We start from the raw sequence: 55,823 nt of genomic DNA on the forward strand, positions 1-55,823 counted from the left end.
CTCTTCTGAATAAGCCCATATATCGTCTACGAGCTCATTGAATGCTGTCTCAATCTGTGTTTGTTCCTCTTCGGAGAACTGATTCCACACGTTGAGGTTGACGGCATAGCCGTTCATCGCCATTTGTACCGGCAGGGGATAAACGTAGCTGGTGACTTCCGGCCAGCCAGCGGCATTGGCCGAACTTGGCCCGGTTACACCACAGTCGACCACCCCTCGGGCGATGCCCTGCTGCGTTTCGGGGAAGGAGAGCGGCACCGGAGCGGCACCCAGGCTCGACATGAAGTTCCCAAGAATATTGTCATAAACCCGCACCCGCTTCCCTCGGAGGTCTTCGAGCCCACTGATCTCGGGCTCACAGAAGATCACCTGAGGGCCCGCCGGCCAGACGCCCAGCAGTTTCGAATTGAACCGCTCCTGTAGTCGCGCATCCGCTACTGGCATATAAGCATCGACATTCTGGCGAGCAACTTCATAGGTGGGGTTCTGGCCAACCAGATCAAAGCCTAGCAACGTCGGCTCATCACCACTGATCTGCGATAAACGCAGCGAGACAATGCCGAAGAGATTGTTGCGAAGAACCCTCAAGCCCTCGGCATCGCTGACGCCGGAAGTATCCACAGGGCTATAACTTACCTGGGTGCTCACGCCGGTACGCTCGGCGAAGTTCTCGAAGAATGGCTGTTCGAGGTCGTTCTGAATGGCGCCTGAGCCAACCGGCTGGCCTAGGGCCCGAATCGAAGATGGTGCAGCCATGGCTGAGGCGGTAATGAAAGAAGCTACCAAGGTGGCAGTCACGGGGAGGGCATATTGACGCATCGCTGTTCTCCTTGCCGTTGGAGTCATTGTTGAAGGAGCGGCATGACCAGAGCCAGAGGGCTCTATGTGTTACGCACACCTAGAAGCTAGGACAAAAAATACGAAAACACAAATTTTCGTATACAAAAACTCGGACCCGCTCAGGAAACGACCCCATCCCATTGATTGTATTATTATTTATCAGTTACGTATCCAGCGTGCTGACCTTGCTTTCCTGGTTGACCGGCCACCTTAACACTCTGATCAACTCTGCCTACGACTCGCTTTCAGGGCTAGGAAACAGCATTTGAAAACATTTCATGTATACAATAAGTGTCGGCAAGATGTTCTCTTAATGACCCACTGGGCGCCCTGCCAGCGCTTCCGCCAGTAACCCACCCAGGTATCAACGCCAGCGCCCCGGATCCATGGTCCGGGGCGCTGGCGTTACGAGGGGATAATAGGGTGCCGCGAGGGTCAGTCGCCGAAGATGCTGTGCAGATCCGGCGCTTCGGCCTCTTCCTCGACGATGGCGAGTGACGCCTCGATCTCCTCGAGGTGGTGGCTCATGAAGGCGCGGGCCCCCTCGCCGTCGCCTGCCTCCAGGTAGCGGATCAGATCGTCGTGGTCGTGGGATTCGCAGCCCAGGTTGCCGGGATTGCCGTAGACCGCCAGGATCAGCGATGAGCGTGAGCAGAGCCGACCGACGAAGGCGGCAAGCGTGCTGTTGCCTGAGAGCTGGGCCAGGCGCTCGTGAAAGGCCGCGGAGAGCTTGATCGCCGAGCTCTGCTCGCCCGCCCGCAGCGCCTCGCGCTCTCGACTTGCCATGCCGCGCAGCTCGCAAATGTCGTCCTCGGTGATACGACGGGCCACCTCCGGCATCAGGCCGCACTCGACCATCTGGCGCGCATCGAAGACCTCCTTGGCCTCGTCGGCGGTGGGTCGGGTGACGCTGGCGCCGCGCCTGGGGGTGAGGGTGACCAGCTGCTCGAGTGCCAGGCGCTGAAGGATCTTGCGGATACCGGTACGGCTGACGCCGAACACCTCGGAGAGCGCATCCTCGCGCAGCCGAGCGCCCGGCTTGAGGCGATGCTCGATGATCGCATCGCTGATCGAGCGGTAGATGACCTCGTGCCGTTCGGCACCGTCGCCGTTCTTGCCCAGGCGCCGGGGGCGCCCCTTGGTCGACTCGCCGTGGTCTGCCAGCTGATTCATGGTATCCCTCCTTGCATGACCCTAGATGACCTTATTGTATACGCATTGAGGGCCTGGGACCGAACCACCCGGTACGCCAAGGGGCCCGCCGTTTGGCGAGCCCCTGTCTGGCTGACGACAGCCCGGGTCGATGACCGCTCCTCGGCGGCCAAGTCCCCACCATTACTCCGACCAGGCGGCGATTGCCTCGCGCTCCTCATCGGTCATGCCGGTCATGTTGCCCAGCGGCATGTACTTGCTGGCCACCACCTGCTGAATCTGGCTCTTCTGGCGCAGGATCTGATCCTCGCTGTCATAGGCCACGCCGGCCGGCGGTGCCGCAAATCCCGGCTGGGTGGGATCGCTGGAGTGGCAGGCCACGCAGTGTTGATCGACCAGCGCATGCACTTCCTCGAAGGGCGTCGCCTCACCCTCCGCCACCGCGGTTGCCGGCTGGCTGGAAGGCATCGCGACCCAGAAGGCCACCAGAATCAGCGCGGTGCCGGCGGCCGGGTAGGCGGGCTGGATCTTGCCGGCATGCATCAACACGAAGAACTGCCGGATCAGCGCGCCGCCGAAGATGAACAGCGACATGAGTATCCAGGCATGCTCGTGGTTGTAGGCAAAGGCGTAGTGGTTGCTGATCATCAGCAGCACCACCGGCAGCGTGAAGTAGGTGTTGTGCACCGAGCGCTGCTTGCCGCGCTTGCCATCCAGCGGATTGGGCTCTTCGCCGGCCTTCATGGCGTTGACCATGCGCCGCTGCCCGGGAATGATCCAGAAGAAGACGTTGGCCGACATGGCGGTGGCCATGACCGCGCCGGTGAGCAGGAAAGCGGCCCGGCCGGAGAACATCTGGGTACTCAGATAGGCGACCACCACCATCATGATCGCCACGGCGATGCTCAGCAGGCCGTCACGGGTCATGTTGGGGCTGATCCGCTTGCACAGCTCGTTGTAGACCACCCAGCCCCCCAGCAGGAACAGCAGCGCCAGCACGTTGGCCTGCCAGCCGCTCATGTTGGCGGCCCACTCCCAGTTGGCGTTGGGATTGACCAGATAGAAGCTCGGGTTGGCCATGTAGAGCAGCACGAAGAGCGCGAAGCCCGACAGCCAGGTGGTGTAGGACTTCCAGAACGACCAGTGCAGGTCATCGGGCAGCTTGGCCGGTGCCGTGGCGTACTTCTGGTTGTGATAGAAGCCGCCGCCGTGAACGGCCCACATCTCGCCGAACACGCCCTTCTCTCGGTCCTCGGCGGCCTTGGGCTTTTTCAAGCCGTTGTCTAGCATCACGAAATAGATCGACTCGCCGATCCAGGCGATAGCGGCGATGACGTGAAGCCAGCGCAGCATGAAGTTCAGGAATTCGAGTAGGTAGGCTTGCATTCAGGGAACCTCACCGGGAGTGCTTGTTGTTGGTAAACATGACGGAGCGAGCAGCATCTCTAGGCCCGCGCGCCGTCAGCTGCCGCGATAGGTGGAGTAGCCGTAGGGCGAGAGCAGCAGCGGCACATGGTAGTGAGCGGAGGCATCGGAAACGCCGAAGCGCAGCGGAATCACGTCGAGAAAGCGCGGCTCGCTAGCCTTTATGCCCTGCTGACGCAGATAGTCGCCGGCATGGAACACCAGCTCGTACTCGCCGGCCGCGAAGTCGCCGCCCTCGAGGATCGGAACATCGCAGCGGCCGTCGTCGTTGGTGGTGACTTCCTTGAGGCGCTCGCGGCCCTCGCCTGCCAGGCGAAAGACCTCGATACGAATCCCCTCGCCGGGGCGGCCTTGAGCGGTGTCCAGAACATGTGTGGTTAGACGTCCCATCGGTTTCTCCCCCTAGATGTGTGATCGAGTCGTGTGGCGATGTCACCGGGTGAGGCGCATCATGGTTTAACGAGGTGTCCGGCCCAGGCGGCATGCGAGCGCCACACCCCATGAGGACAGTTTTAGCGCTTATTGCGATACATTTCAAAATTTTTTTGTATACACTTGGGCCATGGGCGTAGCCTTGCCACTGTTGGCCCTCATGTGAGTGGCCCCCCATACCCACCATCGACCCTGGAGACCCAGATGAACGACAAGAGCTTGACCCCGCGTCCCAGCAGCCTCGGCCGTGATGCCTTCGTGACCCAGTATGGCGAGATCTACGAGCACTCCCCCTGGGTGGCCGAACTGACCTGGGAGCGAGGCCTGACCCCCGAACAGGACACCCCGGCGGGGTTGGCCGAGGCCATGGGCCAAACCCTGCGCGAAGCGCCCCCCGAGCAGCAGCTCGCGGTGATCCGCGCCCACCCCGACCTTGCCGGCAAGGCGGCCATCGCCGGCGAGCTGACCGACGACTCCACCCGTGAGCAGGCCGGCGCCGGCCTCGATCAGTGCACGCCGGAGGAGATGGCCCGTTTCGAACGCCTCAACGCCACCTATAAAGAGAAGTTCGGTTTTCCCTTCGTGATGGCCGTCAAGGGCAGCGATCGCCACGCCATTCTGGCCGCCTTCGAGACCCGCCTGGATAACGATGCCGACGAAGAGCGGCGCACCGCCATCGAACAGATCAACCGCATCGCCCTGTTCCGCCTGGAAGCGCGCAGCGAAGCCTGATCCCCGGGCGCCGGCCGCGGCCGGCGCCCCTTTCCCCGCCTTCAAGAGCCGTACGTCACCTATCCTTATGGATAAGATAGGTCGCAACACCGTGCCTGCCACCGCAAGGCCCTCAGGCCATACATCGCCCATACCATCCCGCCAAAGGCTGACCAAACAGTCAACTCAAGGCGCGCAACCCTCTGTTTTTAAAAGGTGGAAACAATTTCCATAAAAAAATACCCGCAGGCTGTCTTTCAAAATCACAATGATTGTGTACATTCACAAGCAGGTGTGGTGCTCACAACATGTGCCACTGCATACAACAACAAGCCTGAGAGCCTGACATGACCGATACAGAGCAGTCCTCCACGCAGCCGAGACCCTCGCGTACCGTCAACCAGAACCCCGATGCCATGCCACCGCTGGGCAAGGCGATCCCGCTGGGTATCCAGCACATCATGGCGATGTTCGCCGGCAACGTGACGCCGCCGATCATCATCGCCGGCGTGATCGGTGCCGCCACCGGCGAGCAGATCTTCCTGATCCAGGTCGCCCTGTTCGTGGCCGGCATCTCCACCCTGATCCAGACCATCGGCATGGGGCCAATCGGCGCCCGCCTGCCCATCGTCCAGGGCACCAGCTTCGGCTTCCTGCCGGTGGCCCTGCCCCTGGCCAATGCCTTCGGGCTGGCCGCGGTGCTCGGCGCCTCGATGATCGCCGGTTTACTGCAGATCGTGCTGGGGGCCTTCCTCAAGAAGATCCGCCACTGGTTCTCGCCGGTGGTCACCGGCATCGTGGTGCTGTTGATCGGCATCACCCTGATGCCGGTGGGCCTCAACTACGCCGCCGGCGGCGTGGGGGCCGATGACTTCGCCTCCCCCACTAATCTGGGCCTGGCGCTGTTCGTGCTGGTGGTGACCATCGTCGTGCACCAGTTCGGGCGCGGTTTTCTCAAGGCCGCCTCGGTGCTGGTGGGTCTGAGCAGTGGCTATCTGGTAGCGATCGCCCTGGGCATGGTGGACTTCTCCAGCGTCACCGACGCCGCCTGGTTCGCCATCCCCCAGCCGCTGCAGTACGGCATGGAGTTCCATCTGACCGCCATCATCGGCATGACCCTGATCATGTTCGTGGTGGGCCTCGAGACCATTGGCAACATCTCTGCCATCACCATCGGCGGGGCCGGCCGCCAGGCCAAGGACCGCGAACTCTCCGGCGGCGTGATGGCCGACGGCGTGGCCACCTCCTTCGCCGCCGTCTTCAACACCCTGCCCAATACCGCCTATGCCCAGAACGTGGGCCTGATCACCCTGACCGGCGTGGTCAGCCGTCACGTGGTGACCATCGGCGGCATCCTGCTGATCTGCATGGGCCTGTTCCCAAACTGGGCGGTCTGGTGGCGGCCATGCCTCACGCCGTGCTGGGCGGTGCCGGGGTGGTGATGTTTGGCATGATCGCCTCTGCCGGCCTGAAGATCATCCAGGAGTGCGAACTCAACCAGCGCGCCATGCTGATCATCGCCGTCGCCATGAGTCTGGGTATCGGCCTGCCGGCGGTGGAGGCCATCTCCGACACCATGCCGGGTCAGGCCGGCCTGCTGCTGAAGTCAGGCCTGGTGCCGGCCGCCGTCGCCGCTCTGCTGCTGGACGCCATCCTGCCCGGCAAGCCGCGCCGGGCGGAGCCCGAGGCTGACGAGGCGATCGCCACCAAGAGCGAGAAGGTCAAGTCCAACCTCTAAGGCTCGCCTGACCTGCTCCCATCTCCGCGCCGCCGGCACCCGCCGGCGGCGTTTTAGGTTCTAGCCCTCGGTAACTTGCCCCTCGTATGCAGCGCTTCACCCCTCGCCGCTTTCCCCTCTACTGGTTGACCTCCCACTCTCTGGCCTACCCTCTTACTCCCCGTTCTTCCGCCTCCCTCGCCATCGCCCTCACCAGGAGAACGTGGCTGAACGCAGGCGGGCCAGCCACCAAGGTGGCTGGCCCGCTGCCGGCGAAACGCCTTTCTCGACCTGCCAGGCGCAGCGCCTGGGTCAGAAGTGCCACTCCAGGTTGAGGGTCAACGCATCGGTATCGACGCCCGGCTTGTCGTGGTTGCCAAACTTGTTGCGCCAGTACTCATAGCCAACCCCGGCCCAGAGGGTATTGTCGCCGCCCCAGGCAAGCTGCCCACGTCGAGCATCAGCGAGGTGCGCATCAGCTGCTCGGCCTTGGTGGAGACCCCGAAGTAGTCGTCGCCCTTCTTGCCGTTGTAGTTATAGAAGCCCTGAAACTTCATCGGCAGCGCCCCCGCCTCGAAGGGCAGCCCCCAGGCCAGATTGATCTGATAGTAGGGGTCAAAGGAGAGACTGTTGTCATTGCCCGGCAGGCCACAGGGGTCGAGGCCACAGTGGTTCCACTCCCGACTGTAGAACAGGCTGAGGTCGAGAAAGCCGCGCGGTACATCGAACTTGAAGGTCGGCCCCACCAGCAGCTGGCGCTTACGCGGTGCAAACTCGGTGTTCTTGGTATTGAGATCGAAGCCCACGGTGAGCGCCATGTCCCTGACCGGGCCAAAGGTCAGCGGCGCATCGAAGAGCTTGCCGGCGTGCAGCTGGTGGCGATAGACCAGATAGGCCTCGGTGGCGCCGCTGGCGCTGCCCCGGGCCGGGTCGGTGCTGTCAGACTGCAGGACATCCAGATTGAAGAAATTCTGCCCCAGCGAATAGCCGCTGACATGGGAGAACTGCAGGATGTGCTTTTCCACCTTGTCGGGATTGTTGGGCTCGGTGAACTGGGTGCCATAGCGATAGCCGATGAAGGTGTCGCTCCAGGTGGCTGCCTGGGCCGCACCGGCGGTCAAGGCCGCAGCCAGCGCGGTGCCGGCGACAAGGCCGCGAGAGGTAGCATCGAGCATCCAGGGTATCTCCGGTTATTGGATTTGTAGAGAGGGGCATCGAACGGCTGACGCTACCAAAGTGACGCCATGCTGATCGACACCCACCCGATACACTACACAAATAAATTGTATACTGGAAATATTTTCCAATTAATGGGGGCGTTCAGCACCCAATGTCCGACACGGCATCGCGTCGGCCTCCTACACTGAATCAGAGGAGCAATCGCCAGGAGGTTTGCCATGTTCCGAGATCGCCTCGATGCCGCCGAGCAGCTCGCCCGGCGCCTTGATCATCTAAAGGATCATCACCCGCTGATACTGGCCATTCCCCGCGGCGGGGTGCCGATGGCGCATCGGCTGGCCGAAGCGCTGGGAGGCGAGCTGGACGTGGTGCTGGTCCGCAAGATCGGCGCCCCAGGAAGCCCGGAGTTCGCCATTGGCGCGGTCGGCGAGGATGGCAGCGTGCTGCTCGATGACGATGTCGCCCACCACTTCTCGCCGGTGGCCGTAGAGCGGGAAATTGCCCGCCAGCACCAGCTGATCGCCGACCGCCGCCAGCGCTATGCCGCGGTGCGAACGCCGATTTCACCAGATGGCCGGGTGGTAGTGGTGGTCGATGACGGTAGCGCCACCGGCGCCACCATGGAGGCCGCCCTGAAGGCCCTGCATGGGCGACCCGAGCGGCTGATCGCCGCCCTGGGGGTAGCCTCACCCAGCGCCGTGTCGCGCCTGGAGGCCTGGGCCGACGAGGTCGCTTGCCTGCAGGTCCCCGAGGGCTTCATGGCGGTGGGTCAGTTCTTCGCCGACTTCGGCCAGGTGGATGACGATGAGGTCATGGCGCTGCTGGCCTCGGCGGCTCAAGGCCGCCGGGCCGCACCCGACGACTCGGCTTCGTGATGCGCCTGCCGCTCAGCGGTAGGCGCCCTCGATGTCGGTCACCCGCATGGCGCTGCGCCCCAGGCCACCATGCTGATCCAGCATGCGCTCGAGCCAGCCATAGACCGGGTCGGCATTGGAGACCAGATCGGCGGTGGAGACACAGCGCGCCCACATGAAGCTGCCAAACAGCAGGTAGTCGGCCGCCGCCGGCGAGTCGCCATCGATGAAGTCGGCATCGCTCAGGCAGCCGCGCAGCGGCGCCAGCGCCGCATCCAGCTGCGACAGCCCCTTGGCCGGGGAGTGAAACTCCTCGAGGGTACGCCCCAGGCGCTTCTCCCGGGTCTCGCGGAAGTAGTCCCGATCCTTGGGATGAATGGCGTTGAGCAGGTCCATAACGATGGTGCGCAGCATCGCCGGCTGCAGCGACCGCTCGGCGTAGTGCTTGAAGAAGCGCGCCCGCGACTCCGCCACTCCCTCGCCCAGCAGCGGCGATTCGGGATAGGCGCGGTCCAGGTAGCGCAGGATCTCGTAGCTGTCGGTGACCACCTGGTCGTCGTCGACCAGCACCGGCACCTTGTCATGATCGGCAAAGCTGAGTGCCTGCTTGTCGGTGAAATACCAGGGACGCAGCTCGTAATCCAGGCCCTTGTGGGCCAGCGCGTAACGCACGCGCCAGCAGTAGGGCGAAAACCTCAGCCCCTCGTCGATACCGCACAGGTCGTAGAGCACCCTTGCCATGCCGCCTCCCGGCTTAAGCTGATAAACGTCGTCAGCCGATAGTGCCAGCCTTTCCTCCAGGACGCCAATCCGAGCCTCGCGCCTGCCGACGCCGGGGAACAAGACTGTCCATTAGTCTAACCCTTCGGTCACCGGCTTGCGCCAAACGACGCCGCGGAAAATACATAAACCACTGTTTATAAAATTTTTATCCGAGAAAACAGCACGACATCCATCAGCAAATTATTGGTAATACCAATTACCCACATCTGGCCGAGCGCCATACAGCCCCGTATCGTTGCCTCCAGCCGCTGCCTCGGTCCGCTAGGCGTACCGAGGCCAACGCCCGCTTACCCATCGACAACGAGACCGCGAGGTACTCCACCTCATGACTGATACAACACTGGCGCTACTCGCCTTCACACCGCTGATCCTGGCGGGTGTCCTGCTGATCGGCCTGCGACTCCCCGCCCGAACCGCCATGCCGGCGGTCTACGTGGTGACCGCCCTGATTGCCCTGTTCGCCTGGGACATGAGCTTCAACCGGGTGCTCGCCTCCACCTTCCAAGGCCTGATCCTGACGGTGGCGATCCTGTGGATCATCTTCGGCGCCATCCTGCTGCTCAATACGCTCAAGCACTCGGGGGGCATCAAGGCGATCCGCAACGGCTTCTCGGGCATCAGCCCCGACCGCCGGGTGCAGGCGCTGATCGTCGCCTGGCTGTTCGGCTGCTTCATCGAGGGCGCCTCCGGCTTCGGCACCCCGGCCGCCGTGGCCGCCCCGCTGATGGTGGCACTGGGCTTTCCCGCGCTCGCCGCGGTGGTGGTGGGCATGATGATCCAGTCCACCCCGGTCTCCTTCGGCGCCGTGGGCACGCCCATCATCGTCGGGGTGTCAGGCGGCATAGACCGGACCGGCATCACCGAAACGCTGGAAGCCGGTGGCGCCACCTGGCAGGAGTACTTCCACCTGATCGGCGCCGAAGTGGCCATCGTCCACGGCATCGTCGGTGTCTTCATGCCGCTGATCATGGTGGTGATCATGGTCAGGTTCTTCGGTGCCAACAAATCCTGGAAGGAGGGCCTGGACATCACCCCCTTCGCCCTCTTCACGGGCGTGGCGTTCGTGGTGCCCTACATGCTGGCCGGCGTCCTGCTGGGGCCGGAGTTCCCGGCGATGATCGGCGCTGGCGTGGGCCTGGCGATCGTGGTACCGGCGGCACGGCGCGGCTTCTTGCTGCCCAAGAAGACCTGGGACTTCCCGGAGAGCAAGTCCTGGCCCGATGCCTGGATCGGCAAGCTGGAAATCAAGCTGGACGACGTCGTCGGCAAGGCGCCGATCTCGACCCTCATGGGCTGGGTACCCTATGTCCTGCTGGCGGTCATCCTCGTCGCTTCCCGCGTCGTCGACCCGTTTCGCGAAGCACTCCAGTCTGTCAGCCTCGGCTGGAGCAACATCCTGGGCGAGGCCGGGGTTTCCGGTGCCATCCAGCCGCTCTACCTGCCGGGTGGCATCCTGCTGATGGTGGTCCTGATCACCGCCGTGCTCCACCGCATGCGCCTGGGCGAGCTCAAGGCCGCCTTCGGCGAGTCCTCCCGGACCCTGCTCGGCGCCGGCTTCGTGCTGATCTTCACCATCCCCATGGTGCGCATCCTGATCAACTCCGGGGTCAACGCCGCCGATCTGGTCTCGATGCCGGTGGCCATGGCGCAGTTCGTGGCCGACGGCGTGGGCGGCGTCTATCCGCTGTTCGCCCCGGCGGTGGGCGGTCTCGGCGCCTTCATCGCCGGCTCCAATACGGTCTCCAACCTGATGCTCTCGGAGTTCCAGTTCAACGTGGCGCAGCAGCTGGGGCTCTCTACCGCCATGATGGTGGCACTGCAGGCGGTGGGCGCCGCGGCGGGCAACATGATCGCCATCCACAACGTGGTGGCGGCATCGGCCACCGTGGGCCTGCTGGGCCGCGAAGGTGAGACCATTCGCAAGACCATCCTGCCGACCATCTACTACATGGTGTTTGCGGGGATCATCGCGCTGGTGGCCTTCTACGTGCTCGGGGTCAGCGACCCGCTGATGCGCGCCGGCTGATCGATCGGCCCAGGCGCGACCCAAGGCCCTGCCAGCGACAATGCCGGCGGGGCCTTTTTCGTCCGGACGGCGGTCATCCGCCGAGGTTTCGTGGAAATTTTTTCCATTTACACTCGTCCGGCTCTCTGCCTAGAATGCAGGGACGCATCCCCACCGCTCCGGGAGCCGAGATGAACATCCTCTACGACCCACGTCTCGATGGCGACATCCCCCGCCGCGACAAGGACGAGGTAGCGGCCGACCTGGCCCGCCACCTGCCGAACATGCCGCTGCTGGAGCGCGAGGAGGATATGCGACCCTTCGAGTGCGACGGCCTCTCGGTCTATCGCACCCTGCCGATGCTGGTGGCCCTGCCCGGCACCCTGGACGAGGTCGAGACCCTGCTGCGCCGCTGCCACGCCCTGGGCGTGCCGGTGGTGACCCGCGGCGCCGGCACCGGCCTCTCCGCCGGCGCCCTGCCCCTGGCGCAGGGGGTGCTGCTGGTGCTGTCGCGCTTCGACCGCATCCTCGAGATCGACCCCGAGGCGCGCATCGCCAGGGTCGAGCCCGGGGTACGCAACCTGGCAATCTCCGAGGCCGCCGCCGCCCATGGGCTCTACTACGCCCCGACCCCTCCTCGCAGATCGCCTGTTCCATCGGCGGCAACGTGGCGGAGAACGCCGGCGGCGTACACTGCCTGAAATACGGCCTCACCGTGCACAATGTGCTCAAGGTGGAGGTAATGACCATCGAGGGCGAGCGCCTGACGCTCGGCAGCGACGCCCTGGACGCCCCCGGCTTCGACCTGCTGGCGCTGTTCACCGGCTCCGAGGGCATGCTCGGCGTGGTCACCGAGATCACCGTCAAGCTGCTGCCCAAGCCCGAGACCGCCAAGGTGCTGATGGCGAGCTTCGATGACCTGGAGAATGCCGGCCGCGCGGTGGGCGACATCGTCGCCGCGGGCATCATCCCCGGGGGCCTGGAGATGATGGACAACCTCGCCATCCGCGCCGCCGAGGACTTCATCGGCGCCGGCTACCCGGTGGAGGCCGAGGCGATCCTGCTCTGCGAGCTGGACGGCGTGGAGGCCGATGTGGACGAGGACTGCGACACCGTGCGCCGGGTACTGGAGGCCGCCGGCGCCAGCAAGGTGCGCCAGGCCCGCGACGAGGCCGAGCGGGCGCTGTTCTGGGCCGGGCGCAAGAACGCCTTCCCCGCGGTGGGGCGCATGTCGCCGGACTACTACTGCATGGACGGCACCATCCCCCGCCGCGAGCTGCCCCGGGTGCTCAAGGGCATCGCCGAGCTCTCCGAGCGCTACGGGCTGCGGGTGGCCAACGTCTTCCACGCCGGCGACGGCAACATGCACCCGCTGATCCTGTTCGACGCCAATCGCGAGGGGGAGCTGGCGGTGGCCGAGGCGCTGGGCGGGGAGATTCTCGAGCTCTGCGTGGCGGTGGGCGGCACCATCACCGGGGAGCACGGCGTAGGCCGTGAGAAGATCAATCAGATGTGCGCCCAGTTCCGCCCCGACGAGCTGGCCACCTTTCGCGCCGCCAAGGCCGCCTTCGACCCGGCGCAGCTCCTCAATCCGGGCAAGAACATCCCCACCCCGGCGCGCTGCTCGGAGTACCGGACCCTGGCGCCCCCCGCCAGTACGACGCCCCCGGCGTCTCCCAAGCACGGCTGACAGGAGCGAAGATGGCGAGTCCCCAAGCCCCCTCACCCCCCCAGGACGCCAGCGCCGCACTGGGTGAACGCATCCGCCAGGCGACGGCCGACGGCGTCCCGTTGCGCATCGTCGGCGGCGACACCAAGCCCTTTTATGGTCGCCGGGTGGCGGGAGAGGCGCTCTCCACCCGCGAACATCGCGGCATCACCTTCTACGATCCGGTGGAGCTGGTGGTGTCGGTGCGCTCGGGCACGCCGCTCGCCGAGCTCGAGGCGGCCCTGGCCGAGCATGGCCAGATGCTCGGCTGCGAGCCCCCCACCTCGGCGAGAACGCCACCGTCGGCGGCATGGTGGCCACCGGCCTGTCCGGGCCGCGCCGCCCCTGGGCCGGCAGCGTGCGCGACGCCGTGCTGGGCACCCGGGTGATCAACCACCAGGGCGTCGAGCAGCGCTTCGGCGGACGGGTGATGAAGAACGTGGCCGGCTACGATCTCTCGCGGCTGATGGTCGGCGCCCAGGGCACCCTGGGGCTGATCAGCGAGGTCTCCCTGAAGGTGCTGCCGCGGCCCCGCGCGGCGCTCAGCCTGCGCTTGGCGCTGCCCCTGGACGAGGCCCTGGCGCGGCTCGCCGACTGGGGCCGCGAGCCGCTGCCGATCAGCGCCGCGGCCTGGTGCGAGGGCGTCCTGCACCTGCGCCTGGAGGGGGCGAGCGCTCGGTGGCCGACACCCACGCCCGGCTGGGCGGCGATACCCAGGACAGCGGCATCTGGGAGGTGCTGCGCGAACAGCGCCTGGCGCTCTTCTCCTACGACGACCCACGGCCCCTGTGGCGGCTGTCGCTGCCCCAGCACGCGCCACCGCTAGCGCTGCCGGAAATCGACAACGACGGCATGGTGCATGACTGGGGCGGGGCCCAGCGCTGGCTGCGTAGCGACCTGGAGGCCGAGCCCCTGCGCGAGGCCTGTGCCCGGCTCGGCGGCCACGCCACCTGCTGGCGGGGCGCCAACGGGCAGCCGGTCGCGACGCCCTTCCACCCGCTCGCCCCGGCCCTCGAGAGATACCACCGCCGCCTCAAGGCCGAGCTCGACCCCAAGGGGATCTTCAATCCGGGCCGGCTCTACGCGGCACTCTGAGACTCACGGGAAGACGCCTATGCAGACGCACTTCAGCGAGCAAGCCCTCCAGCAGCCGCCTATCCGCGAGGCCGACCGGGTACTGCGCAGCTGTGTGCACTGCGGCTTCTGCAACGCCACCTGCCCCACCTACCGGCTGCTGGGCGACGAGCGCGACGGCCCCCGCGGGCGCATCTACCTGATCAAGCAGATGCTGGAGAACCCCGATGACGCCGAGAACGTGACGGCCCAAACGCGACTCCACCTGGACCGCTGCCTGACCTGCCGTAACTGCGAGACCACCTGCCCCTCTGGGGTCGAGTACCACAAGCTGCTCGACATCGGACGCGCCGAGATCGAGCGTCGCGTGCCCCGCAAGCCGGCCGAGCGGGCCCAGCGCTATGCCCTGCGCAAGATGCTGGTGGAGCCCAAGCGCTTCCGGGCGCTGCTCAAGCTGGGGCAGACCTTCCGGCCGCTGGTGCCCGCCGCGCTCAGAGACAAGCTCCCAACGGCACCGGTGGATGCCGGCGTCCGCCCCGATCACCGGCGCCATTCTCGCCAGATGCTGATCCTCGAAGGCTGCGTGCAGCCGGGGCTCTCGCCCAACACCAACGCCGCCGCGGCACGGGTGCTGGACCGCCTCGGCATCGGCCTCACCCCGGTGGCGGAGGCGGGATGCTGCGGCGCCATCGACTTTCATCTCAACGCCCAGGACGAGGGTCGCGCCCGAGCGCGGGCCAATATCGACGCCTGGTGGCCGCATCTCGAGACGGCAAGCGGCGAGGCCGGCGCCAAGGCCATCGTCCAGACCGCCAGCGGCTGCGGCGCCTTCGTCAAGGAGTACGCCGATATCCTCAAAGACGACCCGGCCTACGCCGAGAAGGCGGCCCGGGTCAGCGAGTTGGCCCGCGACCTTGTCGAGGTGCTGCGTGACGAGAATCTCGACGACCTGCAGATAAAAGAGAGCCGCGAGCTCGCCTTCCACTGCCCCTGCACCCTGCAGCACGCTCAGGCGCTCGGCGGTGCGGTGGAGGCCGTGCTGAGCCGGCTCGGCTTCAGCCTCACGCCGGTGGCCGACGCCCACCTCTGCTGCGGCTCAGCGGGCACCTACGCCATTACCCAGCCCGAGCTCTCGCGACAGCTGCGCGACGACAAGCTCGACAACCTGGAGGCGGGCGGCCCCGAGGTGATCGTCACCGCCAATATCGGCTGCCAGACGCACCTGGCCGGCGCCAACCGCACCGAGGTGCGCCACTGGATCGAGATCGTCGATGAGGCACTGCCATGAACGATCGTCACAGCGCTCAATCATTCAGCTGCCAGATGCACCTCAACGGCGCCAACCGCACCGAGGTGCGCCACTGGATCGAGCTTGTCGATGACGCGCTGATGCCGCGCTGAGCGCCAACCCAGCCCGACTTCCCAGGCCCGTGGCGAGCGCCACGGTGCCCGAGACCCGCTGTGTCTCAACGCACTGCCCTTACCCACTCGATAGAGGATACCACCATGCAAACCAAACCCGCCCTGACCCTCAGCGACGTCAACGCCATTCTCGACGCCGCCCAGCGGGAAGCCGAAGCCAACGGCTGGACCGTGACCATCGTGGTGGCCGACGACGGCGGCCACCCGCTCGGCCTGCGCCGCCTGGACGGCGCCGCCCCGATGACTGCCATCGTCAGCGCCGAGAAGGCACGCAGCGCGGCCGTGGCCCGCAAGGAGACCCGACTCTTCGAGGAGATGATCAACAACGGCCGCCCGGCCTTTCTTTCCGCCCCGCTCTCGGGCCTGCTGGAGGGCGGCGTGCCGGTGATCATCGACGGCCAGGTGGCCGGCGCCGTGGGAGTCTCCGGCGTCAAATCCGACCAGGACGTGCGCGTCGCCAGGGCCGGCATCGACGCCGTCGCCTGAGGCGGAGCCGAACAGGCCGGCCGCGGCTCCCTGCCGATATAGGGTGTCGCGGCCGGCCTTTTTCATGCGCAACCGCAGCGCGGGATCACGCCTTGCCGGGGCGCCGGTGACGCAGCTCGCCGTTGAGCGCCACGATGATGCTATAGCACATCAGCAGCATGACGATGGAGAACGGAATCGCCGTCGCCGTCACCCCGGCCTGGAGCGCCGCTAGGCCGCCCCCCAGCAGCAGCACGATGGCGATCATGCCCTCCACCACGGCCCAGAACATCCGCTGCGGCCGGGGCGAGTCGATCTTGCCGCCGGCGGTGATGGTATCGATCACCAGGGAGCCGGAGTCCTACGAGATGACGAAGAAGATCAGCGCCAGGACGATGCCGATGGGGCCCAGCTGGCCTTCGATATTGTCCTGGCCGACGACATAGTCCGTTGCCATATCGCTGGCCGGGTGCGAAGGCTGCGGGTCGCTGGGTGGGCTCATGACACTCGTCCTCTTCCTGTCCAAGGGGAGTGTTCTCAAGGTACAGGAGGGCTCAGGGGTTAACCTCATGTAGATAAACTCTGAATCCACGAAAGCCGGCGACGAAGCCCATCATTAGCGTCCTTATCAATTGCCGCGTATTATCGACCGACAGGCCATGTTCACCCGCCCCCAGGGCTCCAGGGCCCTGTTTCGTCGTACCGAGGACACCATGCCGCTGCTTTACTTCCTGGCCCCGCTGGGGGCCGTGCTGATCTGGTCGGGCAACATGACCATCAACCAGCTCACCGTGGGCGCCATCGCCCCGAGCAGTATCGCCTTTCTGCGCTGGCTGCTGGCCCTGGTGATCCTCACCCCGCTACTGCTGCCACAGGCCTGGCAGCACCGTGCCACCCTGCGTCGGGAATGGCCGAAGCTGGCCGCCCTGGGGCTGCTCGGCATGGCACTCTGGCAGGGGCTGGCCTATGTGGCCGCCGAGACCACCTCGGCCACCAACATGGGCATTCTCGCCGCCATGGTGCCGCTGCTTACCGTGCTGCTGAGCGCATTGATCCTGCGCGAGGCGCCTAGCCTCGGCGGCACCCTGGGCGGCGCCCTCGCCCTGCTTGGCGTCGCCATTCTGCTGGGCCGCGGCAACCCCCTCTCGCTGTTGGAGCTGGAAGTCGCCCTGGGCGATGCGCTGATGGTCGTTGCCGCCACCTGCTACGCCCTCTACGGGGTGATGCTCAAGCGCTGGCCCCTGGACCTGCCGCCCTGGGTGGTGCTTTACGCCCAGGTCTGTTTTGCGGTGCTGTTCCTGCTGCCCGGCTACCTGCTGGGGCCGATGACGCCGGTGGACGGCCACAACGTCTGGCTGATCCTCTACGCGGGCATCCCCGCCTCGATCATCACTACCTACCTGTGGATGCGCGCCATCCGCCAGATCGGCGCCAGCCAGGCGAGCATCTTCATCAACCTGATGCCGCTGTTCAGCGCCCTGATCGCCATGGCCTTCCTCGGCGAGCAGGTAGCCGCCTTCCACTTCCTCGGCGGGGCCCTGGTCCTGGCCGGGGTGATCATGGCCCAGACCCTCACCCGGCCGGTGCGGCGAGCTATCAGCGGCGCGGATCGCGCGTGATAGACTGCCGTTCAGAGGCTCTCTTCCCGATCCCCTGACCAACAAGGATGCGCCATGTCCCTCGACGATCTGCACCTCAACCTGCGCAACTTGACCCCCGAGGACTATCCGCAGCTCAAGGCGCTAATGGACCGGGTCTACGACGATATCGGCGGTGCCTGGCCGAAGCCCACCATCGACAAGCTGATCAAGGAGTTCCCCGACGGCCAGATCGCCATCGAGGACGACGAGACCATCGTCGGCGTGGCGCTGACCGCCCTGGTGGACTATGACACCTTCTCCAATCCGCACCAGTACGACGACCTGATCGGCAAGCGCGAGACCATCCTCAACGACCCCGACGGCGACGCCATGTACGGCCTCGACGTGCTGATCCACCCGGACTACCGCGGCTACCGGCTGGGCCGGCGGCTCTACGAGGCGCGCAAGGAGCTATGCCGCTCGATGAACCTGCGGGCGATACTGGCCGGCGGGCGCATTCCCCAGTACCACGAGCACGCCGAAGCGCTCTCGCCCGCCGAATACCTGGACCGAGTGGCACGCAAGGAGATCCACGACCCGATCCTCTCCTTCCAGCTGGCCAACGACTTCCAGGTCAAGCGCCTGCTGCGCAAGTACCTGCCCGAGGACGAGAAGTCCCAGGGCTTCGCGACGTTGCTGGAGTGGAACAACATCCTCTTCGAGCCCGCCGAGCGGGTGCTGGAGAACCGCCCCACCCAGGTGCGCGTCGGCGCCGTGCAGTGGCAGATGCGCGAGTTCGCATCGGTGGAGGCGGTGCTCCAGCAGGTGGAATACTTCGTCGATGCGCTCTCCGGCTACCAGAGCGACTTCGCGGTCTTTCCGGAGCTGTTCAACGCCCCGCTGATGGGCCTTCAGGACCGTGCCGCCCAGCAGGATCAGCAGGCGGCGATCCGCTTCCTGGCCGGCTTTACCGACCAGTTCGTCACTGAGCTGTCGCGTATGGCGGTGGCCTACAACATCAATATCGTCGCCGGCTCGATGATCGAGCTGCGCGAGGACGACCGCCTCTACAACGTCTGCTACCTGTGCCATCGCGACGGCAGCATCGAGCACCAGGACAAGCTGCATATCACGCCCCAGGAGCGCCGCGACTGGGTGATCGACGGCGGCGACGAGCTGCGCGTCTTCGACACCGACGCCGGCCGGGTGGGCATCCAGATCTGCTATGACGTGGAGTTTCCGGAGCTGTCGCGGCTGCTCGCCGACCAGGACATGGACATCCTCTTCGTGCCCTTCTGGACCGACACCAAGAACGGCTACCTGCGGGTGCGCCACTGCTCCCAGGCGCGGGCCATCGAGAACGAGTGCTACGTGGTGCTGTGCGGCAGCGTGGGCAACGTGCCCTCCATCGAGAACCTCGACATCCAGTACGCCCAGTCGTCGGTGTTCTCACCCTCGGACTTCGCCTTCCCCCACGACGCCGTGCTCTCCGAGACCACCCCCAACACCGAGATGGTGATGTTCTCGGACCTGGACCTGACGCGGCTCACGGTGGTCCGCGCCGAGGGCTCGGTGACCAACCTCAAGGACCGCCGCAAGGATCTGTTCGATCTGCGCTGGCGCGACTGGTCGTGGAAGTCCGGGGCCAACCTGGAGGAGAACTGACGCCATGCTGGGCAGGCTGCGCCGCTGGCGGGCGAAGACCTTCGAGGCACGCCACCCCTTCCCGGCCGATGCCTGGGCCGAGGCCCGCGGCCGGGTGCCGCTGCTGGCCGCGCTGTACGACGACGAGGCGGAGCGCCTGGGCCGGCGCGCCTGGCGTTTCTTGCACGCCAAGCGCCTGAGCCTGCACCCGGCGCTGGCCGAGGATACCCCCTTCGACCTGCCGGCCCAGCTGGCGCTGGCCGCCCAGGGCTGCCTGCTCACCCTGGGCTGGAGCGAGGCGGAGCACGATGACGCCTTCAGCGGCGTGCACGAGATCCTGATCCTGCCCGAGGCCTTCCGCCGCCAGGTGGAGGAGATGGACGAGTTCGGGGTGATGCACGAGTACGTCGACGAACGCGCCGGCGAAACCTCCTCCCAGGGGCCGGTGGTGGTGGCCTTTCCCGACCTGATGGAGAGCGGCGAGCTCTCCGGCTTCAACGTGGTGATCCACGAGCTGGCCCACAAGCTCGACCTGGGCAACTCCCTCGACGTGGACGGCTTCCGCCGCTGCCCCACGACATCGATCCGCGGGAGTGGCACCGGGTTTTCACGGGGGTCTGGGACGATCTTCAGGCGCGCCTCGCCCGCGGCGAGGCGACGCCCATCGACGACTACGCCGCCAGCCACCCCGGCGAGTGCTTCGCGGTCTGCTGCGAGGCCTTCTTCACCGCCCCCGACCTGCTCCACGAGGCCTACCCGGCGCTCTACACCCTGCTGGCCCGCTACTTCCGCCAGGATCCGCTGCCCCGGCTGGCGCTGGTCGAAGGCCACTCCCCCTCCCAGGACCATCACGATGACCGCGACCCGCGAGAGGCCCATGATCGATCTGCGCAGTGATACCGTGACCCGCCCCACCCCCGCCATGCGCGCCGCCATGGCCGACGCCCCGGTGGGCGACGACGTGCTCGGCGACGACCCCAGCGTCATCGCCTTCCAGGACGCCGTGGCCGAACGCGCCGGCAAGCCCGCGGCGCTGTTCTTTCCCTCGGGCACCCAGAGCAACCTGGCCGCCCTGCTGGCGCACTGCCAACGCGGCGACGAGTACATCGCCGGCCAGCAGGCCCACACCTACAAGTACGAGGGCGGCGGCGGCGCGGTGCTGGGCAGCATTCAGCCGCAGCCCATCGCCCACGCCGAGGACGGCTCGCTGCCGCTGGAGGCGATCGCCGCCGCCATCAAGCCGGTGGATTTTCACTTCGCCCGCACCCGACTGCTGGCACTGGAGAACACCATCGGCGGCAAGGTGCTCGACCCCGGCTACGTCGCGTCGGCCACCGACCTGGCCCGCGAGCACGGCCTGGCCACCCACCTGGACGGCGCCCGGCTGTTCAACGCCGCGGTGGCCAGCGACTCGCCGCTGGCCGCGCTCAGCGCGCCCTTCGACAGCGTTTCGCTGTGCTTCTCCAAGGGACTGGGGGCGCCGATGGGCTCGGTGCTGGTGGGCCCGGCACCGCTGATCGAGGCGGCACGCCGCTGGCGCAAGATGCTCGGCGGCGGCATGCGCCAGGCCGGCATCGCCGCCGCGGCCTGCCACCATGCCCTGAACCATCACGTCGCGTCGCTGGCGGACGACCACCGCCGGGCGGCGCGCCTGGCCCAGGGGCTGGCCGAGATCGAAGGTCTCGAGGTGCTTTCCCGGGCCACCAATATGGTCTTTCTGCGCGTGCCCCAGCCGCATACCGCCCCGCTCAAGGCGTGGCTGCGCGAGCGCGGCATCCTCATCGAGGTGCTCTACGCCACACGCCTGGTGACCCACCGCGACCTCGACGACGACGCCATCGAGCAGGTGATCGAGGCCGTGCGCGCCTACTTCGTCACCCGCTGAGCGCCGGCACCCGCTCCGGCAGCCTTGCCTCGAGAAAGTCGATGAAGGCGCGAATCCGCGCCGGCACATGCCGGCGCTGCTGATAGACGGCGTGGAAATCGGCGCGCACCCCCTGCCATTGGGGCAGCAGCGCGACCAGGGCGCCGCTCTCCAGGTGCTCGTGCACATCCCACCAGGAGCGCAGGGCGATGCCATGGCCGTCCAGCGCCAGACGCACGATCACCTCGCCGTCGTTGCTGGCCAGCGGCCCGGTCACCTTCACCGCCTGCTCGGCGTCGCCGCCGCGCGGCTGGAAGCGCCACACGGCGTAGTCGCTGTCGTTCTCGCGCAGCACCAGGCAGGGGTGGCCGGCGAGATCCGCCGGGGCCTCGAGGGGCGGCATCCTGCTCAGATAGGCGGGCGCGGCGCACAGCACCCGTCGGTTGACCAGGATGCGCCGCGCCACCTGCCGGGAATCGGGCGGCTCGCCCACCCGGATGCCGATATCGACGCCGCGGTCGCCGAGGCTCATCGGGAAGTTGGAGAGCTCCAGCGCCCCCTCCACGCCGGGGTGCCGCGCGCAGAAGGCCGAGAGCAGCGGGGCCACGTGGCGTCGCCCGAAGCCGAAGGTAGCATTGAGACGCAGCGGCCCGGAGAGCGCCGCCTGCTGCTCGCCCAGCGCCTCTTCCAGCTCGGCAAGCTCCTCGAGGATGGCCGCCCCGCGCTGCAGGTAACGCTCGCCTTCCGCCGTCAGCGAGAGGCGACGCGTGGTGCGGCTGGCCAGCTCCACCCCCAGTCGCGTCTCCAGCTGCTTGAGCCGCTTGCTCACCGCCGACAGCGACAGCCCCAGCTCACGGGCCGTAGCGGTCAGACTCCCGGCGTGGGCGAGACGCTGGAAGAAGGCCAGATCATCGAGCGGGGCCACCTTATTCTCCACTTTCAGTCAACAATACATTGCATTATAGCCTGATTATCATTGCCATGGCGGGCGCTACACTGGTGGCAGCTATTCTCACGAACACCACAGCGGAGATTCCCATGGCACATCGCATTGCGGTCATTCCCGGCGACGGCATCGGCAAGGAGGTCATGCCCGAGGGCCTGCGCGCCCTGGAAGCCGCGGCCAAGCGCTTCGGCATCGAGCTTGAGCTTGCGCACTTCGACTTCGCCAGCTGCGACTACTACGCCGAGCACGGTCAGATGCTGCCCGACGACTGGTTCGAGCAGCTCAAGGACGTCGACGCCATCTTCTACGGCGCCGTGGGCTGGCCGGACACCGTGCCCGACCATATCTCGCTGTGGGGGTCGCTGCTGCAGTTCCGCCGCCGCTTCGACCAGTACATCAACCTGCGCCCCTGCAAGCTGCTACCCGGCATCAAGAGCCCGCTGGCGGACAGACAGCCCGGCGATATCGATTTCTACGTGGTGCGGGAAAACACCGAGGGGGAGTACTCCAGCGTCGGCGGCAAGATGTTCGAGGGTACCGACCGCGAAGTGGTGATCCAGGAAACGGTGATGACCCGCCACGGCGTCGACCGGGTGCTGAAGTTCGCCTATGAGCTGGCCCAGTCACGGCCGCGAAAGAAACTCACCTCGGCCACCAAGTCCAACGGCATCGCCATCACCATGCCCTGGTGGGACGAGCGGGTAGCCGCCATGGGGCGAACTACCCCGAGGTGAGCGTCGATCAGTTCCATATCGATATCCTCACCGCCAACTTCGTGATGCACCCGGACTGGTTCGACGTGGTGGTGGCCAGCAACCTGTTCGGCGACATCCTCTCCGATCTGGGCCCGGCCTGCACCGGCACCATCGGGGTGGCCCCCTCGGCCAACATCAACCCGGAGGGCACCTTCCCGAGTCTCTTCGAGCCGGTCCACGGCAGCGCCCCAGACATCGCCGGCAAGGGCATCGCCAACCCCATCGGACAGATCTGGTCGGCCGCCATGATGCTCGAGCACCTGGGCCATCCGCAGGCCGCGGCCGCCATCGTCGACGCCTTCGAGGCAGTGCTGGCCGAGGGCGACAAGGCGGTGCTCACCCCCGACGTGGGCGGCAGCGGCACCACCGAGACGCTGGGCCGGGCCATTGCGGCACGCCTCGCGGGCTGATCCTTCCGCCCTTCTTCTCCGAAAAGCGAAGCGTCCCCCGCCATGGCGGGGACGCTTTGTGGTTCAGGGCGCCGGCTGATCAGGGCGCCCGCGGCGGATGCTTTACCTGGCCCTCATCGTGGACCTCCTCCCAGCCGGTCACCATCGCCTTGATATGCGCCAGGGGCGTATGGCCGGCGGTGGCCAGATAGACGTGGATGATCAGGAAGGCCAGCATCAGGAAGGCACCCAGGGCGTGCAGCCAAGCCACCTGCTCGAGACCCAGCCAGATCGGCACGCTGTCGCGCACGCTGCCCCAGAACAGATAGAGCAGACCGGAAATCCACACCAGGGGGTTGATCACCAGCTTGACGCCCAGGTAGGCCAGACGCTGCAGGGGGTTGTGCTTGCGCTCCACGGTGATCCGGTAGGGGTGCGGCGCCCCGACGAAGATCCCGTGGGCGTAGTAGCGCACCATGGCACCGATGCGCTCGACGGTGGGAATGTAGTGCTTCCACTGACCGGTAGTGAAGTGCCAGAAAATGGCGAACACCCAGAGGCCGATCAGCAGCCAGGCCGCCGCCTCGTGCACGCGCACCGCCGTTTCGAAGCCGACCAGGCCGTGCACGCCGCGAATCGCGAAACCGGTGAACAGCAGGGTGAGGATCAGCGCCGCCTGGGCCCAGTGCCAGAAACGCTCGAAGCGGGTGAAGAGGTAGAGTCGCTCGCTCATATCAGTGCCCCTTGCTGCGGTTGCGAGTGGCTAAGCGCATGGCCCCGTGGCCTAGCGCGCCCAGCAGGACCAGGCCGGCCAGGCCGAAGCCGAAGCGGTCGAGCAACTGATGGCGATCCCGGCCCGGCATCCAGACCCCCTCCACCCCGGCCAGGCGGCCGTCATCGGCATGGCAGGAGGCGCAGTCCAGGGCCATCTCGGTGGGCGCCACCATGTGGGTGATGGGCCACAGCATCGCCGTGTCGACGAAGTCGTATTCGCCGCTGAACGGCTGGCCCGCCAGCTCGGTGCCGGCCTGGAGCGCCTTGTCCCAGTCGAAGTTGAACCAGAAGGCAGTCTCGTTGCCGGGTATTGCCACCTGCGGCTTGAGCAGCGTGTTGTGCACGGTATCGTAGGGCTGCTTGCCCAGCGCCCGCTTGACTGGCCAGATGCGGGAGTCCTCGGCGCCCGGCATTCCATGGTAGGGGTTCAACTGCACGCGCTCGCTGGGGTCGATCAGCGTTTCCCCCGTCACGAAGGTGGTGTTGCCGTCCCACCACAGGTACTCGGGCACCACGTTGATCTCAGCCACGAAGTCCCCTTTCCTGCTGTCATAGGCAATGAAGCCGTTTTCATCCCTGCGCAGGAAAGGATTGCCCTCCTCATCCAGCTGGCCCGCCGTGGACCAGTCCCATGCCATTCGGGTCGGCACGCCGCCGCGGGCCATCTCGGGATATGACACGTCTGGCAGGCCAGCGCCCGAGTGTGCTCGTTGAGCCGCTGGGCGTGCGTGCCGGTCTCGTGGGGCTGACTGCCATGGCAAGCCTGGCAGGTGGCGGGGTTGCGATCCGCCTGGCTGCCGCGAGTGAGCGCCGGATGCGCATCCACTGCGGTGCCCTGGATGCGGCTGCCAGGCACGTCATGGCCTTCGGTCTGGTGGCAGGTACTGCAGCTGAAGTCGAGCCCCTCGGCATCCATATGGACGTCGAGCTCCCGGGGTGGGTGGAAGAGCGATGAGTCCAGGTCGCCGTGCTTCACCCCGTCGCCGCCGCCACCGTAGAAGTGGCAGGTGCCGCAGGTCTCGCGGGAGGATGCCCCCACGTTCCGGGCGGCAAGGGTCAGATCGGTCAGCTCATCGTTGGGCCAGCCGGCCCAGCCGCCCTTTTTCACATAGTCGCCGGTATTGTGGCAGGCCAGGCAATCGACCCGGCTCTCGACGGAGAAGTCGAAGGTATCGTCCTCCCAGCCATAGCCCACGTGACACGCCTGGCAGAAGCCCTCATTGGACTGGTCGGCAATGCAGAAGGTATTGAGCATGGTGCGCTTGCCCAGCCGCTCACCGCTGTGGGGGTTCTCGTAGTCCCAGGTCCAGTGGCGGGTCCCCATTACCTGCCGGGCGGCCTCGGTGTGGCAGCTCAAGCAGGCCTCGGTGACCTGCTCTGCGCTATCGAACGGCCCTTGAAGTTCGTCAAAGGCGGTATGGTCCGCCGTGCTGGCCATCACCCCCGATGCCAGCATAAGGCCCAGCAGCCCCACTATGAGCACCGGCAGCCTTCGCCACCGTATCTTGTCGGTATCGGTCATTGCGCTATTCCCCTTGCTGCAGCCTGCGCCTCTCGTCGTGGGGCGCTTTGTCGTGTTGTCACGGCCTCCACCCCCACCCAGGGCAGCGGTGCGAAGGATCAAGGAAAGTCTGGCAAAGCCGCAGCAGGACAAACTGACCGGGATCAACAAATACAGACAAAGAAATCAAGACTTTTGTCTTGCCTTGCAGTCATAAATGCAAGGCAACATGACGTGCGTCAAACCGCCACAGCCCGCCTTCGCGGCGAGAAACCCCAGCCGAAATAGCAAAAGGTGGAATATCCATATAGCGAGAGATCGAATATTGATATGCGTCAATGCGCCGCAGCCGCTGGCGAGACAGAATGGATACTAAGGAAATAAAATTATAAGGATATAACCATAATTTCCATTTGATACGCGAGAAACCCCATGACACACCACCCCCCCTTTGCCGGCCGACTCGACCGTCGCCAGCTGCTCAAGCTGGGCCTTGGCGTCGGTGCCGCCAGCCTGCTGCCCCTGGGCAGCCTGCAGGCCAACACGCTCTCCACTTCGGCCCATGTGGTCATCCTCGGCGGCGGCGCCGCCGGCATGGCCATGGCCAACCGGCTCGCCCGCCGGCTGGACGGCGGGCGCATCTCCCTCGTCGAACCCCGCGAGATCCACCACTATCAGCCGGGCTGGACCCTGGTGGCCTCCGGCGTCTGGCACCCGGAAAAGACCACCCGCCCCAACGCCAACTTCGTACCCGCCGGCGTGGAGTGGGTACGCCAGCCCGCCGTGGGTATCGATGCCGAGCGCCGCCGGGTCTCGCTCGCCGATGCCAGCGAGCTGGAATACGACTACCTGGTGGTGGCCACCGGGTTACAGCTCAACTACCACCTGATCGACGGCATGTCGCCGGATCTGGTGGGCAGCCACGGCATCGGCAGCGTCTACGCCAGCATCGAGGGCGCCGCCCGCACCCGTGACGCCATCGACGCCTGGATCACCACCGGCGGCGGCAAGGGCCTCTTCACCGCCGCCCCGACGCCGGTGAAGTGTGCCGGCGCGCCTCTGAAGATGACCTTCACGACGCTGTCGCGGCTGGAGGCAACCGGTCATCGCGACGACTTTCAGGTCGATTTCCTGGCCCCGGGGGAGGCGCTGTTCAGCCAGCCCTGGGTCAACGACTTCGTCAAGCAGCGCTTCGACGACCAGGGCGTCACGCGACGCCACCACTATCGGCTCACCGCCATCGACCCGGGGCGCGGCAGGCGGAGTTCGCCTTCGTCGGCCCGGACAGCGAGTTCACCTCCCACCATGAGCTGCGCGAGGCGGCGTTCACCCAGGAGGGCGAACGCACGGTGATCGCCGACTACGACTTCATCCACGTGGTGCCGCCGATGAGCGCCCCGGACTTCGTCAAGGCAAGCGACCTGATCGCCCGCGAGGGGCCCTTCCGCGACGAGTGGCTGGATGTGGATATTCACACCCTGCAGCACCACCGCTATCCGGAGGTTTTCGGCATCGGCGATGTGATCGGCGCACCGATCAACAAGACCGCCGCCAGCGTCAAGGCCCAGGCCCCGGTGGTGGAGGCCAACCTGCTGGCCCAGATGCAGGAGCAGCCGCTGCCGGCCCGCCACAACGGCTATACCTCCTGCCCGATGATCACCGGCATCGGCAAGGCGATGCTGGTGGAGTTCGGCTATGACAATAACCTGGACTTCCTGCCCTCCTTCCCCTTCATCGATCCCCGGGACGAGTCCTGGGTCGCCTGGGTGATGAAGGATCGCATGCTGCAGCCGGCCTACTATGCCGTGCTGGAAGGCCAGGCCTGAGGAGACCCGACGATGACGATTCAAGGTGCACTGACCATCCTGATGTACGCCCTGGCCCCCTTCCTGTGGCTGATCGTGGCCGGGGTGAGCGTGCTGGTGATCGCCCAGCTGGTGGCCCGGCTGCGCGGCTATCGCGCGCTCCAGTATCGCTGCTGGGGGACCAACCTGGCGGCGCTGGCGATTGGCCTCTCGGGACTCTGGTGGATTCCCCTCTTCACCCATTCGCGGCTGGCCTATGTGGCAACGCCATTCGATTGGGTGGCCATGATCGGCGCCGTCATCGGCCTGGCGCTCGCCGCCTGGCTGGTGCTGCATCCGCTCAGCTATCTGGTGCGAGGGGGGCGCCTTCGGCAACCCGCTCAGTTCAGCTGACGACCGAACCCCACCCGGGCCTCCGGGCGGGGTGCCATAGGGAGTATAGAAAGCCTCAGGCGGCGAGCTTGGCGGCAATGGTCGCCACGTGTTCGCCCTGGAAGCGAGCCAGCTCGAGCTCGGTATCGCTGGGCTGTCGCGAGCCGTCGGCGCCGGCGATGGTGGCCGCCCCGTAGGGCGAGCCCCCCTTGACCTCCGACAGGTCGAACTGAGAATCCTGCCCGTAGCCGATCGGCACGATCACCATGCCGTGGTGGGCCAGAGTGACCCAGGTGGAGAGAATGGTCGACTCATTGCCGCCGCCGGTACCGGTGGAGGTAAACACGCTGGCCACCTTGCCGCGCAGGCCGCCGCTGGCCCAGAGCCCACCGGTCTGATCAAGGAAGGTGCGCAGCTGCCCCGCCATGTTGCCGAAGCGGGTCGGGGTGCCGAAGATCACGGCATCGTAGTCGGCCATCTCCTGGGGGGTTGCCTCGGGCGTGTCGAGGGCCTTACCGCCGGCCTTGGCGAAAGCGTCAGGGTCCATGGTCTCGGGGACTCGCTTGACGGTCACCTCGACCCCGGCTACCCCGCTGGCACCCTCGGCCACCGCCCTGGCCAGGGTATCGATATGGCCATACATGGAGTAATAGAGCACGAGCACCTTGGTCATGGTCACTCTCCTTCTGCTGGATAATGGGGTATCCGACGAATCACGCCCTCAGCATAGAAGGGGTAGCGGTGAACAAAAGCGAAGCTTTTCGACCCCAGACATCGATCTTATCGAACCGAGCGGCGCCACACCCCCTCCAGGATGCGCACCTTGCCAGCCGCCAGGTTGTCACGCAGGTTGCGCCCCATGACCGGGAAGTCGTCGCCGAAGATCAGCGATGGGCCCGGCAGGGCGGCCGGCACCGCACCGGCGACTTCGCGCCGGCTGCGCTCGCGTCGCCAGGCCAGCGCCGCCTCGGTCACGTCGCGTACCGCCAGCGGTTCGAAGCCGGCCTGGGCCAGGGTGCGCTCGAGCTCGCCGCGGTCGCGCAGATGGCTGGTCGCCGCGCTGCGCGCCCAGGGCACCGGCAGCACCAGCGGCTCGCGGTTGTCGCCGGCCACGACCTCGTGAAGCAGCACTCGCCCTCCGGGCACCAGCAGGCGACGCCACTCGGCCAGCACCCGCGGCACTTGGGGCATGTTCATCAGCGCATGCTGGCACCAGACGGCGTCGAAACGCGCGTCCGGCAGCGGGGCCTGGGCGGCATCGGCGCACAGGAAGCGGGTCTGGGCGGCCATGCCGGTGGCCTCGCTCAGCCACTCGGCCACCTCAATGAAAGCCGCGGTGATGTCCAGGCCCACCACCCGGCAGCCTGCCTCGGCGGCCAGCAGCCGGCTGGCCCCGCCGGTGCCGCAGCCCACGTCCAGCAACCGTTCCCCGGGGCTCAGCTCCCCCGCGCCGCCAACGAGCGGCTGGCGCTGCGCCCCCCAGGTGGAGTTGATCAATGCCCGCCACCTCATCCAGGGTCAGCCGGTCCGGGTCGCAGCCTGCCTCCCGGAAGGCCTTGCGCAGCCGAAGCATCAGGCTTTCCCGCCCCCGGCGGCAAGGGCATCATAGTGGTCATTGAGATGGCGGACGTGGTCGGTCATGGCGGCCTCCTGGCTGGGACAGGCGGTCAGTCTAGCTCGGCGTCGCCACTGGCCCCATCCTGCCAAGGTCACAGCCGCCGCCTGCGCGGCCCCACGACAAGGAGTCGCCGATGTTCCGCCACCTCCTGCTCGCCCCGCTGGGCGCCGCCCTGCTGCTGGCCGGCTGCACCGGGATTCCCAAGGGGACCGAGCCCGTCACCGGCTTCGAGCTCGATCGCTACCTCGGCCAGTGGTACGAGATCGCCCGCCTCGACCACTCCTTCGAGCGCGGCCTGGACTGCGTCACCGCCGACTATTCCCGACGCGACGACGGCGGCGTGCGGGTGATCAACCGCGGTGTGAACCTGAGCGAAGGCGAGGTGGACGAGGCCGAGGGGCGCGCCTATTTCATCGGCGACGAAGACGTCGGCCGTCTCAAGGTGAGCTTCTTCGGCCCCTTCTACGGCGGCTATAACATCCTCGAGCTTGACGAGGCATACCAGTGGGTGCTGGTCGCCGGCCCCGACCGCCGCTATCTCTGGATCCTGGCGCGCGACCCGCAGCTCGATGCCGCCACCTATGAGGGCCTGGTGGCCAGCGCCGAACGCATGGCCTTTCCGGTCGACGAGCTGATCGAGGTGGACCAGGGCGAGGCCTGCGCGCCCTGGCGCTGAGGCCGGGCGTGAATTTCACTATCGCACCCGCGCTTTCACCAGCCCGACTCCGGGGCTTGTGGGAAAGTGCACGGCGCCGGAAGGTGGCCCGAGTCTTTTCACACGATCAGGATAGCGGCCATGCTGGCGGAATGGATCGACCTCAGCCTGGAAGGCACCCCCCGCCCCGAACCGACGGCGCGGTGCGGGGCGGACACTTCACGATTCTCGGGCCGGGCATTCTCGAACTCACCCCCGATACGCCGGCCGAGGATGCCCGCGCCTGCGTGCTGTCGGTGGGCATTCATGGCAATGAGACCGCCCCCATCGAGCTGCTCGGCGACTGCCTGGCCCGACTCGAGGCCGGCCTGACTCGCCTGGGCGCCCCCGCGCTGGTGATCCTCGGCAACCTGGAGGCCATTCGCCAGGGCCGGCGCTTCGTGACCACCAATCTCAACCGACTGTTTCGCCGCGACCTCGGCGAGCGCGGGATGGAACCCGACCGGGCGCGCAAGCTGATGGTCAGCGTGGATGACTTCTTCGCCCGCCACCCCGGGCGGGAGCGCCTGCACTACGACCTGCACACGGCGATCCGCGACAGTCGCTACCCGCGCTTCGTAGTCGAGCCCTTCGCCGAAACGTCCACCCGGCCCGAACAGTGGCGCTGGCTGGCCGGGGCCGATATTCAGGCGGTGCTGCATCAGCACCAGCACAGCTGGACCTTCTCCCACTACGCCAAGCACTATCACGGCGCCCAGGCCTTCACCCTGGAGCTGGGCCGCGCCCTGCCCTTCGGCCACAACGACCTAGCGCCGCTGGCGCCCATGGGGCGGCTGCTCACGGCGCTGCTCGAGGGGCGCGAGCCATTCGGCGCCGCCCCCGAGCGCATGGCCTACTTCCGGGTCGCCCACGAGCTGATGCGCCAGGACCACGACTTCAGGCTCTGCTTTCCCGACGACACGCCCAACTTCACGGAGTTCGCTCCCGGCACGCGTCTCGCCGAGGATGGCAAGGCGGGCCCCTTCACGGTGGGCGAGTCGCCGATGCGGGTGGTCTTTCCCAATGCCCAGGTGGAAGTCGGCGCCAGGGCGGCGCTGCTGGTGGCACCCAGCGCTCCACCGGACTAACCCCGCGACCTGGCAGCGATTGCTGCACAGGCGCCAAACCTTAGTGAAATACTCGACTCAACAACAACAATCCGGAGATATCCCATGATTCGACACCACCATGATTGCCACCAAGGTCGAATGGCACTACCGCCAAGCCAGTCTGTCGAAAAGCGCCGGGCCTGTTAGAATCGCCTCCTTTTCGTGCCAGCCCGCTTGACCGGCCCGTCGCCGCTGCCGGCGATATGCCCCGACCTGGAGCCTCAACATGGCCGATACCCCGATTCCGCTCGAGGTGCGCAACATCAAGAAACGCTTCGGCGATACCGAAGTCCTCAAGGGCCTCTCGCTTGCGGCCCATAAGGGGGACGTCATCACCCTGATCGGCGCCTCCGGCTCCGGCAAGAGCACCTTCCTGCGCTGCATGAACCTGCTCGAACAGCCGGACGAAGGCGACCTGATCGTCCACGGCGAACCGATTCGCTTCAAGCAGACCCGCCACGGCCGCGAGCCCGCCGACTGGAAGCAGGTGGTGCAGATGCGCGCCAAGCTCTCCATGGTCTTCCAGAGCTTCAATCTCTGGGCCCATATGACCCTGCTCGAGAACATCATCGAGGCGCCGGTGCACGTGCTCGGCAAGCCGAAGAAGGAGGCCATCGAGCAGGCCAGGGCGCTGCTTGAGCGCGTCGGCCTCACCGCCCGGGCCGATGCCTATCCGGCGCAGATGTCCGGCGGCCAGCAGCAGCGCGGCGCCATCGCCCGGGCGCTGGCCATGGACCCCGAGGTGATGCTGTTCGATGAGCCCACCTCGGCGCTGGACCCGGAGCTGGTCGGCGATGTCCTCAAGGTCATGCGCGACCTGGCCGACGAGGGCCGCACCATGGTGGTGGTGACCCACGAGATGAGCTTCGCCCGGGACGTCTCCAGCGAAGTGATCTACCTCCACCAGGGCCTGGTGGAAGAGGCCGGCCCGCCCCTGGAGGTGCTGGGCAACCCGCAGTCGCCGCGTCTCCAGCAGTTCCTGGCGCCGAAGTACTGAGGATACTCCATCATGCTCGACCTACACGGCTACGGCCCAAGGCTGCTGGAAGGCGCCGGGGTCACCCTCCAGCTGGCGATTCTCTCGCTGGCGCTGGCCATCGTGCTGGGGCTGCTCACCGCCAGCGCCAAGATGTCCCGCAGCTGGCTGCTGCACAAGATCGCCACTGTCTACACCACCCTGATCCGCGGCGTGCCGGACCTGGTGCTGATGATGCTGCTGTTCTTCGGCGGCCAGATGGCGCTAAACGTGGTCACGGACGCCCTCTACGACCGCTTCGGCGTCGACTGGTACATCAACCTCAACGCCTTCGCCGCCGGAGTGCTGACCATCGGCTTCATCTTCGGCGCTTACATGGGCGAGACCTTCCGCGGTGCCTTCATGGCCGTGGACCACGGCCAGATCGAGGCGGGCAAGGCCTACGGCATGAGCCCCTGGCTAGTGTTTCGCCGCATCCGCTTTCCGCTGATGATGCGCCACGCCCTGCCCGGGCTCTCCAACAACTGGATGGTGCTGCTCAAGACCACCGCCCTGGTGTCGATCATCGGTCTCACCGATATGGTGCGGGTCGCCGCCGAGGCCTCCCGAGCCACCCATGAGCCCTTCACCTTCCTGATCCCGGTGGCACTCATCTATCTGCTGATCGCCTCGCTATCGGAGTGGATCTTCGCGCGGCTGCAGAAGCGCTACAACGTCGGCTTCGGGGAGCACTGAACATGGAGATTCTCGCCTGGTTCCATGAGCTGCTGGACGACAACCTGATCTTTACCCCCAGACGCTGGGCTACTACTGGGATGGCCTGGTCGTCACCGTTCAGCTGGTGTTCCTGTCGCTGCTGATCGGCCTGGTGCTGGCGGTGCCCCTGGCCATCGGGCGCAGCTCGAAGCATCGCTGGATCAGCCTGCCGATCTACGCCTACACCTATGTGTTCCGCGGCACGCCGCTGCTGATCCAGCTCTACATCATCTACTATGGGGTAGTGTTCTTCGACGGCATCCAGGAGACCTTCCTGTGGCCGCTGCTGCGCGAGGCCTTCTACCCGGCGCTGATCGCCTTCACCCTGAACACGGCGGCCTACACCACCGAGATCTTCCGCGGCGCCATCAAGGCGACCCCCAAGGGCGAGATCGAGGCGGCCCGGGCCTACGGCATGTCCCGAGCGCTGATGATGCGACGCATCATCCTGCCCAGTGCCTTCCGCCGCGCCCTGCCGGCCTACGGCAACGAGGTGATCTTCATGCTGCATGCCAGTGCGATTGCCAGCGTGGTCACGCTGATGGACCTCACCGGGGCGGCACGCTTCGTCTACGCGCGCTTCTATGCTCCCTTCGAGGCCTTCATCTTCGTGGCGGTGATCTATCTCTGCCTGACGTTTGCCATCCTCTTCTTCTTCCGCTACCTGGAGAAGCGACTGCTGGCGCATCTCAAGCCCCAGAGCTGAGGGGGCGTCAGCGTCAAACAGGCGTTGGCAAAACCGCGTCTGAGGGCTTTCTCGCCCTGCGCAGCTGCGCTAAATTCTGGCGCGACGTCACCCGATCGGTGGACGAACGACTACAAAAGGAAACCAACGATGAAAACACTGCTGACTGTCTCAATTCTCGGCGTGGCGCTGGCCGCAGGCACCGCCCAGGCCCGCGACTACGATCACGTGCGGTTCGGCGTCGACGTGCCCTACGAGCCGATGGAGTACCGTGACGCGGACGGCGAACTGACCGGCTTCGACATCGAGCTGGGCAATGCCCTGTGTGCCGAGATGGGCGTCACCTGCGAGTGGATCGAGCAGGAGTGGGACGGCATCATCCCGGGCCTGCTGGCGCGCAACTACGACGCCATCATGTCCTCGATGACCATTAACGAAGAGCGTCGCCAGACCGTGCTCTTCTCCGACCCCTACATCACCATTCCCGGCGCCTGGTTCGCCCCCGCCGGCAGCGAGATCGGAGCGATCAACGAGGAGACCCTGGCCGACAAGAGCATCGGCGTGCAGCGCGGCACCACCTTCGACAGCTACGTCACCGACAACTACGGCGGCGTCGCCAGCATCAGCCGCTACTCCACCGCCGACGACATGGTGCTGGACCTGCAGGCCCAGCGCCTGGATCTCGTCTTCCTGGAGTTCATCGTCGGCCAGGTCACCCTGCTCGACGCCCGCGAGGGTCAGTTCCAGGTGGTCGGCGAGATGGTCACCGAGCCGGAAGAGTACTTCGGTGAAGGCTTCGGCATCGCCTTCCGCCAGCGCGACGAGGCGCTGGCCGAGCGCTTCAACGAGGCACTCGCCACGCTGAAGGAAGACGGCACCTACGATGAGATCTACCAGCGCTACTTCGGCGACGAATAAGCCCCGCGCCGTGTGCTCCCCTTCCCCGGCCACCGGGGAAGGGATTGACACCACTGCGTCTCTTGTGGAAAGTCAAACCGTCACCATCGCATCAGGACAGCGTCCATGATCGATTGCCAATCCCCGTCATCGCGCGAAGTCTACCGCTGTTACGTCGACAGCTTCTACCTCAGCGAATGGTTCGACGAATAGCCTTCCCCGGCAGCCGTCCAGGCCGCCATGGCACGCCCGTGCCCGGTTCGTGAGACGCCGCCCGAGCGGCGGCACATCGGCGCGACCCCGGTCGCATCCTCGCCAACCAAAACTCGCCCGTACCCGCGCTACCGCGTGGCCGGACAATACGTGTCACCCAACACCTTCACGGGAGAAAGTCCCATGCGTCATATGACCCTGCTGCTCGCCGCTACCCTGACCGCCGGCCTCGCCGCCGGCAGCGCCCAGGCCCGCGACTATTCCGAGATCCGTCTCGGCATCGACCTGCCCTACGAGCCCTTCATGTACCGCCAGCCGGACGGCACCCTGACCGGCTTCGAGATCGAGCTGGGCGAGGCCGTCTGCGACTATCTCGAGGCCACCTGCGTGTGGGTCGAGCAGGACTGGGACGGCATCATCCCGGGACTGCTGGCGCGCAACTACGACGGCATCATGTCCTCCATGGCGATCACCGAGGAGCGGGCCCAGCGGGTTCTCTTCTCCGAGCCCTACTACACCACCCCCAGTGCCTGGTTCAGCCTGCAGGGCCGGGAGGTCGACATCGCCGATCGCGACAGCCTTGAAGGCCTGGTGGTGGGCGTGCAGCGCGCCACCCTGCAGGACAACTATGTCTCCGAGCTGTACGGCGACCTGGTGGAGATCCGCCGCTATACCAGTGGCGATGACGTGCTCAACGACCTGCGCGCCGAGCGTCTCGACCTGACCTTCCTCGACGCCCCGGTGGCGGAGTCGCGCATGGATCTCGAGGCCGACGACTCCCGCTTCCAGCGCGTCAGCGACTTCATCAATCAGCCCGAGCACATCTTCGGCCAGGGCGTCGGCGTGGCCTTCCGCCCCCGCGACCGCGATCTCGCCGAGCGTTTCAACGAGGCGCTGGCCGCCCTCAAGGAGGATGGCACCTACGATGAGATCATGGAGCGCTACTTCAACTACGATATCAAGCTCTGACGGAGTAGCTCTCCGCGACCCCGCCAGCGCCGGCCGCCCCGGCGCTGGCGCTTCTTCATCCGCGACCGGACGCCGCCATGCTGACGCTGCTCAAGAATACCCACCTTTACGCCCCCGAGCCCCTGGGACTCTGCCACCTACTGATCGCCGACCGGCGCATCGCCGCCGTAATAGCGGACGGCGAGCCGCTGCCCGCCAGCGGCCCGGGCGTCGAGACGGTCGACCTGGCGGGACGCCGGGTGATTCCCGGCCTGGTGGACCCCCTGGTGCACTTCATCGGCGGCGGCGGCGAGGGCGGCTTCGGCACCCGCACCCCGGAGCTCAGCCTGGAGGATGCCCTGGCTTCCGGCGTCACCACCCTGGTCGGCGCCCTGGGCACCGACGCCCTGACCCGCACCCCGGCCAACCTGCTGGGCAAGGCCCGCGAGCTCGCCGCCGGCGGGCTCACCACCTACTGCTACACCGGCTCCTATCAGCTGCCGCCGGTCACGCTGACCGGCTCGGTGGGCAGCGACATCCTGTTCATTCCCGAGTTCATTGGCGTGGGCGAGGTCGCGATCAGCGACCATCGCGGCTCCCAGCCGGCGGCGAGCGAACTGGCCCGGCTGGCCGCCGAGGCGCGCACCGCCGGCATGCTGGCGGGCAAGTCGGGCATCGTCTTCATCCATACCGGCGATGCCCCAACGCACCTGGAGCCGCTGCGCGAGGCGGCCCGCCAAAGCGCCATCCCGCTGGCCCAGTTCCTGCCGACCCATATCAACCGCACCCCGGAGCTGTTCGAGGACGGCGTACGCTTCGCCCGCGAAGGCGGGCGCATCGACTTCACCACCAGCACTACCCCGGCGCTGCTGGCCGGCGGCGAGGTCCCCGCCGCCGAAGCGGTGGCTCGCGCCCTGCACGCCCGGGTGGAGCCGTCGCGCATCACCCTCTCTTCGGACGCCAACGCCTCGCTGCCGCAGTTCGACGAGGCGCGCCGCTTCGTGGGCCTCGAGCCCGGGCGGCTATCGAGCCTGTTCGCGGTGCTCGGCCAGTGCGTCAACGACCACGGCATCGCCCTGGAGCGCGCCCTGGGCATGGCCAGCGGCCACGCCGCCGACGCCCTCAAGCTCACCGCCAAGGGGCGTCTGGCCCCGGGCTGCGACGCAGACCTTCTGGTATTAAGCGACGGCGAGTGGGCCATCGACGAGGTATGGGCCTTGGGGCGGCGGGTGTTTCGGCGCGGCTAGCCGCCAATCAACCCCCTCCATGCGGACCCGGCACATGGCTCGGCTCATGCGACTCGGCAAGCCGTTCCGCCACCGGCTGAGCCAGCTCCTGGAGGATCCCACAGTGGCTGGAGTCGGTCTCGCCGTTGCAGCGAGAGCGTAGGATGACGAGGGCCTCGCGCAGCGCCTGCAGCTGCTCGATGCGCGCCTCGACGTGAGCCAAGTGTTCATCGATCAGGCCGTTCACCGCGTTGCAGGGTTGGCGCGGATGGTCATGGTAATCGAGCAGGGTGCGGATCTCCTCCAGCGTCATGTCCAGCGTACGACAGTGGCGGATGAAACGCAGCCGCTCGACGTGGGGCGCCGCATAGAGGCGATAGTTGCCGCTGGAGCGGGCGGGCTCGGGCAACAGCCCCTGGCGCTCGTAGTAGCGGATGGTTTCCACCGCGCAGCCGGTGCGGCTGGCCAGCTCACCGATCTTCATGTGAGGCCTCGCATGGTCTTCTCGGAAGTACTTGGGGAAATGCTCTAGAAATTGACGTTTCCGACTTGACTCTGTAGTTGCTACAGGGTGTGTCATCAGCCTATACGATGACACGGAGTCCCGCCATGACCGAACGCAACGGCTGCTCGAGCTGCACACCGGCACCGCCCGCCCCGGGCCGGGCCGGGCGCAACGATCCGCCGCCCGGCACCCAGGCGCTTCGCCTGCACATCGAGGCGATGGACTGCCCCACCGAGGAAGCGCTGCTGCGCCGGGCGCTGGGCGACACGCCGGACATCGAGAGGCTCGACTTCGATCTGGTCAATCGCGTGCTGACGGTGCATCACCGCCACGTCACGGAAGACGCCATCGAGCGGCGTATCGCCGCCACCGGCATGACCGCGCGCCGCCACGAGCCGTCCCAGCGCACGCCGACGGCCAGCAGCGAGGAGAATTGGTGGAAGCTCGGTGCCGCCGCGATACTGGCGCTGACCGCCGAAGCCAGCGACTGGCTGGCGCTGGCCGAGCCGTGGCTGGCCGCTGCGCTGGCGCTGACGGCCATCGCCCAGGTCGGCCTGCCGACCTGGAAGAAGGGCTTCATCGCCCTGCGCCATCGCACGCTCAACATCAATGCCCTGATGAGCGTGGCGGTGACCGGCGCGCTGCTAATCGGCCAGTGGGCCGAGGCGGCCATGGTGCTGGTTTTGTTCACCCTGGCCGAGCGCATCGAGGCGCGCTCACTGGGCCGCGCGCGCAACGCCATTCGCGAGTTGCTTTCGCTGGCGCCGGAAAGCGCCAGCGTGCGCCAGGCCGATGGCGCCTTTCGCAGCATGCCGGCCAGCGAGGTCGCCGTGGGCAGCCTGGTGCGGGTGCGCCCCGGCGAGCGTCTGGCGCTGGACGGCAGCGTGGCCGAGGGCCACCCGGCGCTGGACGAATCGCCCATCACCGGCGAAAGCCTGCCGGTGGACAAGGCACCCGGCGCCGCCGTGTTCGCCGGTAGCGTCAACCAGGGCAGCGAATTCCTCTATCGCACCACCCGGGCGGCGAGCGACACCACCCTGGCGCGCATCATTCACACCGTGGAGCAGGCCCAGGCCAGTCGCGCCCCCACCCAGCGCTTCATCGATCGCTTCGCTGCGGTCTATACCCCGGCGGTTTTCGCCATCGCCCTGCTGGTGGGCTTCACCTGGCCGTGGCTGTTCGGCGTCAGCTGGCTCGAGGGCATCTACCGCGCCCTGGTGCTGCTGGTGATCGCCTGCCCCTGTGCGCTGGTGATTTCCACCCCGGTCACCGTGGTCAGCGGCCTGGCCGCGGCCGCCCGGGCGGGCATCCTGGTCAAGGGCGGCCACTTCCTGGAGCAGGGGTATCGACTTACCGCCATCGCCTTCGACAAGACCGGCACCCTGACCCGGGGCCGCCCCTCCCAGCGGGCCTGGCACCCGCTCGACGGCACGCTGGGCATGCCCGGCCGGGAGCGCCTGCGAGCGCTGGCGACAGGCCTCGCCGTGCGCTCCTCGCACCCGGTGTCGGCGGCCCTGGCCCGCGCCGCCGAGGCCGATGGCGTCGACCCGCTGGAAGTCAGCGACGTGCGCGAACTGCCCGGCCGCGGCGTGACGGCTAGTTACGATGGGCGCAGGCTGTGGCTCGGCAACCGCCGCCTGATGCAGCAGTTCTCACCGATCGAGGAAGCCCTCGATGCGCAGCTCGCCGAGCACGAGGCCCGGGGCGAGACGCTGGTGATCCTGGGGGAAGAGACACGCCCGCTGGCCCTGTTCGCCGTCGGCGACCCGCTGCGTGAAGAGAGCCGCGAAGCCATCGGGGCGCTGCATCGGCTGGGCGTGACCACGCTGGTGCTCAGCGGCGACGATCCGGCCAGCGTAACCTCGGTGGCGACCCAGGCCGGCATCGACGAGGCCCATGGCGCCCTGCTGCCGGAGGACAAGCTGGCGATGATCGAGGCGCGGGCTCAGCGGGGACCGGTGGGCATGGTGGGCGACGGCATCAACGACGCCCCGGCGCTGGCCCGCGCCGATATCGGCTTCGCCATGGGCGCGCTCGGCAGCGATGCCGCCATCGAGACCGCCGACGTGGCGCTGATGGACGATGACCCGCGCCGCCTGGCCGACTTCCTGCGTCTTTCACGGCGCACGCGAGCGGTGCTGGTACAGAACATTGCCATCGCCCTGGGCCTCAAGGCGGTGTTCATGGCGCTCGCCTTCACCGGCCACGCCACCCTGTGGATGGCGGTGTTCGCCGACATGGGCGCCAGCCTGATCGTGGTGGCCAACGGCCTGCGCCTGTTGCGCCGTGTGCCGAGACGGGCTGATTCAGCGCAGCACGCGTCGGATCAGGAAGGGCCCGATCAGCTCGAAGACCACGGTGGAGGCCACCACCGCCGAGAGCAGCAGCGTGCCGTGCTCGGGGAATCGCTCGACCACCAGTAGCGCCATGCCCATGGCGATGCCGGCCTGGGGCGTCAGCGCCAGGCCGATATCGTGGGGCAGCTCCTCCCGGCGCCGCATGGCGCGAACCCCCAGGGCACCGCCCAGATAGCGCCCGGCCAGGCGCAGGGCGATATAGGCCAGGGTCAACCACAGCGCGCTGCCCAGATAGCCCAGGTCGACTTTGGCCCCGGAGAGCACGAAGAAGAACACCAGGAAGGGCCATTCGATGTGCTCGATCTCACGAAACGAGCGGGTATGGTGGGAGGAGAGGTTGGCCACCAGCGCCCCGGCGAACATCGCCGCCAGCAGTCCCGAGACCTGAAGCCAGGTGGAGAGTCCGGAGAGCAGCAGGATCAGTGCCAGGGCCTCGACCTGGGTCGGCTCCCCGGGCCGCAGCCGCCCGGTCAACCAGGCCGCCGGCAGGCCGATGGCCGCCCCCAGCAGCAGCGCGCCGCCCAGCTCCCAGCCGGCGTGAGCCAGGGCCAGGCCGCCCTCGCCGGTCAGCTGCCAGCCGAGCAGCGCCATGGCGACCCCGAACAGCAGTATGCCCCAGGCATCGTCGATGGCGACCATGCCCATCAGCAGCCGTGCGCGAAGCCGCGTGTCGCCGCGGGCATAGACCTCGTCGGTGATTTCCGCCGGCTCGGTGGCCACCGAGATAACGGCCAGGCTGAGCGCCACCACCAGCGGAAAGCCCAGCAGCAGCAGACCGAAGCCGACCAGCAGCGCGCCGCTGAGCACGATGGCCAGGGAGATGCCCACCAGCAGCCATCCGTGCCGCCGCAGCCGTGTCAGGGTCAGCTCGCCGCCCAGCAGAAACGACACCAGCACCAGGGCCAGGTGAATCAGCGGCTCGCCGAGTGCGCCCAGGGGCTCGCTTCCGTCATGGTCCAGCAGCAGCTGCTGGACCAGCGCCAGCGCCACCCCGACCAGCACCAGCAGCGAGATACGTGGCAGCCCCAGGCGCCTGGCCAGGGCATCGACGCCGATGCTGACGCTGAGAATCACGCCCAGCAGAATCAGGTTGCCCGTTGCCACGCCGACCTCGGCGGTCGGCCATTGCCAGGGGTCGCTTGCGGTCATGGGATGACCTTAGCCAGCCAGCCCCATGAAGTACAGCGGCCGGGCCGGCGAGACGGGGCGCTCACGGCAGGAAGGCGTCGTCCGGTGCCAGCAGGCGCTGAAAGTCGGCCTCGGCCATCGGCCAGTGGAAGTAGAAGCCCTGGAAGTGGTGACAGCCCCGAGCCTCGAGAAACGCCAGCTGGGCGGCATTCTCGACCCCTTCCGCCACCACCGCCAGGCCCAGATGGTCGGCCATGACCAGCACCGTCTCGACGATGGCGGCATCGTTGGGGTCGCTATCCAGCTCGCCGACGAAGCTGCGATCGATCTTGAGCTCGTCCAGCGGCAGGCGCTTGAGATACATCAGCGACGAGAAGCCGGTGCCGAAGTCGTCCAGGGCGAGGCGCACGCCCAGGCGCTTGAGCGCACGCATGCGCTCCACGGCCTCCTCCAGGCTGTCGATCAGGATGCTCTCGGTGAGCTCCACGGTCAGTCGGCCCGGGTCGACGCCATGGGCCGCGAGCGCCCCTTCCACGGTGGCCACGATGTCCGATTGGACGAAGTGTCGCACGCTGATATTCACCGACAGCCGCGGCAGGGCCGCCGCCGGCTGCCGCCCCAGCAGCGCGCAACAGGTATCGAGCATCCAGGTCTCGAGCTCGACGATCAGATCGCTCTCCTCGGCGATGGCGATGAAGACCTCGGGCGAAACGGGGCCCTGCACCGGGTGCCGCCAGCGCATCAGCGACTCGGCCGCGAGAATCTCGCCGCCCCCGCTCACCTGAGGCTGGAAATGCATGGCCAGCTGCCCCTCGGCCAGCGCTCCGCGCAGCGACTGCTCCATCTCCAGCCGCCAGGCGACCTGCTCCTGCATGGCCGGCTCGTAGCAGCAGATCCGCGCTCGGCCGCGCGCCTTGGCCTGGTACATGGCGGTATCGGCGTGGCGAAGCACGTCGCCCACCGTCTCGTCGCCGAAGGGGAAGAGGGTATAGCCGATGCTGGGCGTCACGCTGAGGCGCTGCCCTTCCAGCTCATAGGGCCGGCGCAGCGCGGCAAGCAGCTCGGCGACACGCCGCTCCACCGCGTCCAGATCGATCTCGCCGCGCTCGGCCAACGTCGGCACCAGCACGACGAACTCATCGCCGCTGAGGCGGGCCGCCAGGTCCCCGCCCCCAGGCTGGCCTGCAGCCGCTGGCTGACCTGTCGCAGCAGCTCGTCGCCCACCGCATGGCCCAGGGAGTCGTTGATCATCTTGAAGCGGTCCAGGTCGAGGAACATCACCAGCCCCTGGCGTTCGTCCTCTCGCCGGGCCTCGAGCACGCTCTCCAGGGTCTCGATCAGCAGGCGTCGATTGGGCAGCTCGGTCAGCGCATCGTAGTAGGCCTGGCGATGGATCACCGCTTCGGCCCGCTTGCGCTCGCTGAAATCTTCGATGATCGCCACGCCGCCCACCACCTCGCCGTCCTCGCTGCGCAGCGCATTGTAGAAGGCCCGCAGTGGCGTCGATTTGCCGCTGTTGACCGCCTGATAGTCGCCCTCGAAATAGCCGACGCCCTTGTCGAGGGCGTCGCGCACCGCGGCCACCACCCGCTCATCCCGGGCATGACGCAGGAGGTTGAACCCCACCAGCCGCCGGCGGCGGGTGCCGAGGATCTCCAGGCACTTGTCGTTGCAATCGCGGATCTCGCCGTGCCGGTCGAAGTGCATCACCCCCAGCGGCGTATGGCGGAAGATGGTGCGGTAGCGGGTCTCGCTGTCGCGCAGCTGGTGCTCCCGGGTGGTCACCGCCAGACGCAGGGCGATATTGTCGCCGATGATGCCGCTCAGCCGCTGACCGGTCACCAGCAGCAGCCCCAGGAACAGCAGCACCATGGCCGAGAGCAGCCAGGCCAGGGAAGTGCCCTGCAGCAGGAACTGCCCCAGCAGCGGCAGCAGCACCGGCAGCACGAACAGCGGTGCCACCCACGGCACGGCGGCGAGGGTCATCACCCCGCCGGCCGCGATGCCGGCCAGCACGATGGTCAGCGCCACCAGCTGGCCGTGGTGCTCCATGGTGAACATCAGCACCCCCGCCAGCCCCCAGACCACCCCGGCAAGTCCGGCCCCCAGGGCGAACCGGCACAGCCAGCGCCGCTGCCGGCGCCGCCGCCTGGGTAGCGCCTGGAAATGCCGGGCCAGCCACAGCCGCAGCCCGGACACCGCCACCAGCGCCGCCAGCCAGCCGATCAGCGGCCCGGCGGGCATCACCGGCCACATGGCGGCCACCAGCAGCAGGGCCGCCAGCACGCTGGTCAGCACCGGCTGCCAGAGCCGCTCGTAGAGCAGACGTACCTGTTCGTGACAGAGCTGTCGCCGGAGAGGCGAAGGCGAAAGTGGCGGCATGCCGAGCCTTAATTTGGCGTTAGACATTGTAGCGCTATCTTTACAGCATGCCGCCCGGCTTGGCGAGGCCGGCGCCCTCAACGGACTCGGCCGCCGGCTTGACCCAGGTCATCAGGGCCAGCTGTAGACCCCGCGGTTCAAGGCATCGCGGATCGCCGAGATCAGCTTGGCGCCGCGCAGGGTGGCCCCGCTATAGCCGTCGATGTCATCGGCCAGCCGCTCGGGCTCATAGAGGGCAAAGATGGCGGTCACCGGCTCGCCCTCCAGGCGCTCGAGGATCTGGCGATGCTGTTGCAGCACCGGATAGAGCGCCTCGCCTTCCTCCATGGCCAGGTAGTCATCGTCTCGATAGGCCAGGTGACGGAAGGCGAGCCGGGTGAAGCGGCCATCCTCGAGGTCGAAGGTGATATTGACCTGGATGATCCCGCGATCGATGAACACGCCGCGATAGTGGCCATCCAGCGGCAGGCCCAGCAGGGCCCGGTGCAGCCGCTCATCCTCGGCGGGCGAGAACCGCGCCTCGTCGGGGGCGGTCTCCTCGGGGGCGGCCTCGGGTTCGACCGGCTCGCCCTCCTCATCCACCAGGCGGCCGATCAGGTACTCCTCGAGCATCGCCTCGGCCCGCGGGCTGTGGGGTACCCCGGGGCGCTTGTTGTCCCAGCCCTCGGTGGACTCCCGGCCGCACCACTCGAGGATCACCGCCTCATCGGTGGGATGGTCAGGCACGTAGTCGGTGATGTCGTAGACCCGGCCATGAATCGCCTTCCAGCAGCTCTGTGCATCGTCGTGCTCGGCGAGCTCGTCCAGGGTGATCGGGTCCAGCGCCTCGTCATCGGTCTTGTCGCGCTCGTTGCTGGAGAGCGCGCTCACCGAGACCAGGGTCATTAGGCTCGCCACGAAGGCGATGAAAGCGGAGTAGGCAATCTTGTGAATCGTCATAGGAAATCGAAGACCTCGCTATGGATGCGTGAGGCGGGCACCCCCTGCTCGGCCAGCAGCCGCTGCAGGTGCGCATTCATGGCGGGAGGCCCACAGAGGTAGATCTCCCGCTCGGTGAAATCGGGGCAGTGCTGGCGCAGGAAAGCCTCATCCAGGCGTCCCCGCTCTCTGGAGTAGTGCTGAGTGAAGGTGAAGCCCTCGACTCGCTCGGCGATGTCGGCCAGCTCCTCTCGATAGTAGGCACGGGGCTCGTCGTTGGCCAAATAGAGCAGCTGGACCCGTCCCTCCACACGCCCCCCGCCGCCAGGTCCCGGGCACCGCCCACGAAGGGGGCAATGCCGATGCCGCCCCCGATCCACAGCTGATCGCGCTCGGGGAAGCGCCGGGCATAGAACTCGCCGTAGGGGCCCTCGATCAGCACCCGGGTCTCGGGCGTCACGCGCTGCAGGGCGTGGCTGGCATCGCCCAGGTCCTTGATGCCGATGCGCAGGCGCGAGTCCGAGGGCGCCGAGGCGATGGTGTAGGGGTGCTCTTCGCCGCGCCCGGCGGAGAGCGTCTCGTCCAGCGGCGAGAGGTAGACGAACTGCCCCGCCTCATGGCGGATGCCGCTACCCTCGGGGCGCAACACCAGTTCCACCACACCCCGGGCCAGGGGCTCCACCGCCTCGACGCGGTAGGGATGGCGCGCCACCCGGGGAGAGACCAGCTTGCGCCAGACGATGGCGCCCAGCCCGGCCAGCCCCAGCAGCCACCAGAGGGCGGTTTCGCCGGCCAGCCCCAGCAGCCACCAGAGGGCGGTTTCGCCGGCCAGCAGCAGGGCGTGCCAGAGTGCCAGCAGCAGCGCCGCCGCGGAGACCAGGTGCAGCCGCTTCCAGCGCTGGTAGTGGGGCTGGCCGAAGAAGTCGAAGGTGGGCGCCAGGAAGATCACCATGGCCAGCCAGGCGAGCCAGCCCAGCCAGATCGCCCCGTGTGCGGGGGGCGGGAAGAGAGTAGCCACGGCGGCGTCCAGGGAGGCCGGCACCGCCGCCAGGCCCAGCGCCAGGGCGTGGATCATCACCAGGATAAAGGCGCCGAAGCCCAGCCAGTGGTGCAGCCGCCAGAGCCGGGCCAGCCCGCCGAACCAGCGATCCGTGCCCGGCAGGCGGATGCTCACCGCCGCCGCCAGCAACATCATGGCCAGCCCCAGGATGCCGGTGGCTTGCCCGACCCAGGTCAGCCACCGCTCGGGCGGCCCGGCAGGGCCACCCAGGCGCGGCAGCGCCACCAGCAGTGGCAGCAGCAGCACTGCAATCAGGGCAAGATCGCCCAGTCTGAGCCATCGCCACATGGCGCCTCCCCTCGCCGACACGCCTTCTGCAAGTGTCGTCGATCAACAGCCGGCTTCAAGGTCGAGCGACAATTACCCAGCTTCGATTGATCTCAGTCAGCCATTGGCGAGACGCTCGACTGAAGGCAGCCGGCCCCGCTCATGGCGGGGCCGGGGGGCGTGGCGGGAGGCATCGTGCCGGGCGCCGGGCTACTCGAAGCTGAAGCGCGGCTCGGGGGCATCGGGCAGCAGGGCCGCGCAGGCGCGCACCCGCTCCATCAGCGCCTCATGGGTCGGCGCCACCAGGTTGACGTGGGCCAGCTTGCGCCCGGGGCGCTCGCGCTTGTCGTAGCGGTGCAGGTGGGCGTCCGGCAGAGCGAGAATCTTTGCTGAGTCGCCCTCGCGGCCGATCACGTTGAGCATGCAGGTGGGCAGGCGCGCCGCGGTGTCGCCCAGCGGCAGGCCCTGGATGGCGCGCAGGTGGTTCTCGAACTGGCTGGTCACCGCCCCGTCCAGGGTCCAGTGGCCGGAGTTGTGCACCCGGGGCGCCATCTCGTTGGCCAAGAGGCTGCCGTCGGCGCACTGGAAGAGCTCCAGGGTCAGCACGCCGACATAGTCGAGCTCGTCGAGCAGCGCGCGGATATAGCCGTCGGCGGTCTGCTGCACGCCGTCGTCCAGGTCGGGCATGGGGGCGATGGAGTAGCGCAGGATGCCGTCCACGTGCTGGTTCTCGGCCATGGGGTAGAAGGCCACCTCGCCGTCGCGGCCGCGCACCGCGATGATCGACACCTCGCGCACGAAATCGACGAAGGCCTCGACGATCAGCTTGGGATGGTTGATCGAGCGCCACGCCTCGGCCGCCTCGGCAGGGTCGCGGATCACCGCCTGGCCCTTGCCGTCGTAGCCCTCGGTAACCGACTTGGCCACCACCGGGCAGCCCAGCTCCCGGGCCGCGGCTTCGAGCTCGTCGGCGTGCTCCACCAGGCGATAGGCCGGGGTGGGAATGCCCAGGCGGTCGAACAGCGCCTTCTCCTCGGCGCGGTTCTGACAGACGCGGATCGCCTCGCTTCCGGGATAGACCGGCTTGACCTCCTCGATGGCCTGGATCAGCGCCACCGGCAGATGCTCGAACTCATAGGTGACCAGGTCGACCTTGGCCAGGAAGTCATCGAGCAGATGGTGCTGGTCGGTGTAGACCATGACGTCACCGATGCCGGCGCTGGGGTGGCCGGTGGTGTCCAGGAAGGTGAAGCGATTGGCCAGGGGATAGCCGGCCAGGGCCAGCATGCGGCCGAGCTGGCCGGCACCCAGGACGCCGATATTCATGGGTTGCTTCCTCATTCGCTGGGACGGGGATCCGGGTTGTCGAGCACCGTCTGGGTCTGCTCGGCGCGGAAGGCCTCTACCGCGGCTCGCACCTGCGCATCCTGCAGGCCGACGATCTGGGCGGCCATCAGCCCCGCGTTGGTGGCGCCGGCCTTGCCGATAGCCAGCGTGCCCACGGCGATGCCGCCGGGCATCTGCACGATGGAGAGCAGAGAGTCGAGCCCCTTGAGGGCCTTGGATTCCACCGGCACGCCCAGCACCGGCAGCGCGGTCTGGGAGGCCACCATGCCCGGCAGGTGGGCCGCTCCGCCGGCGCCGGCAACGATCACCGAAAGGCCCCGCTCGGCGGCACTCTTGGCGTAGTCGAACAGCAGATCCGGCGTGCGGTGGGCGGAGACCACGCGGGTCTCGCAGGGCACGCCCAGCCGCTCGAGCATCGTCACGGCGTGTTCCATCACCGGCCAGTCTGACTTCGATCCCATGATCACGCCGACCTTCGGCGACTGTTCGGACTGCATAGACGGCTCCCGAGAATGGTGCAGAAAAGCGAAGGGCAGGTATTCTAACGGCGCCCGCAGGCGCCGTCATCTTGACCAGTCGGGCAGCAAGCAATCGACAACGGCTTGCTCGGGGCTGATCTGCAGGCAAGCCTGCAAGCGGGGCCGGCCTTCCGGGGGCGCTGTAAACCCCTCCCTGGGCGCTACCGGCGCCCAACTGCGCTCCCTCATCCTGCTCCGCTTGTTGGACCGGGGCTGGCCATCCATGGCCAGCCCGTTCGGAGCAGTGCTCCTCACCCATGGCGCAGGACCTCCTTTTCGGCTTACCTCCAGCGCCCCTGGCTTTTCGTCGCTGTGCTGACCGGCGCAGTCACGTCATCCCGGCTCCGGCCGAGTGAATTTCCCGCCGGCTGGCCAGCCAGTTGCCGCCGATGGCCAGCACCATCACTGCCACCCCGCTCACCTCGAAGACGAGGCTCGGATAGAACACCGCCACGATGGCCGGCACGATGGCCAGACGCGGCAGCCACGACATGCGGGTGAACAGATAGCCCTCCAAGGCCGCGGCGAAGGCCCCCAGGGCGAGTATCGCGATCACGCCGTTCCAGATCACCACCTGCCAGGGCCCGCCGACGATGATCTCCGGATTGAAGACCATGAACATCGGGATCAGGTAGAGGCCCTTGGCGAACTTCCAGGCCTGGAAGCCGGTCTCCATCGGCTTGCTGCCGGCAATGGCCGCCCCGGCGAAGCCGGCCAAGGCGATCGGTGGCGTCACGTTGGAGTCCTGGGAATACCAGAACACCACCAGGTGGGCGATCAGCAGCGGAATGCCGAACTCGGCGGTGAGCGCCGGGCCGACCAGCACGATCAGCACGATATAGCTGGCGGTCACCGGCAGGCCCATGCCCAGCACCAGGCTGGCCAGCAGCACCATCACTAGCGCCAGCACGATATTGCCGCCGGAAAACGCCATCATCATGGCCGAAAACTTCAGCCCCAGGCCGGTGAGACCGACGATGCCGACGATGATGCCGGCCACCGCACAGGCCAGGGAGACCGCCACGGCGTTGCGCGCGCCCAGCTCCAGCCCCTCGGTCAGCTTGAGAAAGCCGGCCCAGATCACCCGCCCGGTGCTGGCCAGGGTGACGGGCTGGCCCTGCCGGGGCGCCACGAAGAGGAACCAGATGGCGTAGCGCAGCGCGGCCACGGCGACCATGGTCACCACCGCGTAGAAGCCCACCCGCATCGGCGACATGTGCATCGCCAGCAGCCACACCAGTACCGCCAGCGGCAGCAGGAAGTGCCAGCCCTCGCGCATGACGTCGCGCATCTGCGGCAGCTCGCTTCTGGCCATGCCCTGCATGCCCTGCTTCAGGGCGATGATGTGCACGAACAGATAGACGGTGGCGAAGTACATGATCGCCGGCAGGATGCTCACCTTGACCACGTCCAGATAGGGGGTGTTGGTGTACTCGGCGATCAGGAAGGCCCCGGCGCCCATCAGCGGCGGCATGATCTGCCCGCCGGTGGAGGCGGCCGCCTCGATGCCGCCGGCCTGGTGGGGCTTGTAGCCCAGGCGTTTCATCAAGGGGATGGTGAAGGCGCCGGTGGTCACCACGTTGGCGATGGCGCTGCCCGAGATCGAGCCCATGCCGGCGGAGGCGATCACCGCGGCCTTGGCCGGCCCGCCACGCTGGCGGCCGGTGGCGGCGTAGGCCAGGTCGATGAAGAACTTGCCGGCACCGGTGCTCTCGAGGAAGGCGCCGAACAGCACGAAGACGAAGATGAAGGTGGCCGCCACCCCCAGCGGTAGGCCGAAGATCCCCTCCTGGCCCAGGTAGAGCTGGCCCACCACCCGGTCGATGTTGTAGCCGCGGTGCTCGAGGATCCCCGGCAGGAACTGGCCGAGCCAGGGCAGCTCGCCCCGCGGCCCGGCGAAGGCGTAGAGAATGGCGATCACGCCGATGATGGTCATGCCCAGGCCCACCGCCCGGCGGCTGGCCTCCAGCACGGTCACCACGGCAATGCAGCCGACGAGGATATCGGTCTGGCTCCAGAAGCCGGCGCGACGAATGATCTCGTCGAGATAGAGCACCAGGTAGCCGCCGGTGATCAAGGCGCCGGCAAAAAAAGCCGTATCGATGGCCAAACCCAGCGCGCCGCGCTTGCGGTGGGGCCGAAGACCGGAAAGATCAGGAAGGCCAGCATCATGATCAGCATCAGGTGAATGCTGCGCTGATAGAACAGGCCCAGCGGCTGGATGCCGGCGGAGTAGAGCTGGAACAGCGACAGCCCCACCGCCACCAGGGTGATCAACCACAGGATCGGGCGGGGCTGGATGGCACTGCCACCGGGCACGGTAACCTTGGGGGTGGTCGTTTCGCTCATGGCGTCTCTCAGGGGGTGGAATCAGGGAGGCGCAGGTGGATCGTTACCCGCTCGCCCGCCGCCAGCTCGCTCAGACTGAACCGGCGGCCGTCGTGCAGCAGTCGGTGGTTGACCTCCGGGGAGCCGACCCGCAGGCGGTAGCGATTGCCGGGCACTGGCTCATCGATCTCCTCGATCCAGTAGCCGCCCGCACCGTCGGAGACCTGGCGACCGCGGCCCGGCACATGGCCGAGCCCGGCGGCAAAGTCCGGCTGGTGGCTACGCTCCAGCACCATTCTTCCCTGAACATGGCGATAGCAATCCTGCACGCGGATACCGGTGACGGAGTGGTTCCACTCCAGGCACCAGGGCTCGCCTTCCGGCATTGGCAGCACGACCAGGCGTCGGCCGTCGTCATGGTGCACTTCGAGCTGCGCCGCATCGGCCCAGGCCGCTGTACTGGCGCCACACAGCACCAGCGCGCACAAAGTCGCCGCCCCGAAGGTGCGGCGACTCTGCCTGACGAATGCAGCGCAAATACCCATGCGGGACGTCGCGCCAGCGGTGGCTTGATTACTGGCGCTGGTGGTCCTGGACCTCGGCCCCCACTTCCTCGTAATAGCGCAGCGCACCCGGGTGGAAGGAGATCGGCGTGGAGTTGACGCTGAACTCGACCGTGGTGTCGTTGGCCGCCGGATGCACAGCGATCAGCTCGTCGGTCTGCTCGAAGAGAATCCGCGTGATCTGATAGGCCAGCTCATCGTCCATCTCAGTGCTGACCGCCAGCACGTTGGGAATGCTGATGGTCTGCACGGCTTCGTCCATGCCCTCGTAGAGACCGGCCCGCAGCTCATAGGCGGCGAATACCGGCTCCGCCTCGCGGGCGTTGGCGATCTCCTCGTCGGAGAAGCCGATGAGGCGGATGTCGCGGGTGGTGGCCAGGTTGAGGATCGAGCTGGTGGGCGGCCCCACGCTCCAGAAGCCGGCGTCGATGTCGCCGTCGCGGATGGCGTCGGCGGTCTCGTTGAAGTTCAAGCGCTGGGGCGTGAACTCGTCGTAGCTGATGCCGTTGGCTTCCAGCAGGGCGCGGGCGTTGAGCTCGGTACCGCTGCCCGGCGCGCCGACCGAGACGCGCTTGCCGCGCAGGTCATCCAGGCTCTGGACGTCGGAGTCGGCCAGGGTCACCAGCTGGACGGCGTTGGGGTAGATGGAAGCCAGGGCACGAATGTTGTCGAGCTGGCGCCCCTCGAAGTCACCGGTGCCGCTATAGGCCTGGAAGACGGTGTCCGCCAGGGCCAGGGCGAGGTCGGAATCGCCGCGCCAGACCAGCCCCATGTTTTCCACCGAGGCGCCGGTGACCTCGGCCACGGCGCTGGCCCCCTCGATATGGTTGTTGATCAGCTCGGCAAGCCCCCCACCATAGGGGTAATAAGTACCACCGGTGCCGCCGGTGGCGATGGAAAGCTGCTGTGCTGCTGCCAGCGGAGCCGTGACCAGCAGGGTGGCTGCCGCAGCGTATTTGAGAGCTCGCATGGATTCCTCCGTCCTGAAACCGGATCGTTTATGGTTGTTCCTGGGGTGCGTGTCAGGCGAACCCGACCGCTTCCCGACAAAAGCTAGCACGCCCCTGCGTCGAGGCGCTAATCGCCAGTTTCTACGTTTTCCGGAATTTTCGGCAATCCCACCAAGGTCGTTGGTCAGCCAGGCAGGCCATCGGGGCGAGCGCTGAGCAGCATCCGCGCGTAGCCCACCGCATAGCCCAGGAAGGCCAGCAGCCACAGCGCCGCTGCCCCCGCCACGCTGGCCACCAGGTACTGCTGGGGCCACAGCAGCGGTACGCCGGTACGCAGCGCCGTGCCCAGCAGCAGGCAGGCCAGCGCCAGCCAGATCAGCCGTGGCAGCGCCAGGGGCCGCCCGGTATGGCGCAGCCCGGCGATGCAGAAGACCGCCAGCACGGCGGTGCCGATGGCCCCCAGGAAGAGCGCGTGCCGGCCGGCATAGGCCGGCAGGTTCTCCACCAGCGCCGTGACGCCCACCAGCACCAGTCCCAGGGTCAGCCACACATAGGCCAGGGTCAGCAGCAGCAGGTAGAGCCGCCCCATGGCGCGACCCCAGGGCCACTCGGAGAGGCGGTCGGCCTGGGCCGCCGCCGCGGCCAGGGCGATCCAGCCGGTCACCGGGTGCCCGCGCGCCAGGAAATCCGCCAGGGCGAACAGGCAGAGCGTGGCCACCGCCAGGTGCTCACGGGCCGGCGTCAAGCGCAGCGGCCGCTCGCCGCCGCTGGCCTTCAGGGCCGCCATGGCCACCACCCGCACGATGCGCGTGGCGGTCACCGCGATCATGATCAGCAGCAGGTTGGCCGCCAGGTGCAGCGGGTCCAACAGGCCGAACGGCAGCGGCAAGGGCCCGAGCCAGGCCAGGTAGAAGCCCAGCTGGGCGGCCAGAAAGCCCCCAGCAGAACCCCCAGGCTGAGGTGGCGGCGCCCCTCCGGCGACAGCAGCGCCGGCAGCGCCCAGCCCAGCACCACCAGCGGGAAGGCCAGGTTGACCGCCGCCACCAGCCACCCCGGCAGCCCGCCGGCCAGCCAGAAGGCGACACGCCCGACCAGCCACAGCATCACCAGCCCCGCCAGGGGGCGCCGGTCAGCGGCTCGATCCTGACCCAGGAGGGCACCGCGGTGAGCAGGAAACCGGCCAGCGCCGCAGCCACGAAACCGAACAGCATCTCGTGGCCATGCCAGGCCATGGGCGGCATGCCCAGGTCCAGGCTCATCACCTGCAGCATGCCCCCACCCAGGGCAGCAGGGCCAGCGGCGCATAGAGGGCCGCCAGCAGGAAGAAGGGGCGGAAGGCATAGGCCAGGATCGGCAGTCGCGGCGGGACGGCACTCGCCAGAGAGGTGCTCATGTCAGCTCCTTGTGCTCGGGGGAACGGATCAGGCGTCGGCCAGATAGAAGGCATCGTCCGGCAGGCCGCCGCCGATGAAGCCGCTCGACAGCTCGGCCAGGGCGGCAAAGAAGGCCTCCAGCGCCGGGCGGGCCTGGGCGGCCGGCTGCATCTCGAGTCGGGTGCGGGCGATAGCGCCCTCGAACACCGGCGCCGACAGCGGCGAATGCTCGGCCCCCAGGCGGGCCGCGGCCGCCGGCTCGGCGCCGATCCAGGGCACCGCCTCGGCCACGGCCGCCTGCACGGCGGCGATCCAGTCGGGGTGCGCCTCAAGCAGCTCACGGCGGCAGATCACCCCGGCCTGGGGCAGCGCCGCCGCGCCGCCAGTGAGCCGCGCCCACTCCTGCTGCAGGTCCAGCTCGCCCGGCTCGATGCCCAGCGAGGCGCCCTGCAGGCGAGTGGCGGTGCGCATCGGCTCGGGGAGCACGGCGGCGTCCAGGCGGCGGGCGAGAAACATCTGCACCGTCTCGAAGGGGCTGGCGTGGTAGGTGATGCGCAGGTCGCGCCCCACTTCGAGCCCCTGGCGCGCCAACAGGTAGCGCAGCACCAGGTCGGGCATATCGCCGCGCCAGGGCACCCCCACATGGCGCCCGGCCAGGTCGGCCAGGCTATCGAAGGGCTGGGGCAGCGACAGCATGCCCAGGGTGCCCCAGACGTTGACGTTCATCAGCACCACCGGCACCCCGCGATTGTAGAGGTTGGCCGCTACGTTGGTGGGCGTGGCGGTCAGCTGCACCTCGCCACCGGCGATCCAGGCGCGCAGCTGGTCGGGGTCACGCCAGGCGCGAAGCTCGGGCTCACCCGCCAACGCTTTCAGGCGCTCGTCCGCCAGCGCCCGGGCCAGGATCAGCTGGGGCAGGCCCAGCGGCGTGGCCGCCCGCAGGCGGGGTGGCGCGCCCAGGCCGATCGCGGGGACCGCCGCCAGGGCGGCAGTGGCGGCGGCATACTGCAGCAGCCGACGACGGGACAGGTCGTTCATGACGTCACCTCTTGGGGTCGAAACAGGAAACTCTCGGCCACCGCGGGATGGCGCAGCAGCGCCCCGGCGGCCTCATAGAGAAAGGCGGTGTCGCGCTCGGCGAAGGGCCGGGCGATGCGCTCCTCGTGGACGATGCGCCCCGGCGCGGGGACAGCACCACCACCCGGTGACCCAGCCGCAGCGCCTCGGTCAGGTCGTGAGTGACCATCAGCGCCGCGATCCCCCGGCGCCCCAGCAGGTCCAGCAGCAGCGCCTGGGCCTCGCTGCGCAGGCCCACGTCCAGGGCGCTGAAGGGTTCGTCGAGCAGCAGGCAGTCGGCCTCCACCGCCAGCGCCCGGGCCAGGGCAACGCGCTGCTGCATGCCGCCGGAGAGCTCATGGGGAAAGTGGTCGTGGCGGTCGGCCAGCCCCAGCTCGGCGGCCAGAGCCCGGGCACGGGCCAGGCGCTCACCGCGCGGCACGCCCATCGCCTTCAGCCCCAGGGCGATGTTGTCGAGCAGCCGCCGCCAGGGCAGCAGGCGCCCCTCCTGGAAAACCACGGCACTGCGCCGGAAGCCGTCGTTCACCCGCCCTTCCGTGGGGGGTACCAGGCCGGCGGCGATACGCAGCAGCGTGGTCTTGCCGCAGCCGGACGGCCCCACCAGGCACACCGACTCCCCCGGCGCCACCGTCAGGCTCACCCGGTCGATCGCCCGCCCCATGCCGAAAACATGGCCGATACTCTCAAGCGACAGCATCTCAGTGCCCTCCCCGCCCGGCCTGCCGCCAGGGCTCCATGCGACGCTGCAGCGGCCGCAGCAGGCCATGTTCGGCGGTGAGCAGCAGCGCCACCACCAGTACGATCCAGGCCATCGCCGCGGCGGTGTCCAGGTTGACCCGGGCGATGGCCAGCCCGGCGCCGATACCATCCTCGGTGGCGAACAGCTCGGCCATGACCGCCACCTTCCAGGCCACGCCCAGTGCCGTGACCAGGGCCGGGAAGACGTAGGAGACGATGTGCGGCAGATGGAGGTCGACCAGCCGCATCAGCGGCGGCACCCGGAACACGTCGGCCATCTCGCGCAGTCGGCGATCCAGCGTCAGGGTCCCCATCTGGGCGCCGGCAAAGGTCACCGGCAGGGTGGTAGCCATGACCGTGTAGATGGTGGCCATGGAGCCGCTGCCGAACCACAGGATGGCCAGCACGATCCAGGCGATGGGCGGTATTCCCAGCAGCACCGTGGACACCGGCTCCAGGGCGCGCCCCAGGGTGCGCGAGAGCCCCGCCAGGATGCCCAGCGTCATGCCCGCTAACGCGGCCGCCAAGAAGCCGAGCATGGCCCGCCAGGTAGTGGCCCACACGGCCGAGGCCGCCTCCCCTTCCTGCCATAGCCGTGCCAGGGCCGCCAGCGCATCCCGCGGCCCCGGCAGCAGGAAGCTGCCGTAGGCCAGGCTGCCCCACTCCCACAGCGCCACGAACAGCAGCACCCCGGTGAGGCTGCCCCCCAGCCGAGGAGCGTTTCGACGCCCCGCGTCGGCAATGACCGCTTCATGTGCATCTCCATAGGGAAAACAAGAATGATTCGACTTTACCGACAAGCGACGGCTGCCGTGTTGATGCCGGTCAATCGGCGCTCGGCTCTCGGCATATCGCGTCGTGACAGCGAGGGGCGACACCCGTGACACAGATCAAAACAGGAATCATTATAAAATGCATTATATATACCTCTAATCCAAGGAGGTCCTACATGCACCCGTCGATTCTCCCGTCCCGACGCACCCCGCTCGCCGTCGCCATTGCCCTCGTCGGCGCCATCAGCCTGCCCGCCCCGGCCGAGGAGAGTGCCCAGCCGCTCGCCACGCTTACCGTCACCGCCAAGGGCTATGAGGCCGACACCCTGGACACCCCCAGCGCTACGCTACGCCTGGATGCCGATCGGGTGCCGGTCGCCGACAGCGTGGGCAGCCTGTTCCGTGGCCAGCCCGGCACCGCCGTGCAGAGCGACGGCGCCTGGGGCAGAATCCGGTGCTACGGGGATTGCAGAAAGAGAGCATCGTGCTGCAGGTCGACGGGGTGCGCCTCAACTCGGCCCAGCCCGCCGGCGCCCTGGCCTCCTTCGCGAGCCTGGGGCTGCTGGAGAGCGTCGAGGTGGTCAAGGGACCGGGGGCGGTGCTGCACGGCAGCGGCGCCCTGGGCGGGGCCGTGAACCTGCGCACGCCGCAGGCGGAGTTCACCGATGCCCCCAGCGCCCAGGGGAGGTTCAGCGCCAGCGCCGGCAGCGTCGACGACAGCGTCGGCGGCGGTGCGATCCTGCAGCTCTCCAGCCCCGATCACGCCCTGGTCCTGGGTGCCACCGGCCGCGACCTGGGCGACTACGACACCCCCGAGGGGCGGGTCGAGAACAGCGGCTTCCGCTCCGGCGCCTTTTTGGCCAAGTACGCCTTCCGCCTGGCCGAGGGCCACCGCCTGCAGCTTAACCTGCAGCATCAGGAGGATCGCGACGTCTGGTACCCCGGCTCGACCAAGCAGGCCCCGCACCGGCACTGGGGCTGCTGACCATCCATTCGCCGCGCCAGGAGCGGGAACTCTAT

At 67.5% G+C, this 55,823-nt stretch carries 50 protein-coding genes and 9 pseudogenes (1 of these 59 only partly in view); 28 read left to right on the forward strand and 31 right to left on the reverse strand.

Going from position 1 to position 55,823, the window contains the following annotated elements:
• The 4 genes from ACSJDS_RS19065 to uraH all read right to left on the reverse strand — a co-directional run.
• Positions 1-819, reverse strand: partial view of a TRAP transporter substrate-binding protein gene (locus ACSJDS_RS19065; protein ID WP_473034603.1) — the 5' portion only. 222 nt of this gene lie to the left of the window's left edge; 819 of the gene's 1,041 nt are visible here — the first part of the coding sequence; it begins with the start codon at positions 817-819; the stop codon falls past the left edge of the window.
• Positions 820-1,275: 456 nt separating this feature from the next.
• Complete coding sequence (locus ACSJDS_RS19070) at positions 1,276-2,013, reverse strand: GntR family transcriptional regulator (RefSeq protein ID WP_473034604.1); 738 nt, start codon at positions 2,011-2,013, stop codon at positions 1,276-1,278.
• Between the two features lie 162 nt (positions 2,014-2,175).
• Positions 2,176-3,378, reverse strand: a complete 1,203-nt coding sequence (locus tag ACSJDS_RS19075; protein WP_473034605.1) for a urate hydroxylase PuuD — start codon at positions 3,376-3,378, stop codon at positions 2,176-2,178.
• A 75-nt stretch (positions 3,379-3,453) separates the two neighbouring features.
• Complete coding sequence (gene uraH, locus ACSJDS_RS19080; RefSeq protein ID WP_473034606.1) at positions 3,454-3,807, reverse strand: hydroxyisourate hydrolase; 354 nt, start codon at positions 3,805-3,807, stop codon at positions 3,454-3,456.
• A 246-nt stretch (positions 3,808-4,053) separates the two neighbouring features.
• Between uraH and uraD the strand changes: the two genes are divergently transcribed.
• Together uraD and ACSJDS_RS19090 are read left to right on the forward strand one after the other, a co-directional pair.
• On the forward strand, positions 4,054-4,581 hold the full coding sequence (gene uraD / locus ACSJDS_RS19085) for a 2-oxo-4-hydroxy-4-carboxy-5-ureidoimidazoline decarboxylase (RefSeq protein ID WP_473034607.1): 528 nt from the start codon (positions 4,054-4,056) through the stop codon (positions 4,579-4,581).
• Positions 4,582-5,027: 446 nt separating this feature from the next.
• Positions 5,028-6,298 (forward strand): annotated as a pseudogene (locus ACSJDS_RS19090) (uracil-xanthine permease family protein).
• A gap of 317 nt (positions 6,299-6,615) precedes the next feature.
• Here the strand turns inward: ACSJDS_RS19090 and ACSJDS_RS19095 are convergent.
• The gene (locus ACSJDS_RS19095; protein WP_473034608.1) at positions 6,616-7,452 is read right to left on the reverse strand and encodes a hypothetical protein; all 837 of its coding nucleotides are present in this window, start codon (positions 7,450-7,452) and stop codon (positions 6,616-6,618) included.
• 222 nt (positions 7,453-7,674) lie between these two features.
• Between ACSJDS_RS19095 and ACSJDS_RS19100 the strand changes: the two genes are divergently transcribed.
• Positions 7,675-8,331 carry a phosphoribosyltransferase gene (locus ACSJDS_RS19100; RefSeq protein WP_473034609.1) on the forward strand — a complete coding sequence of 219 codons (657 nt, stop codon included), beginning with the start codon at positions 7,675-7,677 and terminating at the stop codon, positions 8,329-8,331.
• A 12-nt stretch (positions 8,332-8,343) separates the two neighbouring features.
• Here the strand turns inward: ACSJDS_RS19100 and ACSJDS_RS19105 are convergent, their stop codons facing one another.
• A complete protein-coding gene (locus ACSJDS_RS19105; RefSeq protein ID WP_473034610.1) occupies positions 8,344-9,051 on the reverse strand; it encodes a glutathione S-transferase N-terminal domain-containing protein in 708 nt (235 codons plus the stop codon).
• A 367-nt stretch (positions 9,052-9,418) separates the two neighbouring features.
• Here ACSJDS_RS19105 and ACSJDS_RS19110 point away from each other — a divergent pair, with 367 nt between their 5' ends.
• The 7 genes and pseudogenes from ACSJDS_RS19110 (at position 9,419) to ACSJDS_RS19140 (ending at position 15,788) form a co-directional block, all read left to right on the forward strand.
• Positions 9,419-11,119: an L-lactate permease gene (locus ACSJDS_RS19110; protein WP_473034611.1), complete on the forward strand. Its 1,701-nt coding sequence runs from the start codon at positions 9,419-9,421 to the stop codon at positions 11,117-11,119.
• A 170-nt stretch (positions 11,120-11,289) separates the two neighbouring features.
• A pseudogene (glcD, locus tag ACSJDS_RS19115) lies at positions 11,290-12,788 on the forward strand (glycolate oxidase subunit GlcD).
• Between the two features lie 11 nt (positions 12,789-12,799).
• Entirely contained in the window at positions 12,800-13,195 is a 396-nt protein-coding gene (locus tag ACSJDS_RS19120) for an FAD-binding protein (RefSeq protein WP_473034612.1), read from the forward strand.
• A complete protein-coding gene (locus ACSJDS_RS19125) occupies positions 13,117-13,632 on the forward strand; it encodes a hypothetical protein (protein ID WP_473034613.1) in 516 nt (171 codons plus the stop codon). The genes ACSJDS_RS19120 and ACSJDS_RS19125 overlap by 79 nt, the downstream gene beginning before the upstream one ends.
• The gene (locus ACSJDS_RS19130; RefSeq protein WP_473034614.1) at positions 13,542-13,901 is read left to right on the forward strand and encodes a hypothetical protein; all 360 of its coding nucleotides are present in this window, start codon (positions 13,542-13,544) and stop codon (positions 13,899-13,901) included. The genes ACSJDS_RS19125 and ACSJDS_RS19130 overlap by 91 nt, the downstream gene beginning before the upstream one ends.
• Positions 13,902-13,920: 19 nt before the next feature.
• Complete coding sequence (gene glcF, locus ACSJDS_RS19135; protein WP_473034615.1) at positions 13,921-15,168, forward strand: glycolate oxidase subunit GlcF; 1,248 nt, start codon at positions 13,921-13,923, stop codon at positions 15,166-15,168.
• A 218-nt stretch (positions 15,169-15,386) separates the two neighbouring features.
• A complete protein-coding gene (locus tag ACSJDS_RS19140) occupies positions 15,387-15,788 on the forward strand; it encodes a GlcG/HbpS family heme-binding protein (RefSeq protein WP_473034616.1) in 402 nt (133 codons plus the stop codon).
• Positions 15,789-15,873: 85 nt separating this feature from the next.
• Here the strand turns inward: ACSJDS_RS19140 and ACSJDS_RS19145 are convergent, their stop codons facing one another.
• Positions 15,874-16,116, reverse strand: coding sequence for a BCCT family transporter (locus ACSJDS_RS19145; protein WP_473035079.1), 243 nt, complete (start codon positions 16,114-16,116; stop codon positions 15,874-15,876).
• Between the two features lie 12 nt (positions 16,117-16,128).
• Positions 16,129-16,269, reverse strand: coding sequence for a hypothetical protein (locus ACSJDS_RS19150; RefSeq protein ID WP_473034617.1), 141 nt, complete (start codon positions 16,267-16,269; stop codon positions 16,129-16,131).
• A 211-nt stretch (positions 16,270-16,480) separates the two neighbouring features.
• Here ACSJDS_RS19150 and ACSJDS_RS19155 point away from each other — a divergent pair, with 211 nt between their 5' ends.
• The 4 genes and pseudogenes from ACSJDS_RS19155 to ltaE all read left to right on the forward strand — a co-directional run bounded on the left by ACSJDS_RS19155 (position 16,481) and on the right by ltaE (position 20,876).
• Positions 16,481-17,386: a DMT family transporter gene (locus ACSJDS_RS19155; RefSeq protein WP_473035080.1), complete on the forward strand. Its 906-nt coding sequence runs from the start codon at positions 16,481-16,483 to the stop codon at positions 17,384-17,386.
• A gap of 54 nt (positions 17,387-17,440) precedes the next feature.
• Positions 17,441-19,012 (forward strand): GNAT family N-acetyltransferase, encoded by a 1,572-nt coding sequence (locus ACSJDS_RS19160; RefSeq protein WP_473034618.1) that lies wholly within the window; start codon positions 17,441-17,443, stop codon positions 19,010-19,012.
• A 4-nt stretch (positions 19,013-19,016) separates the two neighbouring features.
• Positions 19,017-19,888: pseudogene (locus ACSJDS_RS19165) on the forward strand (M90 family metallopeptidase).
• The gene (ltaE, locus tag ACSJDS_RS19170; protein WP_473034619.1) at positions 19,869-20,876 is read left to right on the forward strand and encodes a low-specificity L-threonine aldolase; all 1,008 of its coding nucleotides are present in this window, start codon (positions 19,869-19,871) and stop codon (positions 20,874-20,876) included. The pseudogene ACSJDS_RS19165 and the gene ltaE overlap by 20 nt, the downstream one beginning before the upstream one ends.
• Here ltaE and ACSJDS_RS19175 read toward each other — a convergent pair.
• Positions 20,866-21,780, reverse strand: coding sequence for a LysR family transcriptional regulator (locus ACSJDS_RS19175; RefSeq protein WP_473034620.1), 915 nt, complete (start codon positions 21,778-21,780; stop codon positions 20,866-20,868). The two genes, ltaE and ACSJDS_RS19175, sit on opposite strands and share 11 nt — an antisense overlap.
• Before the next feature lie 113 nt (positions 21,781-21,893).
• Between ACSJDS_RS19175 and ACSJDS_RS19180 the strand changes: the two are divergent.
• A pseudogene (locus ACSJDS_RS19180) lies at positions 21,894-22,966 on the forward strand (tartrate dehydrogenase).
• A 79-nt stretch (positions 22,967-23,045) separates the two neighbouring features.
• Here the strand turns inward: ACSJDS_RS19180 and ACSJDS_RS19185 are convergent.
• Genes ACSJDS_RS19185 through ACSJDS_RS19195 form a run of 3 tightly spaced genes read right to left on the reverse strand, consistent with a single transcriptional unit; the run spans position 23,046 to position 25,241 of the window.
• Positions 23,046-23,678, reverse strand: a complete 633-nt coding sequence (locus tag ACSJDS_RS19185; RefSeq protein ID WP_473034621.1) for a cytochrome b/b6 domain-containing protein — start codon at positions 23,676-23,678, stop codon at positions 23,046-23,048.
• A 1-nt stretch (position 23,679) separates the two neighbouring features.
• Positions 23,680-24,303, reverse strand: coding sequence for a hypothetical protein (locus ACSJDS_RS19190; protein WP_473035081.1), 624 nt, complete (start codon positions 24,301-24,303; stop codon positions 23,680-23,682).
• The gene (locus tag ACSJDS_RS19195) at positions 24,189-25,241 is read right to left on the reverse strand and encodes a hypothetical protein (RefSeq protein WP_473034622.1); all 1,053 of its coding nucleotides are present in this window, start codon (positions 25,239-25,241) and stop codon (positions 24,189-24,191) included. Before ACSJDS_RS19195 ends, ACSJDS_RS19190 begins: the two co-directional genes overlap by 115 nt.
• A gap of 411 nt (positions 25,242-25,652) precedes the next feature.
• Between ACSJDS_RS19195 and ACSJDS_RS19200 the strand changes: the two genes are divergently transcribed.
• The 3 genes from ACSJDS_RS19200 to ACSJDS_RS19210 are packed head-to-tail and all read left to right on the forward strand — an operon-like array spanning position 25,653 to position 27,418.
• Positions 25,653-26,573, forward strand: coding sequence for an FAD-dependent oxidoreductase (locus ACSJDS_RS19200; protein ID WP_473034623.1), 921 nt, complete (start codon positions 25,653-25,655; stop codon positions 26,571-26,573).
• A complete protein-coding gene (locus ACSJDS_RS19205; RefSeq protein ID WP_473034624.1) occupies positions 26,570-27,046 on the forward strand; it encodes a hypothetical protein in 477 nt (158 codons plus the stop codon). The genes ACSJDS_RS19200 and ACSJDS_RS19205 overlap by 4 nt, the downstream gene beginning before the upstream one ends.
• A gap of 12 nt (positions 27,047-27,058) precedes the next feature.
• Positions 27,059-27,418: a hypothetical protein gene (locus tag ACSJDS_RS19210; RefSeq protein WP_473034625.1), complete on the forward strand. Its 360-nt coding sequence runs from the start codon at positions 27,059-27,061 to the stop codon at positions 27,416-27,418.
• 55 nt (positions 27,419-27,473) lie between these two features.
• Here the strand turns inward: ACSJDS_RS19210 and wrbA are convergent, their stop codons facing one another.
• Positions 27,474-28,070, reverse strand: coding sequence for an NAD(P)H:quinone oxidoreductase (gene wrbA / locus ACSJDS_RS19215; protein ID WP_473034626.1), 597 nt, complete (start codon positions 28,068-28,070; stop codon positions 27,474-27,476).
• Positions 28,071-28,177: 107 nt separating this feature from the next.
• Complete coding sequence (locus ACSJDS_RS19220; RefSeq protein ID WP_473034627.1) at positions 28,178-28,894, reverse strand: class I SAM-dependent methyltransferase; 717 nt, start codon at positions 28,892-28,894, stop codon at positions 28,178-28,180.
• Positions 28,895-29,148: 254 nt separating this feature from the next.
• Here ACSJDS_RS19220 and ACSJDS_RS19225 point away from each other — a divergent pair, with 254 nt between their 5' ends.
• From ACSJDS_RS19225 to iadA, 8 genes and pseudogenes are all read left to right on the forward strand, one after another.
• Complete coding sequence (locus ACSJDS_RS19225) at positions 29,149-29,691, forward strand: lipocalin family protein (protein ID WP_473034628.1); 543 nt, start codon at positions 29,149-29,151, stop codon at positions 29,689-29,691.
• Between the two features lie 120 nt (positions 29,692-29,811).
• A pseudogene (locus ACSJDS_RS19230) lies at positions 29,812-30,797 on the forward strand (succinylglutamate desuccinylase).
• A 247-nt stretch (positions 30,798-31,044) separates the two neighbouring features.
• Complete coding sequence (locus tag ACSJDS_RS19235; protein WP_473034629.1) at positions 31,045-31,815, forward strand: ABC transporter ATP-binding protein; 771 nt, start codon at positions 31,045-31,047, stop codon at positions 31,813-31,815.
• 12 nt (positions 31,816-31,827) lie between these two features.
• Positions 31,828-32,529: an ABC transporter permease gene (locus tag ACSJDS_RS19240; RefSeq protein ID WP_473034631.1), complete on the forward strand. Its 702-nt coding sequence runs from the start codon at positions 31,828-31,830 to the stop codon at positions 32,527-32,529.
• A 2-nt stretch (positions 32,530-32,531) separates the two neighbouring features.
• Positions 32,532-33,256, forward strand: a pseudogene (locus ACSJDS_RS19245) (ABC transporter permease).
• Positions 33,257-33,385: 129 nt separating this feature from the next.
• Entirely contained in the window at positions 33,386-34,153 is a 768-nt protein-coding gene (locus ACSJDS_RS19250) for a transporter substrate-binding domain-containing protein (protein WP_473034632.1), read from the forward strand.
• A 375-nt stretch (positions 34,154-34,528) separates the two neighbouring features.
• Complete coding sequence (locus ACSJDS_RS19255) at positions 34,529-35,314, forward strand: transporter substrate-binding domain-containing protein (RefSeq protein WP_473034633.1); 786 nt, start codon at positions 34,529-34,531, stop codon at positions 35,312-35,314.
• A gap of 77 nt (positions 35,315-35,391) precedes the next feature.
• Positions 35,392-36,540, forward strand: coding sequence for a beta-aspartyl-peptidase (iadA, locus tag ACSJDS_RS19260; protein ID WP_473034634.1), 1,149 nt, complete (start codon positions 35,392-35,394; stop codon positions 36,538-36,540).
• A 7-nt stretch (positions 36,541-36,547) separates the two neighbouring features.
• Here iadA and cadR read toward each other — a convergent pair whose 3' ends face one another.
• On the reverse strand, positions 36,548-37,003 hold the full coding sequence (cadR, locus tag ACSJDS_RS19265) for a Cd(II)/Pb(II)-responsive transcriptional regulator (protein WP_473034635.1): 456 nt from the start codon (positions 37,001-37,003) through the stop codon (positions 36,548-36,550).
• Between the two features lie 125 nt (positions 37,004-37,128).
• Here cadR and ACSJDS_RS19270 point away from each other — a divergent pair, with 125 nt between their 5' ends.
• Positions 37,129-39,447 carry a heavy metal translocating P-type ATPase gene (locus tag ACSJDS_RS19270; protein WP_473034636.1) on the forward strand — a complete coding sequence of 773 codons (2,319 nt, stop codon included), beginning with the start codon at positions 37,129-37,131 and terminating at the stop codon, positions 39,445-39,447.
• Here ACSJDS_RS19270 and ACSJDS_RS19275 read toward each other — a convergent pair.
• From ACSJDS_RS19275 to ACSJDS_RS19350, 16 genes and pseudogenes are all read right to left on the reverse strand, one after another.
• Positions 39,331-40,530, reverse strand: a complete 1,200-nt coding sequence (locus tag ACSJDS_RS19275; protein WP_473034638.1) for a cation:proton antiporter — start codon at positions 40,528-40,530, stop codon at positions 39,331-39,333. The two genes, ACSJDS_RS19270 and ACSJDS_RS19275, sit on opposite strands and share 117 nt — an antisense overlap.
• A 61-nt stretch (positions 40,531-40,591) precedes the next feature.
• Entirely contained in the window at positions 40,592-41,632 is a 1,041-nt protein-coding gene (locus ACSJDS_RS19280; RefSeq protein WP_473035082.1) for a putative bifunctional diguanylate cyclase/phosphodiesterase, read from the reverse strand.
• Positions 41,515-42,918, reverse strand: a complete 1,404-nt coding sequence (locus ACSJDS_RS19285) for a diguanylate cyclase domain-containing protein (protein ID WP_473034639.1) — start codon at positions 42,916-42,918, stop codon at positions 41,515-41,517. Before ACSJDS_RS19285 ends, ACSJDS_RS19280 begins: the two co-directional genes overlap by 118 nt.
• A gap of 84 nt (positions 42,919-43,002) precedes the next feature.
• On the reverse strand, positions 43,003-43,830 hold the full coding sequence (locus tag ACSJDS_RS19290) for a cytochrome b5 domain-containing protein (protein ID WP_473034640.1): 828 nt from the start codon (positions 43,828-43,830) through the stop codon (positions 43,003-43,005).
• Complete coding sequence (locus ACSJDS_RS19295; protein WP_473035083.1) at positions 43,827-44,189, reverse strand: hypothetical protein; 363 nt, start codon at positions 44,187-44,189, stop codon at positions 43,827-43,829. The genes ACSJDS_RS19290 and ACSJDS_RS19295 overlap by 4 nt, the downstream gene beginning before the upstream one ends.
• A gap of 95 nt (positions 44,190-44,284) precedes the next feature.
• Positions 44,285-45,157: pseudogene (locus tag ACSJDS_RS19300) on the reverse strand (ferric reductase-like transmembrane domain-containing protein); the annotation flags it as partial.
• A 189-nt stretch (positions 45,158-45,346) separates the two neighbouring features.
• Positions 45,347-46,462, reverse strand: a complete 1,116-nt coding sequence (locus ACSJDS_RS19305) for a 5-(carboxyamino)imidazole ribonucleotide synthase (protein WP_473034641.1) — start codon at positions 46,460-46,462, stop codon at positions 45,347-45,349.
• 11 nt (positions 46,463-46,473) lie between these two features.
• A complete protein-coding gene (purE, locus tag ACSJDS_RS19310) occupies positions 46,474-46,980 on the reverse strand; it encodes a 5-(carboxyamino)imidazole ribonucleotide mutase (RefSeq protein ID WP_473034642.1) in 507 nt (168 codons plus the stop codon).
• A gap of 349 nt (positions 46,981-47,329) precedes the next feature.
• Positions 47,330-49,350, reverse strand: a pseudogene (locus ACSJDS_RS19315) (TRAP transporter permease).
• Between the two features lie 8 nt (positions 49,351-49,358).
• Complete coding sequence (locus ACSJDS_RS19320) at positions 49,359-49,874, reverse strand: DUF1850 domain-containing protein (protein WP_473034643.1); 516 nt, start codon at positions 49,872-49,874, stop codon at positions 49,359-49,361.
• 28 nt (positions 49,875-49,902) lie between these two features.
• On the reverse strand, positions 49,903-50,862 hold the full coding sequence (locus ACSJDS_RS19325; protein WP_473034644.1) for a TAXI family TRAP transporter solute-binding subunit: 960 nt from the start codon (positions 50,860-50,862) through the stop codon (positions 49,903-49,905).
• Between the two features lie 164 nt (positions 50,863-51,026).
• Positions 51,027-52,113: pseudogene (locus ACSJDS_RS19330) on the reverse strand (NnrS family protein).
• On the reverse strand, positions 52,101-52,235 hold the full coding sequence (locus ACSJDS_RS19335) for a hypothetical protein (RefSeq protein WP_473034645.1): 135 nt from the start codon (positions 52,233-52,235) through the stop codon (positions 52,101-52,103). The pseudogene ACSJDS_RS19330 and the gene ACSJDS_RS19335 overlap by 13 nt, the downstream one beginning before the upstream one ends.
• A gap of 28 nt (positions 52,236-52,263) precedes the next feature.
• Entirely contained in the window at positions 52,264-53,253 is a 990-nt protein-coding gene (locus tag ACSJDS_RS19340) for an ABC transporter substrate-binding protein (protein ID WP_473034646.1), read from the reverse strand.
• A 4-nt stretch (positions 53,254-53,257) separates the two neighbouring features.
• Positions 53,258-53,989 (reverse strand): ABC transporter ATP-binding protein, encoded by a 732-nt coding sequence (locus ACSJDS_RS19345; protein ID WP_473034647.1) that lies wholly within the window; start codon positions 53,987-53,989, stop codon positions 53,258-53,260.
• Position 53,990: 1 nt separating this feature from the next.
• Positions 53,991-54,719, reverse strand: a complete 729-nt coding sequence (locus ACSJDS_RS19350) for an ABC transporter permease (protein WP_473034648.1) — start codon at positions 54,717-54,719, stop codon at positions 53,991-53,993.
• Positions 54,720-55,287: 568 nt separating this feature from the next.
• On the opposite strand from ACSJDS_RS19350, the gene ACSJDS_RS19355 reads away from it, so the two are divergent.
• Entirely contained in the window at positions 55,288-55,788 is a 501-nt protein-coding gene (locus ACSJDS_RS19355) for a TonB-dependent receptor (RefSeq protein ID WP_473034649.1), read from the forward strand.
• Positions 55,789-55,823: the final 35 nt, after the last annotated feature.

It is taken from the genome of Halomonas sp. SL18_1 (assembly GCF_055755715.1).

Coding starts and splice junctions, on each gene's coding strand:
- ACSJDS_RS19335 (WP_473034645.1), bottom strand. CDS start 52,235: ATGAGCACCTCTCTGGCGAGTGCCGTCCCGCCGCGACTGCCGATCCTG.
- ACSJDS_RS19225 (WP_473034628.1), top strand. CDS start 29,149: ATGTTCCGCCACCTCCTGCTCGCCCCGCTGGGCGCCGCCCTGCTGCTG.
- ACSJDS_RS19095 (WP_473034608.1), bottom strand. CDS start 7,452: ATGCTCGATGCTACCTCTCGCGGCCTTGTCGCCGGCACCGCGCTGGCT.
- uraD (WP_473034607.1), top strand. CDS start 4,054: ATGAACGACAAGAGCTTGACCCCGCGTCCCAGCAGCCTCGGCCGTGAT.
- ACSJDS_RS19240 (WP_473034631.1), top strand. CDS start 31,828: ATGCTCGACCTACACGGCTACGGCCCAAGGCTGCTGGAAGGCGCCGGG.
- glcF (WP_473034615.1), top strand. CDS start 13,921: ATGCAGACGCACTTCAGCGAGCAAGCCCTCCAGCAGCCGCCTATCCGC.
- ACSJDS_RS19160 (WP_473034618.1), top strand. CDS start 17,441: ATGTCCCTCGACGATCTGCACCTCAACCTGCGCAACTTGACCCCCGAG.
- ACSJDS_RS19075 (WP_473034605.1), bottom strand. CDS start 3,378: ATGCAAGCCTACCTACTCGAATTCCTGAACTTCATGCTGCGCTGGCTT.
- ACSJDS_RS19270 (WP_473034636.1), top strand. CDS start 37,129: ATGACCGAACGCAACGGCTGCTCGAGCTGCACACCGGCACCGCCCGCC.
- ACSJDS_RS19320 (WP_473034643.1), bottom strand. CDS start 49,874: ATGGGTATTTGCGCTGCATTCGTCAGGCAGAGTCGCCGCACCTTCGGG.
- iadA (WP_473034634.1), top strand. CDS start 35,392: ATGCTGACGCTGCTCAAGAATACCCACCTTTACGCCCCCGAGCCCCTG.
- ACSJDS_RS19275 (WP_473034638.1), bottom strand. CDS start 40,530: ATGACCGCAAGCGACCCCTGGCAATGGCCGACCGCCGAGGTCGGCGTG.
- ACSJDS_RS19285 (WP_473034639.1), bottom strand. CDS start 42,918: ATGTCTAACGCCAAATTAAGGCTCGGCATGCCGCCACTTTCGCCTTCG.
- ACSJDS_RS19200 (WP_473034623.1), top strand. CDS start 25,653: ATGACACACCACCCCCCCTTTGCCGGCCGACTCGACCGTCGCCAGCTG.
- ACSJDS_RS19155 (WP_473035080.1), top strand. CDS start 16,481: ATGCCGCTGCTTTACTTCCTGGCCCCGCTGGGGGCCGTGCTGATCTGG.
- ACSJDS_RS19150 (WP_473034617.1), bottom strand. CDS start 16,269: ATGAGCCCACCCAGCGACCCGCAGCCTTCGCACCCGGCCAGCGATATG.
- ACSJDS_RS19125 (WP_473034613.1), top strand. CDS start 13,117: ATGGTGGCCACCGGCCTGTCCGGGCCGCGCCGCCCCTGGGCCGGCAGC.
- ACSJDS_RS19255 (WP_473034633.1), top strand. CDS start 34,529: ATGCGTCATATGACCCTGCTGCTCGCCGCTACCCTGACCGCCGGCCTC.
- ACSJDS_RS19140 (WP_473034616.1), top strand. CDS start 15,387: ATGCAAACCAAACCCGCCCTGACCCTCAGCGACGTCAACGCCATTCTC.
- ACSJDS_RS19235 (WP_473034629.1), top strand. CDS start 31,045: ATGGCCGATACCCCGATTCCGCTCGAGGTGCGCAACATCAAGAAACGC.
- ACSJDS_RS19100 (WP_473034609.1), top strand. CDS start 7,675: ATGTTCCGAGATCGCCTCGATGCCGCCGAGCAGCTCGCCCGGCGCCTT.
- ACSJDS_RS19325 (WP_473034644.1), bottom strand. CDS start 50,862: ATGCGAGCTCTCAAATACGCTGCGGCAGCCACCCTGCTGGTCACGGCT.
- ltaE (WP_473034619.1), top strand. CDS start 19,869: ATGATCGATCTGCGCAGTGATACCGTGACCCGCCCCACCCCCGCCATG.
- ACSJDS_RS19290 (WP_473034640.1), bottom strand. CDS start 43,830: ATGACGATTCACAAGATTGCCTACTCCGCTTTCATCGCCTTCGTGGCG.
- ACSJDS_RS19345 (WP_473034647.1), bottom strand. CDS start 53,989: ATGCTGTCGCTTGAGAGTATCGGCCATGTTTTCGGCATGGGGCGGGCG.
- uraH (WP_473034606.1), bottom strand. CDS start 3,807: ATGGGACGTCTAACCACACATGTTCTGGACACCGCTCAAGGCCGCCCC.
- ACSJDS_RS19185 (WP_473034621.1), bottom strand. CDS start 23,678: ATGAGCGAGCGACTCTACCTCTTCACCCGCTTCGAGCGTTTCTGGCAC.
- ACSJDS_RS19195 (WP_473034622.1), bottom strand. CDS start 25,241: ATGACCGATACCGACAAGATACGGTGGCGAAGGCTGCCGGTGCTCATA.
- ACSJDS_RS19305 (WP_473034641.1), bottom strand. CDS start 46,462: ATGAATATCGGCGTCCTGGGTGCCGGCCAGCTCGGCCGCATGCTGGCC.
- purE (WP_473034642.1), bottom strand. CDS start 46,980: ATGCAGTCCGAACAGTCGCCGAAGGTCGGCGTGATCATGGGATCGAAG.
- ACSJDS_RS19210 (WP_473034625.1), top strand. CDS start 27,059: ATGACGATTCAAGGTGCACTGACCATCCTGATGTACGCCCTGGCCCCC.
- ACSJDS_RS19250 (WP_473034632.1), top strand. CDS start 33,386: ATGAAAACACTGCTGACTGTCTCAATTCTCGGCGTGGCGCTGGCCGCA.
- ACSJDS_RS19340 (WP_473034646.1), bottom strand. CDS start 53,253: ATGAACGACCTGTCCCGTCGTCGGCTGCTGCAGTATGCCGCCGCCACT.
- ACSJDS_RS19105 (WP_473034610.1), bottom strand. CDS start 9,051: ATGGCAAGGGTGCTCTACGACCTGTGCGGTATCGACGAGGGGCTGAGG.
- cadR (WP_473034635.1), bottom strand. CDS start 37,003: ATGAAGATCGGTGAGCTGGCCAGCCGCACCGGCTGCGCGGTGGAAACC.
- wrbA (WP_473034626.1), bottom strand. CDS start 28,070: ATGACCAAGGTGCTCGTGCTCTATTACTCCATGTATGGCCATATCGAT.
- ACSJDS_RS19120 (WP_473034612.1), top strand. CDS start 12,800: ATGGCGAGTCCCCAAGCCCCCTCACCCCCCCAGGACGCCAGCGCCGCA.
- ACSJDS_RS19110 (WP_473034611.1), top strand. CDS start 9,419: ATGACTGATACAACACTGGCGCTACTCGCCTTCACACCGCTGATCCTG.
- ACSJDS_RS19070 (WP_473034604.1), bottom strand. CDS start 2,013: ATGAATCAGCTGGCAGACCACGGCGAGTCGACCAAGGGGCGCCCCCGG.